Origin of the sequence: Lihuaxuella thermophila (assembly GCF_900110165.1) — a bacterium.
Classification (GTDB): Bacteria; Bacillota; Bacilli; order Thermoactinomycetales; family Thermoactinomycetaceae; genus Lihuaxuella; species Lihuaxuella thermophila.
Map to the genome: position 1 here is coordinate 1 of NZ_FOCQ01000016.1, position 57,671 is coordinate 57,671.

Sequence of the window (57,671 nt, forward strand, 5' to 3'; positions counted from 1 at the left end):
CAGCAGACCACTTTCTTCTAGGCATAAGAAAAACCCCTTTCAACCCTATTCTATAATAACTTAGAGTTTGTCTGGGGTCTTATGGGGTCAGTATATCTATATAATCAACCGTTCCATCTGGTTTTGGAACTACATACCCTTCTACTTCTATGTTTTTCCCGTCCGGTCCTTTAACTACAGCATTAAATTTAATCGGCTCAACATCTCCATTGGGAAGTGTAGAATATTGCAGTTTATGGCTCTGGAGATATTGATCTAATGCTTTTTCACCCATTTCATCAATCTGTTGTTCTGTGTAATGGGATGGATATACAGTTTTTGATATCACCTGTTCTTTTCTGGCGAGAGTTTTAGGATCTATACTATTTGGATCCGTATTCGGATCAATATTATTTTGCTGCAATAGTTTCTGAGCTTTCTTTTGTTGCTTTTTTGACGCATTACCGGACTGTAACGTTTCTAAAGCTTTTTTTATGTTTTCGTATTTGTTTAAGGTTTTTGGGTCATACCCAACTCTCCGCACTTCCACATTAAGGACACCGTTCTGATCTTTTTCAACCTTGTTGAAGTAGTAACCATCTTGTTTAACACGCTCTTTCATTTTTCTCCAATTATGAAGCCCGCCACCACTCCATTTCCCATTGTAAGGTGATTGAGGATCTGTTACTGTTTCTCCTTCATGTACATGTTTTTGCGTTTTAGACGTTGTATATTTCAAGTTACATGCACAAGCAGAATTCGGTTTAAACCACTTCCCAGCTACCGACTCAATTTTGGCAGTTACTGTTTTTACTATAGGAATTTTGTTGGCTTGTTGGGCGATCGCAGGCCCGGCATAAGCGAATATACCAAAAGTTAAAGTACCGACAAGACCGGACGCTAACGCTTTTTTCCAGTCTATTTTTTTACCGCGCAGCCAGTCATCGGCTATACTCGTTACAACACCATCTACTGCTCCAAAAACCCCACCCTTAGTTGCTACCTTACTTAAAATTCCCCGAATTGGACCAGGAACCTTGGTGAGAATATTTTTTCCACCTGACACCAAACTTCCGATCACTCTTCTTGTTATAGGAGAACTCCCAATTGCAGTTATTATTTTTTTCCCAATTGAGGAGGCAACTTTCGTAAGAACTCCTCCAACTCCGAAACTCACTGCTCCCAGAATCCCACCAATTGCAGCTTCAAGGAATGTAGATTTATCGATCTTTCCGCCATTAAACAATATGCTTAACCCAAAGGATAGTCCCCAACCCAAAAGAATGGAAACACCAACACCTTGTGCTCCCGGAATAAACAAGCATACAACTCCGGCGACCACAACTGCTCCTGATATAATGTATTCTTTATTTTTCTTTGTCCATTCCCAAATATCAGAAACTGTTTGTTTTGTCCAATTCCAAGCACCAGATGCTTTGTCTTTTGTCCAATCCCATGCTTTTTCCCACCAACTCTTGGGCTTAGACTGGTTATCATTATTTTGGTGTTGATTATTTGTGGATGGATCATTAGAAGATGACGTTCCATTTTCAAAAGGTTTTCCCTCCGGAAATGGCTTCCCTTCCGGAAAGGGTTTGGCTTCCGGAAACGGTTTGGCTTCCGGAAACGGTTTGGCCTCCGGAAACGGCTTTGCCTCTGGAAAGCTCGGTTCTGCTAATACAATATTTGTAAGTGTAAAAAGAGTAAAGAGGGTTATAAGCAGTGTCAGTAGAAAAACAAACCCTCCTTTTTTGTGGTGGAACAAGTAACATCACCCCATTCAAGTTAGTTTTTCAGTGGAAAACTAACAATAAGCAGTAGCCCTATGTGAGATTCGTGTTAACCAAATTGTAAATTTGAGCTTCATTTAACTTTCTCCTCACGACAAACGCCCTAGCATCATTTAATAATTTAATTACTGCTTCTTTGATCATTTGGGACATATAAGTTGCCTGTGCCAGGAGCCACTATAATTGAGTAGATTTTGCCACCACATTTAAAAAATTCACATAGATAATAATTCTATCGTTCTCTTACATTATAGTGTTCTTGATATTTGTTTCCTTTCCTTCCACAAACAACTAAACCCTAATTGGGAATTGCTAAAGTTATAGATCTTGTATGGTCACGTCAAAAAAGGCTTTATTTATCAACAATGCCTACAAAGATGGAGAGTTCTTCCTTATCCAAGGACGATGGGCGAGTAGTGCACCTAACAGTGTGATAATAATGGTCATGCTAATGACTGAGATGAAGTCAAAAAAGCTTGTTGCAAATTTCACTTCGAATATAGAGGCTATCAAAATATTTAAGAGACTGAATACTGCACCAACGATTGCGGCTGTTACATATGGACGCGGATTTGCCCGACCCCCGGCATATCCAGCTAAACCATAAGTAAAAACAGCAAGCAATAAGTCGGTAATCGGGTTGTATAAAACACCAAACGCAATCGCTAAAAAGTTGATGACAACAAAGCCAGCCAGTCCCGATCCAACCGAGATGAGAACTCGTTTTGTCATAATAATAGTGAAGCCTCCTCCATTATGTCCTTCTTTTTAACTACATTAACTTACATAAAATATAAACAAAATAACGAGAGGGATTGGTTAAACAATCCCCTCATACATCATTCCCATACTTTTTGGATTCATTTCCATTCAGTATTTCTCTGTTATTAATTTGGGATATTAACAAAGTCCTCTTTTAAATCCTCAATCGATTTATACTTCGATGGATTATCGATATATACACCCAGTCTGTTACGATAGTACTTATCAAATTTATCCTGATTTTTAATATTAATTTTTTCCTTGCTTTTATTTAGCAGGGCTTCATCGTAATAATTAATTTCTAAATTTACTATCCGTATATCATTCTTCTCACAGTAATTGATAAATTTTAACACCTTTTCGAGCTCTTCATCCTGATTCTGATCAGTTACATTTTTAATGAGATAAATCGTCATCGTGTTGGTTATCTGATCTGGATGTGCTTTTCGCAACTCCCGATAACTTGGGATTTTTTTTCCTGCAATCTCAGTCTCTATCCTATCTTTTACGGAAATACTGGTGCTAAAGTTCCAAAGGTGATCAAAGAACGTTGGTAAAACCGATTCCAACTCTTCTTTTGAATCTCGGTCCCAGACTGATTCCAAATAGGTATCCAGAAAAGGATCAGAGCCTAATTTTGTGACCCCAAATACGATATCCGGGTCATTTTTGGGATAGGCATACATTCCATATTTATCAATGGCAGGAATATAGTTTGGTTTTTCCACAACAAACTCTTCATGATATTTATTTTCGAGATACTTCTTTGCTTCCTGTTGGATTTTCTTCTCTTCTTTCGACAATGCTAGACCACCTTCATCTGTTCCAGTCTGATCAAATGCGCAAGCGGAAGTAAAAAAAAGCAAATAGGCGACTACAATTGCAAGTCCCAACTTTACATATCTCCGTTCTCCCTCTAAAGGCGGGGCTGGTATACTTCCCTTTTGTTGTTTTACCGCTACAACAATCGCATCTACTAAACTCCATACCCATGCAACTACATAAAAAACAGCAAACAACGGATAGCCAGACGTTGCCATATTAAGAGACATAAACAGCAAAATAGCCGCGATAAAGCTGACTCCTTTTCCGTTTTGCCCATTGTATATCTGCCCAATACCAGGGAAAACAATGGACAATACCGTTGCTAAAATTACGTTTTTCATCTGCTCCTCCTCCATAGGGAGAGTTGTTGGTTCATCCAGTGTATTTCACTATCCCCATCTCTCCATGTGGATTATCGACTCGGTTGCTCTTTCATTAATTTCTCAATTTCACCAGAATATTTGTAAAAACTTGTTAGCCCATTCTTGCTACGTAATCCATGATACGGGTAACCTTTACGGGTATCATCGATAAAACCTAGCAGACTATTAAGCGGTGTATTTTCCACTTTTCTCTCTTCACTGTAGTCATTCACACGTTTGGGTCCTTTTCCATCTCCTATTGTATAATAGCTGCCCGCGTGCTCGCTACGTGTGCCAATCAGGTCTCTTTCATCTGAGATATTTAGGATTAAATTATCGTAATAACCTTGCTGGTTAAATTTAACCTCATTTGGATGGAAGTTGACATTCGTTCTTGCTCGATACTCGTTGATTTTTATCTTTGCAATATTACCGGCTATATCCTCAATACTTCCAACTAAGCCTTTAAGGTAATCAATTGGTGTTGGACCGTAGGTAGTGCTCGGTTTAACCTCGAATTTTACAGGTGTGAATGGCAAATCCTGCTGTTTCAAGCCAGGAGCGTTTAAGGCAAGCGTCGGAATTTTGTAATCAATAGCGGTACGCTGGACGATGTTCCCTCCCAGTGAATGGCCCACTTGCACCAATTGATAACCATGGAATTCTCGTTGTATCTCCTCAATCAACTTTCTTGCAGATTGGTATTGATTCACTTCCCGATTAGGTATTCCAAATGTAAGTTGTGCATCATTAATGTAGTCCCATCCAGCATCGGTTCCACGAACGGCTATGACTACTTGCTTTGTCTTATAGTTCACAAATACTTTTGCTGCAAACCCATTTGCTTCTCCTGCTTCATTTTTCCTGATTCTCCAGCCTTGATCTTCAAGTCTTTTAAAGATTTCGTCTGGATTGGTCCCATCGTTTCTTAAGTCATCCCAGTCATATGCAAGCTGGGCCATATCGGTCAAATCAGCTGGATGAATGTTTACATCAGCTAATGTGCCGTAAGGTCGGGCAGTTGGGTCTTTATCTCCACCATCTATTCTTTTTGGACCAAATGCCATGTCGCGAAGAAAGATTAGTTCTTTCACTGTTTTGATCGATGTCTCGATCGTCCAATTCCTTGCTGCGACTGCTTTACCAACTGTCCAGTCCTTAACAGCGACTGCTGTATTCTTTGTCCAATCCCACGCCGAGGATACTGTTCCTGTTGTCCAGGTCCATGCAGCCGAAATCGTATCTGATATCCAATTCCACGCACCGGATCCTGTCTCCGTTATCCAGTCCCAAGCACCTGATATTGGATCAGTGATCCATTTTTCCCACCAACTTTTTGGTTTTTCTTCATTATTTTGATGTTGATCATATGTAACTTCATTATTTATAGAAGAATTCCCATTGGGAAATGATTTTTCATCCGGAAATGGCTTTTGGTCTGGAAATGGCTTTGCCTCAGGAAACGGCTTTGCTTCTGGAAACGGCTTTGCCTCAGGAAACGGCTTTGCTTCCGGAAATGGTATTGCTTCTGGAAATGGTATTGCTTCTGGAAAGCTCGGTTCTGCTAATGCAATATTGACAAGAGGCAAAAAAAGAAAGAGGGTCAAAAACATTCCAAGTAGAGCAGACCCTCTTGTTATTCGGTTGAACAAATAATCTCACCTCATTCAAGCTAGCTTTACAACTGAAAAACCAACTATTCAAAATGAGTCTATACAAAGTACGTCAATCATCTAAGGCATAAATTTATCGTCTAGAACCGGAACTTCAACCGATTTATTATAGGTAAATGGTGCAAGACCACCCATGAATAATACTTCTATTTCCGTTTGTGCTTTCGCAACTACTTTATCACCACTTATATTAATAGAATAATTTTTTAAACGATAATGGTCTGATGTCCCAAACGAAGAAAGAAGCTGGGCCCTCCCTTTATTTACATCACCTGAATTAGCTGCGACCCTGGCTGCATCACGCAGTGCAGCCTGAGTATCCAGGACTGCCATACCTGCTAGTGCCATTTGCCAAACGACCATAAACATCATGATGAATAGTGGTAAAATTATTACAAACTCAATGGTTGAGGAACCTTTTTTATTTGAATGGATAACGCGAACCATCTTTTTTATCATATTTTTCATGTCGCCCTCCTAAGGTTAATACTCAATGACAATATCTCCTTCACTGATTCCTTTGAGGTAGATTCTCTTTGGTCCCGCTCCTTTTTCTTTCACTGTTTTTCCTGCAAAGTATTCCTTCAACAATAACGATTCAAAAGGGGCCTCAGCTTCTACCTCAACTCTGTCATTTACGGGCAGAACAATTCGACCGTGAGGTTTGCCACCGTTTTTCTGTACATAAGTTCTTACCGCGTTTGCAATTTCCCCTTCATGAGCTTTAATTACCCCTTTAACAAAATGGCTCATGATCAAGTGATTACCGTGAAACATATGTTCCAGCTTTTTTTCCATGGGAATTTCATTCAAGTTTATATGATCCGGGAAAGCTTCCTGAAGCTTTGGGTCGTTTGGAAGATTATCTTTAATCCATTTATCTATTTCAGGCAGTAAAAGTTCATCTATTTTTTTTGTCGCCGCAAAGCTTCCTGCGTCAGCGGCCGTTTGAGCAGTTGATTTACTAGCCCAAGCCAAACCCATACTTCCTAATAAAAGGAAAAAACCAATAAAAACAGGTAAAGCACCTAACCAAGTAATAGTAATGTTTCCATTTTTATTTTTTAGTAAAGAGGAAAGCTTAATACACATTTTCTCACCTCACCTAACGCAATATAGACCAAAATTAACCAATGAAAGAACAACTCTGTAGGCAACAGATTTTATAAAATCCTTCACCTCCAAAAAAGTAACCCATCCAATCATCAACATGATAAAAAGATTGCAGGCAAAAGATACTTAAATTACAAACAGCCCTATATCGACAATGACTATATTGAAAGTTCTTCGGTGTTCATATAATCAAAGTCTGTCCAATCCATATATAAGAGACTAATTATAATAATAAAGAGTGGCATAATTAGGCCGGAAAAAAATATCAGAATCAGGTTGAGAATAAAGAAAGAGTTTGAAAGAAGCATAAACCCAAACGATATGGTATAACTAACAAGAAAATCAATGATGGCAAATACAACCAACAACAGCATTAAACGAAAAAAATGTTGTTTAGCAAATAAGAATGATTGTTTTATCCCTTTAAACCAAACCATCTTATCGATAAGTGCAGCTTGGGCAATCCCTAAGGTAAAAACTAAGAATATAATGCCCGGAATGATAAACAGTAATGACCCTAATGAAATGAACAAAGCGGCAACCACAGACAGAAAGTAAATTGAGTATCCATGTTCCAATAATGGAGACCAGATCCTTCGAAAAGACACCATTCCTGATCTGGAGTCATTCAATACCAGCGCAATAAAAGGAATTTGCACAAGGGAAAAGGTTAATACTCCAAAAAAGATTTTTATCAGGGTGGGCCAAACAGGTACCAAAAAGACCGCCAAAGGCTCCTCAACATAGTGCATCAGAAATGTATATAACAGCCCAATCGGCACAGTAAAAAATAGAGTAATCAACAATATCTTAGTAAAATTATTTTTGTAGATCTCAAGGGATTCTCTTATAATCTCCATTTCTGTCACCTCATTTAGGATTGCGATACTTTTTAAGTATTGTATCTGCTTCATCATCCTGCTCCAAAGGCTTATCCACTTCTACCATTCTTTTTAGATCCTCCATCTCTTTAGCCTCTTGAGGATAGTGTGTTTTGGATAAGAAACCTTTATGGTGATGTCTAATGTAGGCCAATATGAGCCAGTCTTTTATGTTAAAAAGAGGGATAGCTGCAGACAGACCCTGGATCGCCTGCACTCTGTCTCTTTCCGCTTCCAACTGGATGTTGTTTTGGTTGACTGCTGAACGAACCATGATGACATTGTAATTCCTCAGCGTATAATAATCCTCTTCTGTTACCAATTCTTTTTTATTTGTCCCGTCCGCAAAAGATATTGCTGATTTGACTACATTAGTTAACTGGTTTTGGTAGTAATTCATTTCATCAATCATGTGAATAAAGCTATCCACGGATTTAATAGTTACTGAGTCAAGCTTTGCTAAGTACTTATCCTTCATGTACATTAGAGCCTTTTGTAAACGTTTAAAAGCACCTGTTTTATAGGTGTTTACCCATCTTGTACCTGTTTTACCGATGTTACCACAAATCGTGTTATAACTTGGGGCAATTAGAGCTGGTTTGATAACTTCAGTTAATTTCGGAACCGTCCCGTCCTCTTCAACTATAAGTCTCTCAGCATTCCCTTTAAACACAAAAGCATAATACGATTTTCCTCCTACATTTACTTTTGCAGGAAATACATCGTATTTATCATTGTTTGGATTGAACGGAGCAACAGCTTTATGAATGTGTGGTGGTAATGTGCTAACACTAATCATCTTTTTTCCTCCATGAAATCAAGACCACTACTGTTTGTGTGGCCTTGATTTTTATAAACTTTCTTTTTCTTCATTTTGAGTTAAAATACCTAACTGAACCAACCTTTTACAGTACTAACTGCACTGCTAATTCCGTTAGACACCTTTTTAACCACATTTGGGGTTTCCTTTACAAAATCTACAACAGATTTTACGGCACCAACCGGATTGGTGACCACTCTCGAGATGGTATCCCAATGCTTATAGATTTTTGCTCCTGCCCATAATAACCCTCCTGCGATTGCCACCCCCGCCGCAACCGGGGCACCGACCCCTGTAGCACTAAGCACAACAGCTCCAGCCATCAATGTATTTCCTAAGCTAGCTATACCATCGTTGTACTTACCGCTTGCAAAATTCTTAAATGTATCGAATCCACTTTTTACAGAATCTATCGCAGCTAACCAAGGTGTAAACCTGCCTGCAATCTGGGCTACTCCTGGTAACCATTTAGCTTGCCATGGCCTGAATAATTTCAGTTTATTGATTTTATCCATGGAAGCAGCATCAAGTGGTTTGGTAATGTCGTTCCAGAAATTATTTAGCTTACTAAGCTTACTAATATTTCTAGCTTCATCAAATGCATCCTCTACCGTATTAAACTTTTGCCATGCAGCCTTGATCTCACTGGCAGATTTAAAATGCTCTCTTAAATATTTATAGTATTTAGTACCCTTATAAGCATCCCATCCAAACTTCGACAGATCAACCGTAAATTCCGCGTTCTGCAAATAATTTTTGAAGTAGAGAAATTCACCGAAAGCTGTCGCCAAAGCCTGTTTGTTAATATCTCTAATATCCGGGTGCTTGGGGTCTATGTTCAGTTTATCCTGAAGTATATCATTGAATGTCTGTTTTGCATTATCCCAAGGAGAATTTTGGGAAGATGAAGTGCTACCTGGCTGACCCCCATTTGAACCTCCATTATCTAGGGAAGATTGGTTTTTTGGAAATTGTTTTCCTTCAGGAAATGGGTTGGCTTCCGGGAATGGCTTGGCTTCCGGGAATGGCTTGGCTTCCGGGAACGGTATGGCTTCAGGAAAGCTCGGTGCTGCCAAAACAATAGTAGCCCAAGGTGCAAATATGAGGCCAAACAAAAAGAATAACACGGTTAAGGCATAGATTCGCCTAAAATTACGCCCCATTTCTTTCCCCCTTTCTAATTCCTATTGATTATATTTGTTATACTCTTGATTAGCTTTCTCTTGAATTTGTTTTCCAAGTTCATCTCTAATCTTCACTATTTGCTTATCAAGGTTGTCATACTTCTCCGTAAAATACTTTTTAATTTTATCGCTACGATCATTAATCTTTTGTTCGAGAAGTGCGGATTCTGCGATGTCCACCTTTCCTTTTTGCTCCAAATAAGCAATAGCATCATCGAAATGCTTTGTTTCAGTATCAAAAATTGAAATAAATAAGCTGGGCTTTCCGGTGCCTATAATGACGGGACCCGGATAAGCTATTTCATCTAATTCATTTCTCTTTTTTAAAGCCGTATTATTTACTTCAGTAACATTTAGATTACCCCAACCCCACCATTCAAATTGTAAACGATTATGCTCTCTTTCCAGGTATTCTTTTAGATCTGTTTCTGAATTGACAGTAGTATACGAGCCTCCCCCAGCTTCAGCAACCTGTTTCAATGCTTGTTGCCCGGCATTATCCACATCAAATCCAATAATATTCACTACTGCTTTAATTCCTGAAGTATGTAGTTTTTTCGCTTCCTCAACGGGATTCCCACCACAGGTTTCTATCCCATCGCTAACTATATAAACAATATTTTGTGTATTTTCCTCTTGAGCTGATTGCAAATCTTGCTGAGCGCCACGAATGGCTAAGGCGATGGGAGTATAACCTGTGGGTTGAAACTTATTCAACGCCTGATTAAATGCCGTTTGATCATATTTCCCCATCGGATACACAACTTCACTGCTTGCACAGGAAACAGCCTTGTCCTTTGCACTGCTGCTGCCTTTATGGCCATATACACGTAAGGACACATTCGTTCCTTCCGGAAGTTTGGATGCAAACTCCTGAATTGCTTTTTTAGCCAGATCCATCTTCTTGCCACCGCTAACTTGACCATTCATGCTCCCGCTTGAATCTAAAAGAATCTCTACGTTTAACTTGGAAAGTTTCGGCTGGTTTATCCCACCCGGAGTATTACTCAATTTAGGAGCCACATTCGGGTCAAAATCGTCCAATTTTTGCTTTACTGGCTTGTAATCTTCAGCAAGCAGCCGTATTAAACGGTTATATGCCTCATCCGCTTTCATATTGTCAGGGAATTGATCCAACTCTTCATTTACTTTGTTTACATCATACCGGCTACCAGCAAATTTACCTGGTCCCTCAGCAATCATACCTTCTGCATCTGTGGCAGCTTTTTTTACGTTTTCACTCGTTCCATCTTGATTTTGATTATTAGCGGGTACTGATTGAGAGCATGCACTTACAGTCAATGCGAGAAGGATAGATATAATGGGTGTCCATTTTTTCTTCATAAAAAACATGAGAAGCACCACTCCAAAAAAATTAGTCTGGCCGTCAGATAAATGACGGCCAACTCCATATTTACTTCGGTCATTACTAAAGAAATTATTTGAGAGCCTCTGAGATTTTTTTCGTAATATAACCTTTAGCTTCTCCACTAAGAACAGTTGCAAGGACCCCGGCAAATGCTGCAGCTGCCGCAAGTACGATTACATATTCGACAGTGGAAGAACCTTTTTTGCTGCTGAAGATGTTTTTGTAAGCCACATACATACGAATGGAAGCTTCATTAAGTTTGTTTTTCAAGTTTTTCATATAATCTAACCTCCTAATATAAATTCGTAAAATAAGAAGACCAGTCCAACCTTACACATATATTTCCTCTTTTTCCTCAAATCACCTCCTTCAATGCTTCATCAAAACATCCCTTTAAACGGACTGTCATCACTGAAGAAATATTTGAGAACAAAAGATCCAATAATGAGTAGTACAATTGAAGGTGCGATAATCAAGCCGCCCACAATTGAAATCTTGGGTTCTGCTTTACCAGCCGCTTCCTTGGCTCTTTCGCCCCTCATCTTTCTCATTTCTTCAGCCTGTTGGGCAAACGTTTCTGAGATGGGGGTACCTAAGTTGTGTGCCTGGATCATTGACTGAATTAAACTATCCAATTCTGGTGACTCAGTTCGGGAGAGCAAGGCCCGATAAGCGACTTCTCTTTGCACTCCGAAACGGATTTCTTGGTTCATCTTCGCAAGTTCTTCACTGAGTGGCCCCTTTGATGTATTGACAAAATACATTAAAGCGGAGTCCAAGCTCATTCCCGCTTGCAATGTAATACTCATCATGTCAAGAAAATCAGGCAGATCATAGCGAATTTGTTCCTGCCGTCTTTTGGCCAGCAGTCTGATCCCTAAAATTGGAATACAGTAACCAATCAGTGGATAAAAAACTAACGCAAAAGACGCTAAAGGCAGTCCAAGAATGACACCAAAAAAACCAAACCCCAATCCTATTAAGGCAAAGACAATTTTTGCTCCTTGTATCCGATCGACTGTCAAGCCATAAGGATAACCTGCTTTTAATAGATGTTCTTCCAACTCAACAGGATCACTTAAGAGCTGAATTTTATTTCCGACCGGAGCTAATTGATCAAACCACTTAATCGCACGATTAATCAATTTGTCATCATCTTTGGCTTTTAAAACCACTTTGTCAAACTTCTCATCCAGGTACCGATCTATTTGTTGCTTTTGTTCTCTAAACTTGATATATGAAAAAGCAGCGATAATCAGACTGATCCAAGCCAGAAACAAGACCATAAAAATAATCATAATGTTCACCTTAAACTTTGATATTGGCAATTTGACGAACCAGGATTATTCCAACTACTTGCATAATCACAAAGACCGCGATAATAATTATTCCAATTGTTGATTTGAAAAGATCAAAAAAACCATCGATGAGCTTACTCAACATAAATACGACAAAAATCGAAATCAGAGGAAGAGCATAAGCCGAATACCTGGCTTGGGCAGTAACAGCTTTTACTGTTTGTTGGATAATTTTTCTTTCCTCCATCGTAATTGCCATTTCACTCATGACCCGGCCTAAATCTCCACCTGCTCTTCGCTGAATGATTAGAGCATTGACAAACACTTGAATATCTCGGCTGTTAACCCTTTCCAACAGCTCTTTCAAAGCACTTTCCAAGTCTCTTCCAAGTTGCACTTCTCTAACCACCATGCCGAGTTCATTTTTCACTGGTGGTGGCATTTCCCGCACAACAAGTTCCAATCCTTGCTGAATGGATAACCCCGCCCGGGCTGCGCTGCTTAACAATCGGCAAGCTTCAGATAGCTGTGCGTCCAAACGATTTGCATATATATGCTTTCTTGATTTCAAAAATAGTTTTGAGCCCAGCGGAGTAAGTAATAACGCTAGAATGAAGCTATATAAAGCAGGAACTCCTAACCCCAGGCTGAATGCAAAGTATAAAACGATTGCAGCAAGAAAGAGAATGGATCCATACTCAGACGGTCTAAGGTTTAAACTGGCTTGTTCAATCTGAGGTTGGATTTTTTGGGCCCAGGAAGTCTGGTCAATCTTATCTGCTAGAGAATCTGACCACCTAACTTCCCCGACACCCCTATTGACCCATTTGGCGATACGTTCATTGTTTGCTTTTTGAATATTTTTCATTAAGAGATAGTAATACAAAGCCCAGATGACAAAGAATACGGATAGTGCCCCCAATACAGCTATCATGTACGAACCCCTTCTTTATTAGGGATAAACATCTTAGGATCCACAGGTGCTCCATAGGCTTTCAATCGAGACAGACACTGAGGTTGAACACCGGTAGCCGTAAAGTATCCCAACACTTTGTCATCCTTGGATACACCTGTTTGCTGAAACTTAAAGATTTCCCTCAGTTTCATTTCGCCATTGGCGTCTTGTTGAAACTCAGCAATTGATAACATTTTTCTTTGCCCGTCTGGTAAACGTCCAATTTGAATAATAAAATCAATCGCGCCCACTAAATACTGGCGTATAATCGCTGGCGGCAGATCAGCAGCTGACATCATCACCATAGCTTCCAACCTGCTTAATGCGTCTTCAGGGCTGTTCGCGTGTACGGTAGTTAGCGAGCCTTCGTGACCTGTGTTCATCGCCTGAAGCATGTCAAATGCTTCCGCACCGCGAACCTCACCGACAATAATTCGGTCGGGCCTCATCCGTAAAGCGTTTCTTACCAGCTGACGAATGGTAATTTCACCTTTGCCTTCCGTGTTGGCTGGTCTCGCTTCCATACCAGCGACATGGGCATGTGGGATTCGTAACTCCGCCATGTCTTCAATCGTAATAATCCGCTCGTTCTCAGGGATGAAGCAAGCTAACGCATTAAGCAGTGTAGTTTTCCCGCTTCCGGTACCACCTGATATGATAATATTTAATTTTGATTTGACTATACTTGCCAAAAATGTAGCCATTTCAGGAGTTAAGCTATTAAAACTTACTAAGTCCTCCATTTTTATCGGTTCTTTACGGAATTTTCTAATTGAAACGAGTGAACCTTTTAAGCTGATTGGAGGAATTACTGCATTTACCCGGCTGCCGTCGGGAAGCCTCGCATCTACCATCGGGGAACTCACATCAATTCGGCGGCCTAAAGGTGCCACAATCCGGTCTATGACGTGTCTTAAGGCCTCTTCATCCCTAAATTGAACATCTGTCTTATATAATCGCCCTTTTTTTTCGTAGTAAATTTCATAAGGGCCATTAACCATAATCTCTGTTATTTCCTCGTCTTCAAGCAAAGGCTCCAATGGCCCATAACCGACAGACTCATCAATAATTTTGCTAATTAATTGGTCACGTTCATTACGAGTGATTACTACTTGTTCATCTGCCAGATAACGGCCAATGATCCTGTCTAAAGTGATCCGGAGCTCGGCCGAAGGCATCTGAGTCAGTTTTTCCAAATCGGTTTCTCTCAAGAGGCGAGTCTTAAAATGCCTGGATAGTTTCTCTACTCTTGCTTCACTCTCTCTGACCGCACGACTAGATGGACGCGGTAAACTGCTTGTTTTTGTCTGCTTTTGGCGTTGAGGGTTTCTGTTAAACAATGACATCGTCGATCGCCTCCCCTCCTATGAAGCGGATTTTCCTGCTTGTTGCACCAAAATCATCTTCGCTAGTTTTTGGACATCCTTCGCAAAGTTTGTGAGATTCCTCTCTTTTCTTGTTGTTCTCAAAGTTTGTCCACGATTCAATAGCTGTTGAATCTTTTTCGTATCGTCTCTTAATTCACCTATAATTGGATAACTAAAATGTTGGCTTATATCCCGGGGTGTCAATTCATTATCTTTGCTTATTTTATTTATCAAGATCTCAAGTCGATCTGTTGGATCAATATCTAACTTATCGAACAAATCAAGTGTACGGCTGAAGATCCGAAGTGATATTGACTCCGGATTCATCACATAGATGATCCGATCTGCTTCTTCCAAAGCTGTATATGAAAGGTTATTCATTTCAGTTGGAAGATCCACCAAAATATAGTCATAGTAGAGACGAGCAGTCCGTAATAGCCGCTCAATGTGATCTTCAGTTATGAGTTCGGCAATTTCAGCATCAGCGGGACTCACTAATACCTCTATCTGCGAATAAGGTTCTATGGTCGTAACGCTGCGAATATGGTTATCATTTAATTCGTTTAATACAGGAGTCAAATCATATAAGTTTCGGTCATTTTCAATATTTAAATATGTCTCTAACCCTCCATACTGGTGGTTTAAGTCGACCAAAAGCACGCCGCTTGTCGATTCCAGCTGAAGTGTCTGTGCTAATGTCGCCGCGACCAAACTTTTTCCGCTTCCGCCTTTTCCGCTGTAAAATGTATAGATTTGTCCTCTTCCCCAGCTAAAGCTTGAAGCCACTTCATTTCTCGTATTTTTTTCCAATAATACCTTTGCGGCTCTATTTAGAATATCCTCTAATGCATTAATTTCATCAGGAAGAAATAATATATCAAACGCCCCGGCTCTACTCACATCCCTTGTACGAATCGGATCACGGCGCTCAGTTAGATATACAATGATTGCTTCCGGCACTTCCCTAGAAATATACGGGATTAATTGAATACCGGTCCCGTCTTTTTGCTCGTATAGCAATACAATATTGGGCTGTATACGGGAAATCTCCCGCCTTACTTCTGATGACCGTATATAACCATTTAATGGAAACTTCGAGTTCACAAGCATGCGTATTTCTTGAGCCTGCGATTCATCTTCACTGACTACCAGCAATTTTAATTCACTACTCATCACACAAATTTCCTTTCCGTGTAGCAGAATATTAACTCTCTTTAGTCATTGTTTTTGTTAGAAGCATTCGACGTAGTGGTTTTACTCGTTTTTACAGAATTGCTGTTTTTATTCGTACTACCCTTTCCCTCATCTGAAGATTTATTGGCTTCTTGTGGAGCTTTTAAGACCCGGATCGATACAGCAAAGTTTTCCATATGTATTAACTTTCTAGCATCTTCCTTAGATAATTCAACACCAATCACATCTTTAGCAGTGGCGACAACCGGTACATCTGTGAGCAAATACTCAGTAACCGGCTGTTTACCCTCCACTTTTTCATAAGAAACTACAATATCGACCCGATCCTGCTCTGAAAATCTATCATCAAACTGTATTTTTTGTGATTGAGGGATCAGAACCATCCGTTTATCGCCAGATGTCAGTTCGTGTGCTCTTTTTAAAGTATTACTGGAAAGTAAATCTCCTTCTTGCAGAGGAACAACCGATACAAGATTTTCTTTTTCAATGATCGAAAAATCCGTAACAACATTTTTTGAAAGAAACTGCACAGGTACTTCCTTCACTTCAAAATCTTCTTTTCGTAAAGGCTGACGTGACAAAATATTCTTTTTGGCTACATATACAGTTGCCAGCTCCCCTAACTTAGCATCTACCGCACTAACCTTCTGTAAAAACAAAATCCCAGCCAACGTTGCCAACGCAATAGATATTACTGTAAATATAATGGCTCTTCTTTTTGCATCTTGCATATCTGTCTAACACCTGCTTATCTAAGATTAAAATTAAATACCAAAATTCAATTCTACCATTTCTTGCTTACATAGCTAATTCTATCAAGTTGGTATTATATTTACAACAGTCTAAGTTTACAAATTGATAAAGAAAACATAAAAAAAACGGCGAGCCCATCCTCCCCGATTGAAGATATAGTCCCGCCCAAGAGGTAGTTGCGATAAAAATTACAAATATCACAAGGCTCAACACTTGTGCTACGGTCGGTGCGAACAAAAGATTCAGAGCGGCAAGGGCGTAGGCTTTGCCGCTCCTGTAACGGGCTTTTAAGGCGTTCGAAAAGATGAACGAAATCGGACAGGCATTCTCTCCCGTGAATTCCCTTACGATTAAAATCCTGTACTTGGGAGTCGGGGCAGAGAAAATGTAGAAAAATGCAAGTGATGAAGAAGGTGTTCAGCCTGATAAAAAGGATGGTATCTATGATGATCAGAGGAAGTAAACTGATGAAGTTTACTGTAAATATGCGACCTTTCTCCGCTGAATGTAAATGGAAGAAGACCAATCATCTCATAATAGTTTTATATAAACCCAACTTTCCATTGTCAAGGGTTAGCTAATCGCCAGTTTGCTGACACGGAGCTGCTTTTCCCTGACTTCCTCTTCCGTCAGGTTGGAGGTCCGTTCGATGTTTAATTCGCCAAGGAGCGCTCCGGCTGTGGAGTCAACGACAGAGATATGGATGATCCCGTCGCTGTCGTACTCAAAAATGACTTCCAGCGGTGCCCCTTTGGGGTATTCCGGAAGATCAATCATCCCTTCTCCGACAATTTTGACGTAATCGAGATCGCTATCTTCCCCTTCGGTCACCTGCAGATGCAACTGCGTTTGCCGGTCAACCGTGGTGGTGTAATGGCCGCTCACCCGGCTGGGGATCACGGTATCCTTCTTCATGACGATGGAATTGACTTCGTTTCCCCCTTCGTCCAGGGCGACTACACCCAGGCTGTGGGAGTTGACATCTTGAATCTCGACGACCGGGAAAGACTGGCTTGCGGACAAGTCTGCTTTTCCTTGCTTGATATGTAGGATTTCTCCTTGAATCGCGGCTCCCAGCGCCACGACTTCATCGGGGTTGACGTCGAGAGAAGGCTTCTTGCCGGTCACACGCTCAATCATGGCCGGGACCTGTTTCATACGGGTGGAACCCCCGACCAGGAGGATCCGATCGATTTCCTTCCATTCCAGGCCCGCATCTTCAAGGACGAATTCCATGATTCTTTGTGTTTTATTCAGCAAGTGGGAGGTAAGCTCTTCAAATTTGGCCCGTGTCAGGGGGATGGAAACGTTGACCCCGTTGGCTGACAGGAAGACATTGGTGCGGTCGCGGGAGGAAAGAGTTTTCTTGGCGATTTCCGCTTTGTCCCGCAAGTCCTGTTCCAGCATGGGATCATCCAACAAATCGATGCCGCCTTGTTTCTGGAATTCTTCGTTCAAATAGTTCATGATCACGTTATCCCAGTCAAAACCGCCCAGGTCTTTCGCACCGCCGGTGGAAAGCACCCTGAGTCCTTCCGGGGTGAGGCGCATAATCGTTACGTCAAACGTTCCGCCCCCCAAGTCGTATACGAGCAGCGTCTGGTTTTGGTCCAGTTTGTCCAATCCGTAGGCGAGGGCGGCCGCAGTAGGTTCATTGATAATGCGGAGCACATTCAGCCCGGCAATCCGTCCCGCGTCCTGGGTGGCTTTGCGCTGGGCATCGTCAAAGTATGCCGGGACGGTGATGACGGCATCTTCGATCTTTTCCCCGAGCAGTGTTTCAGCATCTTGTTTGAGACGTCTCAGAATAATGGCCGAAATCTCTTCAGGTGTATAAACCTCGCCGTTTTCGGTGCGAAATTTCCAGCCTTTATCCCCGATCTGCCGTTTCACGAACTGGACCACGTTGAAAGGGGTGGCTACGGCAGCGCGTTTGGCAATGCTGCCCACTACCGGGTCTTCCCCGTCGAAAAGTACCACTGAAGGAGTGATCCGCTCTCCTTCACGGTTGGTGAGTATTTCCGGCTTTCCGTATTTATTGACGATAGCGATCGCTGAGTAAGTCGTTCCCAAGTCAATCCCTACGACTCTTCCCATCGATATTCACTCCTTCGATCCTCTTTCATGAAAAATTGCACGGGTGTGAGCAGTGCCCTTTCCCGGGCAGCAGCGGCCTGTATCTGTAAGCAGCCACAGCGAACGCGGGAATTGCACCGCTTCCTTACCGCTGTGATCTAGACCGAATCACAGGGCGTGGCAAATGGAACCCCGGACCATTCCGGGAAGAACAGATCTATTTTCGGCAGCCTCCGCCCTAAGCTGTGTGAAAACGAAAAGATGGGTGACCCATCTCTCATTTTAAAAAGCGCACCACTAGTCCTGCTCTGATGGCTCCTGCGAGGCAGTCGGTTTTAAAAATGATGGAAGGAGTCCCTTCATGGGGAACGGTGGCAACAGAGAGCAGTCGAAAAAGCAGTCTCCAAACCGCTCCTGCGGATGGCTCTACTGCTTCGACTTTATTCCGGCGGTCAGCCTTGATACTTTTTGATTACCACTTCTTCCGGTCTGAGCACGACATCCTTATACTTGAATCCATGGCGCACCATATGTACCACGGTATTATCTTCTGCAGGGTTCTGGGTGGGGATCACTTCAACCACTTTTTGTACTTTGGGGTCAAAGACAGGTGAAGTGGTAACGATGAGTTCAACGCCCCTCCTGTATAAGATCTCCAGCACTTCATGGCTGAGCGTTTGCAAAATGTTTACCAGCTCCGGGTTTTGCGAACCTGAATCCAGCTTGTCGTTGTAAATGGTGTTCATCCGGTCGATGAGCAGGATCAGGTCGATGTACAACGGGCGAAGTTGGCTTAATTCCTGATCTTGCTTCAGTTCTTCCATCTCTTTGTACAGTCTGTCAAACGCGGCTTCCTTCGTCTTGTCATAGCTGAGCCGGTTGGTGACCACCTGGAGGAGTGAAGAAAAGTTTTGCTGCAAACTGGACAGCATGGAGAGAACCTGCTGCTGTGCGCGTTCATCGGATCTCGTCTCTTTCGCTTCCCGGACCGCCCCGCGTTCCCGTCCGAAAAAGCCGTAACGGGATTCAGGAAGCGGAAGGTGGTGACCCTGCTCCAAATACCTGTGGTTCTCTTTCTTGGGGCCCATAGCTTTACCTCCCTGAACAGTTCACCTAAGGTTAAATGAACCCGAATAGTTTGAAACTATTGGTAAAAATCAGCCCAAACAAAATAAAAGGTGCAAATGGGAATTCCGTATCTCTTTTAACTTCTTTCCACTTATATAATTTTACTAGGAACATAAAGACTGCCGCAAGTAGATGGGAGATAAGAAAAATATATAAAAACTGGGTAAAACCGAGTGAAAGTCCAATCATGGCAAAAGCTTTAATATCTCCGCCACCGATTGCCGTCCCTCTAGTAATCGCCGCAATGGTAGCAAGAATGAATAGTACCCCAATTCCTGTGGCCAAATATTCCCACCAGGGTTCAGTTCGGTAGAAAATCCGAAAGATCATCGAAAATAGAACGCCAATGAGAATAAACCGGTCATAGATGAGCCGCTCTTTCAGATCTGTGATCGTTGATGCAATCATGAGAATGATCAACACTGCATACACCAATTGCTCAGACCAAGGCATGGAGATCCTTCCTCCAATGTGTACGGTAAACCTCACGGTCATTATAGTAGGTTTCCATTAATTAGACAAGCGATTTTTTCCAGCTGGCCGGTGGTTAGAAATAAAACAGCGGCTTCTTCACAGAAAAGAAGCCGCTTATATTTGTGCATCAACTGTGGATAACCTGTTTATTTTTCATTTTGTTCGCGCATGTGCGGGAAGAGCAGGACATCCCGAATCGAGGGGCTGTCGGTCAGCAGCATCACCAGCCGGTCGATGCCGATTCCCAGTCCTCCGGTCGGGGGCATGCCGTACTCCAATGCTTCCAGGAAATCCTCATCCATCGGATGGGCTTCCTCATTTCCGGCCGCTTTCTCGGCTACTTGCGCTTCAAAGCGTTCCCGCTGGTCAATCGGATCATTCAGTTCCGAAAAGGCATTGGCATGTTCCCGCCCGACGATGAAGAGCTCAAACCGGTCGGTAAAACGCGGATCTTGTTCGTTTTTCTTCGCCAGCGGGGAGATGGCCACCGGATGCCCGTAGACAAAGGTGGGCTGGATCAATTTGTGTTCCACTTTTTGTTCAAAAAATTCGTTGACGATATGCCCAAAGGTCATGGACGGCTCTACTTGGACCCCGTGTTCTTCCGCCAGGCGACGGGCTTCTTCATCGCTCATTTGCCGTGTGAAATCCACACCGACATGTTCTCTGATGAGATCGGTCATCGATTTGCGCGCCCAGCCGGGGGTCAAATCCACCTCATGTCCCTGGTAACGGATCTTGGTTGTCCCGAGCACTTCCCGGGCCACATGGGCGATCAGATTTTCCGTTAAATCCATGATATCGTGGAAATCGGCATACGCCTCATACAGCTCGAGCATCGTAAACTCGGGATTGTGACGGGTGGAAATCCCTTCGTTGCGGTAAACGCGCCCGATTTCATACACTTTCTCAATACCGCCCACGATGAGCCGTTTCAGGTGCAGCTCAATGGCAATGCGCATGTAGAGGGTCATATCGAGTGCATTGTGATGAGTGATAAACGGACGGGCCGCAGCTCCCCCAGCGATGGCATGCATAGTCGGCGTTTCCACTTCCAGATAGCCGTGGTCATCCAGATAGCGGCGAATTGCCCGGATGATTTTGCTGCGCGCAATAAAGGTATCCTTCACTTCCGGGTTCATGATCAGATCCAGGTAACGCTTGCGGTAACGCAATTCCACATCTTTCAGCCCGTGATATTTTTCCGGCAGGGGGCGGAGCGATTTGGTCAAGAAAGTGACTTCGTCCGCTTTTACACTGATTTCCCCGCGGTTGGTTTTAAAGACGACACCGGATACACCGATCCAGTCGCCGAGGTCAGCCGTGCTGAAGATGTCATACTGTTCTTCGCCTACGCGGTCCAGGCGGACATAGATTTGAATCCGGCCGGACATATCCTGTAAATGGGCAAATGATGCTTTACCCTGAACCCTCTTGGCCATCAGCCGGCCGGCGATGGAAACGCGGACGGCTTTTTCCTCCAACTCTTCTTTGGATAATTCCCCGTAGAGGGACCCGATGTCCTGTGCCGAGTGGGTACGGACATATTTTTGACCAAACGGGTCGACTCCCCGTTCACGCAGCGCTTTTAACTTTTCCCGCCGCACTTCAAATAAATCGCTGCTGTGTTCTTCATGTGTCATGCAAATCTCACTCCTTCGGATTCGGGGGCTTAGACGGCTTGAGCTGTCGTTTCTTCGGTCTGATTGTTTTCCAGTTCCTCAGCAAAGCTTAACAGAAGGCGGGCCATCCCGTCACGGGTTTCTTGTTCGTTCACCAGATCTTTAATCCGCGATGCCCCGCGCAATCCTTTGAGATACCAGGCGGCATGTTTGCGCATTTCGCGAACGGCGACCCGTTCTCCCCGCAGCCCTACCAGGCGGTCCATATGCAGGATGGCAATGCGCATTTTTTCCATCGGGCTCGGTTCCGGCAATAGCTCCCCTTTTTCCAGGTAATGGACGGTGCGGTACAGCATCCACGGGTTCCCGAGAGCGCCGCGGCCGATCATCACTCCGTCGCAGCCGGTGGTGTCCAGCATCCGGCGGGCATCTTCGGGAGTAAAGACATCCCCGTTTCCGATCACCGGTATCTTGACGGCTTCCTTCACCTGGCGAATGATGTCCCAGTTGGCTTTGCCCTTGTACATCTGTACACGTGTCCGGCCATGGACGGCGACGGCCTTTCCTCCCGCGCTTTCAACCGCTTGGGCGTTTTCGACCGCATAGATGTGTTCATCATCCCAGCCGATGCGCATTTTTACCGTAACCGGCTTGCTGACGGCTGCCACTACGGCCGAAACCATGTCATAGATTTTATTCGGGTCCAGCAGCCATTTGGCCCCCGCATCGCAACGCGTCACTTTGGGTACCGGACATCCCATGTTAATGTCGATAATATCCGCATTGGTCTGTTGGTCGACCACCTTGGCGGCCTCGACGAGCGTCTCTTTATCTCCGCCGAATATTTGCAGGCTGAGCGGTTTTTCCCTTTCATCCACATACAGCATTTGTTTCGTCCGTTGATTTCCGTGCAAGATCGCTTTGTCGCTGACCATCTCCGCGCAAACCAATCCGGCCCCAAATTCCTTGGCGATCAGACGGAACGCCGGATTGCAAACACCGGCCATCGGGGCGAGAACCACTTGGTTTTTCAGCTGAATGTCTCCGATTTTCAGCATCTCAAGTGCCTCCTTCCTGTTCGAACTCTTAATTGAAAGTGATAGACACGTGTGAGCGAAGGAAATTGTTTTTCGGCAGAGTGGCTCTGCCACCGTATCGGGGCGAGTCGTAAAAAGATTTTGGAGCCGCGTTAAAACTCCCCCTGCATTATTTGTTTGTGTCCAGTAAGCATGATCTGTTTTGTGAGCAAGCGGGTTGTGTTAGAAGTCTTCTGTGGTTGTGCTTCCGAGTCGGTCGGCCGTGTTGGCCTTCGTGCTCTTGAGGCCGGCAAAGACGTGGAAACTGGCCGCTCCGGCCCTCTCACTACAGGCGCGGATCAAACTCGCATTCGCTCAAACAGGTGATCCGCTTCCTCCCTTCGTTCGGGGCCTCCGCTGGGGACGGCCTCAAAGGCACTTCGTCCAATCACGGCCTCCCTGCACGATTTTGTAATTCGTCTTTAGGTTGTATCAACTAGTCTCTAGATTGTATCAAATAGTCAGATGGTTTTCGTACAAGATAGACATGATGAGCGAAGGAATTTGTTTTCCGGTGGAGCGACTCTGCCACTGCATTGGAGTGGAGACGGAAAACAATTTCCGGAGTGGGCACTATCCCAGGGTTGTGGCAAGCTGTCATGGACTGTATTCTTTGCAATCTCCATAAGCAGAACCAGCGAAGAAATCTTTTTTGCGACGAGTGACTCTGCCACTGCATCGGAACGGAGTCGTAAAAAAGATTTCGGAGCGTCCTTCAAACAGATCCACTTTCATTCCCGGATAATCGCTTTCTGTTCCCTATCTATTCAGTTCCAGGCTTAAGCCTTCGGGGTAAAGGAGCAGATCCAGACGGCGAATCTGTTGATCAGGCGTTAACGCCCCCGCCCATTGTTCCACGGTTTGATCCGTGCCGGGGATGATCTTGTTTCCGGCAAGCTCCGAAAGGGGAACCAATACGAAGGCCCGTTCTTTCATCCTCGGGTGGGGAATCTGTAATTCGTCCTGCTCGATCGCCCGGTCTCCGTACAAAAGGATGTCGATATCGATCGTTCGCGGGCCCCATCGTACTTCCCGCACCCGGTGAAGCTTTTGTTCAATCTGCAGAATGACGGAAAGGAGCGCGTTTGGAGTTAACGTGGTCTTCACTTCGGCCACGAGATTGTAAAAGTTGGGCTGATCCAAATATCCGACAGGAGCGGTTTCGTATACGGAGGAGAGACGGGTGACGCGGATCCCGGGAGTTTGGTTTAAGCGTTCAATCGCTTGCCGGAGTTGGGACTGACGGTCACCCAGATTGGCTCCCAGTCCGAGATAAGCAGTTACAATTCGGCTCATGATTTACGCCTCAGTATTTCCACGCCAACCGCCTTGTAATGGCCGGGGATGGGCGGATCGGGCTTGGTTACGCGAACCAGGACCTGTTCAACGGGGAATGTGGAAAGCAACCGGTCCGCGATCCGCTCCGCGAGTGTCTCCACCAATTGCACCTGCGTCTCTTCCACTTCCTTTTTCACCGCCTGGTAAACCTCCGCGTAGTTCACCGTTTGGCTCAAATCATCGTTTAAAGCGGAGGGTCGCAAGTCAAGTCCCAGTTCCAGATCGACGATAAAGCGCTGCCCCAGTTTGTTCTCTTCCGGATACGCCCCATGATATCCATAGAAATACATCTCGTTGAAAAAGATTTTATCCATCCCGGCCCCTCCTTACTTCTGTCCTCCGTACAGCATCGCATCCATCATGCGGCAGACCCTCACCATCTCTTTCACATCATGGACGCGCACGATTTTGCAGCCCTGTGCCACGCCGAATGCGACGGTGGCGGCGGTTCCCTCCACGCGCTCTTCCGGAGGGAGTCCCAGTGTTTTGCCAATCAGGGATTTTCTCGAAGTTCCCAGGAGAACCGGATAGCCAAGGTCTACGATCTGCTTCAGGTTTCGCATCACGATCAGGTTTTGCTCGTAACTCTTGGCAAAACCGATCCCCGGATCGAGGATGATGCGTTCCTCTTTGACTCCTGCTTCTGTGGCGATTTGCACTGATTGCTCGAGATCGGACAGGATGTCATCCATCAGGGAGTGGTAGTCCGCCTCTTCCCGGTTATGCATCAGGATGATGGGAACATCCAGTTCGGCCGCCACTTTCACCATGCCGGGATCCCGTTTGCCGCCCCACACATCATTCAACATGTGTGCCCCTGCCCGAACCGCCTGTCTGGCCACTTCCGCTTTATACGTGTCCACGGAGATCGGGAGATCAATTTCCTGTGCCACTTTTTCGATGACGGGAATCACCCGCTCCAATTCTTCATCCAGCGAAACGGGAGTTGCTCCCGGGCGGGTCGATTCACCCCCGATATCGAGAATATCGGCTCCGTCTTGCGCCAGTTTTCTCGCATGCTCCAAGGCCAGGTCGATGCGGTTGTAGCGTCCCCCGTCCGAAAATGAATCAGGTGTCACATTTAAAATGCCCATCACCAGTGTACGCCGCAGGAGAGGCAAACGGTAATTCCCTGCTTTGAGTACTTCTGTCTTCATTGCTTCAACTTCCTTCCCCGGAGTTCTCCCGCGCTTCGCAAACGGGTCGTGAATGTTTGATATGCTTCATAAAGGCGTTGGGTTATAACCGGATTCCGCTTGGGCTTACCCGAAAACTCATACACCGGAACCATTTCCTGCACGGAATTGGTGACAAAAATCTCGTCCGCCTGCTGCAGATCTTCCAGGGTATATCGTCCCTCTTTCACCCGAAAACCCAGGTATCCCGCCAGCTCCATCACCCAGTGTCTGGTCACTCCTGCCAGAATGCCGGACTCCAAAGATGGGGTGTGGAGAACTCCCCCGGAAACAAAAAAGAGATTGCTGACAATCCCTTCGGCCAATGCCCCGTCCGGGGTTAGCATGACTCCTTCGGTTTGCGGAAAATCTTCCACTTCCTGTCTGGCCAGCACGCTGTTGAGGTAATTGCTCGTTTTGTATTTTTCCACTCCTCCGGGAGCCTGTCTGGGAACGGATACCACCTGCAGCCGTTTGCCTTTATGAAACAATTCGCCCGGTTCAAAAGGAAGGGGGCGGATAAAGATCATCGTTGACGGCCGTTCATAGGAAGAAGCAGTTAAACCCAATCCTTCCGCGCCGCCGGTGACGGTGATGCGGACCGACGCATTCTGCAAATGATTCCGCTCTGTCAGTTCCCCGATCTGCCGTTCCCATTCCCGGGTGGTATAAGGGGGCCGGACGGACATACGTTTCAAACCTTCATTTAACCGATTCAAATGGTCATCCAGCAGAAACGGATGTCCCTCATAGAGGCGCAAGGTTTCAAACGCCCCCACCCCATACAGGAGACCGTGATCAAAGACGGAAACCACCGCCTCCTCTTCCCGGACCAGGCAACCGTTGAGCATCATGATGGCCATAGCGTCACCTCGCAAAACGCTGTTCGCACCGGACATGTTCAGAAAAGCATTTGCAAATAATTGTCCTGCTGTTACAATCGCGGATCGCACCCAGGGTTTCCACAGGAGTCTGCTCACTGCAGACCCATCCCCTTGTATAGGGACGACGGGTTGGAGTGAACAGCAAAAACCAAGCAGCAGATCTTGCCTGTCCTGGTAACTAAACCTGTTAACCGTGGAACCCAGGGGAGCTTGGTCAACTTCCTGACAGACGGATGACCCGGGAATCCCCTGCATGGACACATGGGGAGTGATTAAGCGTAGGTGTTGATAAAATTAGCGAGTAATTGCTTGCCGTGTTCACTCATAATGGATTCCGGGTGAAATTGAACTCCCTCGATCGGAAGCGTCCGGTGGCGGATGGCCATGATCTCCCCTTCGGCCGTCTCCGCACTGATCATGAAGCATGCCGGGAGCGACTCTCTTTCAACGATCAGGGAATGGTAACGCGTGGCCGTAAACGGAGAAGGAATGCCGCCAAAGATCGACCGGCCATCATGGTAGACGGGTGAGGTTTTTCCGTGCATCAAACGCTCGGCCCGGACTACATTCCCGCCAAATGCCCGGGCAATGGTCTGATGTCCCAGGCAGACCCCCAGCATGGGGATCTTTCCGGCAAAATGATCGACCACGGACAGGCATATGCCCGCGTCATCCGGTGTCCCGGGGCCCGGGGAAATCACGAGATATTCCGGGCGCATCCTTTCTATCTCCTCGATGGTCATCTCATCGTTTCGCGCTACTGTGAGTTGTTCACCCAATTCGCCCAAATACTGGACCAGGTTGTACGTAAAAGAATCGTAGTTGTCGATCATCAAGATCATGATCTCTTCTCCCCTCTTCTCGCCTTATCTACACTCTGCTAACTTCATTATTTTAACATATGAAATGGCAATCTTCATCATCAAGAAAAGCTACCCTTAAGATAAGGATAGCTTTCCGGAGCGTTGATTATCCAATTGACCGATTAGTTCTGTTCAAACTGAAAGAGCGGAGTGGTCAGGTATCTTTCACCGTTACTCGGCGATACAGCGAGCACTTTTTTGCCTTCTCCCAGACGGCGGGCCACTTTCATGGCAGCAGCGACAGCAGCCCCTGTCGAGATTCCGCCCAGAATTCCTTCCTCGCGCGCCAGACGACGGGCCCATTCAAAGGCTTCCTCGTTTTCCACGGTCAACACTTCATCATAGACTTCGGTATTCAAAATGTCCGGAACAAATCCGGCTCCAATTCCCTGGATTTTATGCGGTCCGGGGTTTCCTCCGGATAAAACGGGAGAAGCAGCCGGTTCAACGGCAACGATGTGAACATGCGGGTATTTTTCCTTCAGAACGGTTCCTACACCAGTAATCGTACCGCCTGTACCGATGCCCGACACGAACGCATCCAGGTCACCGCCCATTTGTTCAACCACTTCCACAGCGGTGGTTTCCAGGTGGACTTTCACGTTATCCGGGTTCTTAAACTGTTGGGGAAGGAAGTAATCCGGATTTTGGCGGGCGATTTCTTCCGCTTTGGCGATGGCTCCCTTCATTCCTTCCGCACCCGGAGTCAATACCAGCTCCGCTCCGTAAGCCCGGAGCAAATTGCGACGTTCCATGCTCATCGTATCCGGCATGACCAAAATCGCGCGGTAGCCTTTTGCAGCCGCTACCATGGCTAAGCCGATCCCTGTGTTTCCGCTGGTGGGTTCCAAAATGGTGGCCCCGGGCTTCAGTTCCCCCCGCTTCTCAGCTTCCTCAATCATGGAGAGTGCGATCCGGTCCTTAACACTGCCGCCCGGGTTGAACCATTCCAATTTCAAATAAACATCCGCATCCGCTTTCCCGACGATGCGATTCAGTTTCACTATTGGAGTTTGACCGATTAGTTCAAGGATATTGTTGGCTACGCGCATTCTAATGTCCTCCTATTCCGAGTAACAATGTAGGATTTATTGACTTAATCTTAACAATGAAGAAAAGGAATTGTCAATCAATTTTCTTTAAAAATGGGCTTGTATTTGCGCGCTTGCCATCAGGCATGGCCGAGCTCTGCGATCATTTCCTCAAGCCGGGAACGGTCAAATACATATTTTTCATTGCAGAAATGGCAAAGAACCTCCGCCTGGTTCTGCTCCTCCAGGATGGAGCGCAGTTCATCACTGCCCAAACTCTTTAGCATCGCTTCCGTTCTCTCTCTGGAACATTTGCACGCAAAGGTGACCGGTTGGCGTTCCAGAATCCGGGTGTCTTCCCCCATCAGGTGGATCAGCAAATCTTCCGGTGTTCCTCCGCCATGGAAAAAATCGGTGACGGAAGCGAGTGTGGAGATTTTTTGTTCCAAGCGGCTGATTGTTTCCTCCGTGGCACCGGGCATCACCTGTATCAAATACCCCCCTGCAGCGAGGATCTGATCCCGGTTCACCAGTACCCCGAGACCTACCGAAGATGGGATCTGTTCCGATGCCGTAAAATAATACGTGAAATCTTCCGCCAGTTCCCCGGAGATAATGGGAGAAGTTCCCCGGTAAGGCTCCTTTAACCCCAAATCCTTGAGAATATAGATGGATCCTTTTCCGACAGCAGCCGCCACGTCCAATTTCCCCGCTTGGTTTAACGGAAGCAGAACCGCGGGGTTGTCTACATAACCCCGGACTTCTCCTTTTCCATTCGCGTCCACCATCATCCTGCCAAGCGGACCGTCACCTTCAACCTGAATGGTCACCTGGTCTTTCTCCGCTTTTAACATACACCCCATAATCGCGCCCATCGTTGCAGTCCGCCCTAAAGCGGCACTGGCGACAGGCAGCGTCTGGTGTCTTCTCTGCAATTCTTGAACCAACTCTTTGGTCAGGGCCGCAAAGCCTCTCACTTCTCCATCCGGGGAGATCGCGCGAACCGTGTAATCACTCATCCTGTTTTTTCCTCCTTACAACAACATACATGAAACAACGCTTCTCTTTTCATCATTCCCTCATACAAAAAGGAAACTCCTTCATGATAGGAATTTCCTTTTGGTGGGATCGCGGGTTTAAAACAAATCCACTTTCATTTCCGGTTTGTGTCATGATCGTTTTCCGTGAAAGTATGCTGAGTAGTAAGCGTGTTTCTTTGATTGTGCTTCCGGGGCGGTCGGCCGTGTTGGTCTCCGTGCTCTTGAGGCCGGCGAAGAAGTAAATACTGGCCGCTCCGGCCCTTTCGCTACGGACGCGGGTCAAACTCGCTGCCGCTCAAACACGTGACCCGCTTCCTCCCTCCGCTCGGGGCCTCCGCTGGGTACGGTCTCAAAGGCACTTCGCCCAATCACGGCCTCCCTGCAAGTTTTTGCCTTACGTCTCTAGGTTGTATCAAGTCAGTCCCTTTTCTTAGCAAGATCGACACGAATGAGCGGAGGAAATTGTTTTCCGGCGGAGCGACTCTGCCACTGCATCGGAGCGAAGACGGAAAACAATTTCCGCAGCGGGCTCTCATCCACGGTTGTATCAAACTGTCATGGTCTGCATTCTTTGCAAACTCCAAAAGCAGAACCAGCGGAGAAATCTTTTTTGCGACGAGTGACTCTGCCACTGCATCAAAACGGAGTCGTAAAAAAGATTTCGGAGCGCCTTCAAACAGACCCGCCTTCATTCCTGGTTTAGGTTCAACATTCATGTCCGTTTTGTGAACATGTGCTGCTTAAAATTATTTCTGTGATTGTGACAAAGCTGCCATGACCGATTTCGATTCTACCTTTGGTTGCGCTCGTAGATGATTTTCAAACCTTCCAGGGTGAGCAGAGGGTTTACTTCATCGATGGTCACGGCGTCCTTGCAAATCAGTTGCGCCAATCCCCCTGTCGCCACTACTTTGGGCCGTTTGGACAACATCTTTTTCATGCGGGTAACGATGCCGTCCACCACTCCGACATAGCCATAATAAATGCCGGCTTGCACCGCTTCGACCGTGTTTCTGCCCACAACGCTTCCCGGTTTTACAATCTCCACGCGGGTCAGTTTAGCGGTCCGCTGGTAGAGCGCTTCGGCAGAAATATTTACCCCCGGAGTAATCGCCCCGCCGATATAATTGGCCTCTTCATCAATAAAACAGAAGGTGGTCGCCGTACCGAAGTCGACAATGATGACGGGAGCTCCATACAGTTCAATGGCGGCAACGGCATTGGCGATCCGGTCGGCTCCCACCTCACGCGGGTTGTCGTACTTGATGTTTAAGCCTGTTTTGACGCCCGGACCCAGAACCAGCGGTGTTTGGTCCAAATACTTTTCGCTCAATTTTCTGAGTGCAAACGTCAGCGGAGGAACGACCGAAGAAATGATGACCCCTTTAATGTCACTCAGTTCAATTCCAACATGGAACAACAGATTTTTTAAAATCATTCCGTACTCATCTTCAGTTGCGTTGCGGTCGGTCTGCAAACGCCAATGATAGATCAATTCGTCCTTTTTATATAAACCCAACACGATGTTGGTGTTCCCAACATCCATCACCAAGAGAAGCTTTTGTTCCTGATTCATGACGGTCCCACCTGCTTTTTACGAATGGTCAAATCCATGATAGCAACCAGGATGAAAGAGTACAAGCAGGAAAACATTTTTAGCCGTACTTTTCAGGCTTATCCATCGGAGATAGCTTAACTCCCAATTCCCCAACGCATACTTTCAACAGAAAAAAACCGGGCATCGGATCATACGATCCAAACCCGGGCTGATGGCATGTTTATTGAATCGGTTTATCTTCATCTTCTTTTTTGGGATCTTCCTTCGTATAATCACTCGGAGAATACGAATCCTGTTTCCGTCCGGCATCCGGATCGTTCCCGGCACCGTTGATAAATTTCGCCTCATCTTTCCCGTCAGGAGTGTGGGATTGTTCCGTTCTCGCTTTTTCTTCTTTCCCCTGAATATTGACTTTCACATCGTCCGGGTTATCGGCGATTTTACCGGTTTCCAGCAGCTGCTTGATTTGATCTTCGTCCAGCGTTTCGCGTACCAGAAGCGTTTGCGCCAGGAGTTCTAGCTTATCGCGGTGCTGCAGGAGCAGGTTTTTCGCGCGGTTGTAGCAACTGCGGATCAGCTCCTGCATCTCCATATCAATTTCATACGCGATTTTGTCGCTGTAATTTTGCTCAAGACCTAAATCACGCCCAAGGAACACTTGGCCTTGCGGGCGACCGTACTGCATGGTGCCCAATTTATCGCTCATCCCGTATTCGGTAATCATCGCGCGAACAATACTGGTCGCTCTTTCAAAATCGTTGCTTGCGCCTGTGCTCACTTCACCAAAGACGATCTCCTCTGCCACGCGCCCGCCTAAGAGACCTGTTACGCGATCCAACAGTTCGCCCTTGGTAGCGAGGTAACGGTCTTCCCTCGGCAACATCATCGCGTAGCCGCCCGCTTGACCGCGGGGAACGATGGTCACCTTGTGCACGACATCCGCATTTTCCACGTAATAACCGCAAATGACGTGACCGGCTTCATGGTAAGCCACGATTTTGCGTTCTTTCTCGCTGATGACGCGGCTTTTCTTCGCCGGACCGGCAATGACGCGGTCAATCGCTTCATCGATCTCTTCCATGGTGATTTTTTTCTTATTGCCGCGAGCTGCCAGGAGGGCTGCTTCGTTGAGCAGGTTTTCCAGGTCGGCTCCGGAAAAACCGGTCGTCCTCTGGGCAATCACGCTCAGCTTGACATTATCCGCGAGCGGTTTGTTGCGCGCATGCACTTTGAGCACAGCTTCGCGCCCTTTGACATCGGGACGGTTTACCAAAATCTGACGGTCAAATCGTCCGGGACGCAACAGGGCAGGATCCAGAATATCCGGCCGGTTGGTCGCCGCCATAATGATGATTCCGGCATTGGCATCAAAACCGTCCATCTCCACGAGCAATTGGTTCAACGTTTGCTCCCGCTCATCATGACCTCCGCCAAGACCCGCTCCCCGCTGACGTCCTACCGCGTCAATCTCATCGATAAAAATGATACAGGGGGCATTTTTCTTGGCTTGCTCAAACAGGTCACGCACGCGGGACGCACCAACACCGACAAACATCTCAACAAAATCCGAACCGCTGATCGAAAAGAACGGTACTTTCGCTTCACCGGCGACCGCCCGGGCGAGCAGGGTTTTACCTGTCCCCGGCGGACCCACCAGCAGAACCCCTTTGGGAACACGCGCTCCCATTGCCGTATACCGGCGGTTGTCTTTCAAGAAATCAACGATTTCGACCAGCTCTGCCTTCTCTTCATCCGCCCCGGCCACATCCTCAAACGTAACCCGCTTTTTCTCTTCATTATAGAGCTTCGCTTTGCTCTTCCCGAAATTCATCACCCGGCTGCCGCCACCCTGGGCTTGGTTGAGCAAGAAAAAGAAAAGAAGGAGGATGATGACAAAGGGAATGATCGATGTAAAAAAGGTCAGCCAGACGGAATCGCCTTTGGCTTTTTCAACAGTGATTTTTACACCGGCTTTTTCCAGGTCCTGAGTCACACCGGGTACATCCGGCGCACGCGTCACAAACGCTTTTCCCTCAGCTTTGATCTTACCTTCAATATGGTATGTACCGGCTTCAGGCTGAATGGTAATATTATCCAGCTCTTTATTCAGAAGTTTTTGCCTGTATTGATCATAGCTTAAAGGTACCGTATCTGTTGTCGGGTTTGCGATCATATTCACAACCCCGATGGTTACAAGGATCAGGATAATATATAGTACTCCGTTCCTGAGGAAGAAGTTTTTCATCCCTGGCCTCCTCTCAGTCCACTTTTTTCATTGTATCACAGTCAATGTTTGCCCCACAATAGACCAAACTATGAACTGTAAACCTCTTCCTTTAGCACTCCGATATAGGGGAGGTTTCTATACTTTTCGGCGTAATCCAGTCCATACCCTACCACAAATTCATCCGGAATCTCAAACCCGCAGTAATCCGGCTTTAAGTCAACGGTGCGGCGAGCCGGTTTATCGAGCAAAGTGGCCACCTTGACGGATGCTGCTTTTCTGCCCTTCAACATGGCGATCAGATAGCTGAGAGTAAGTCCCGAATCGATAATATCTTCGACGACAAGTACGTGCCGGCCTTCAACGGATGCCTCCAAATCCTTCAGAATCCGGACCACACCCGATGATTTTGTGGAGCTGCCGTAGCTGGACACCGCCATAAAATCCACTTCAACCGGAATCTCCATTTTGCGGATGAGATCGGCCATAAACGGAACGGCTCCCTTTAACACACAGATGCACAATGGATTCAGGTCTTTATAATCCCGGGAAATCATCTGACCCAGTTCAGTCACTTTTTCGGCGATTTCCGCTTCGGAAATCAGGATCTCCTTCATATCTTGATGCATTGGAATCCTCCTATAAGGCTCGTTGATCCGATGCTGAACGGAACTCGGGCGGCGGGCCAATCAGGAAAACGCGTCTTCTTCCTCCCCGTCATGCCACAGCATATAGAGGAACTGTTTCGTGCGCGGGGTGATCATGGCCAACTTTGACCGCCTGATTCCCGGAACCCACAAAATATGTTCCCCTGCAGTCACAATGGGGTATGAGTCCCGGACTTGTCTCGGTATCTTTGCTTCTATGAACAAGTCTTTTAACTTTTTGGTTCCGGCCATCCCAAAGCAGGTCATCCGGTCGCCCTGCTTCCGGGAACGAACCATGACGGGTTCATCAATTTGGCACGCGTCAAAAACCGCAAAATCACGGCAAGGCTTTATGGAATCAAGCGGCGCACCGGACACGATTACTTCTATTTTACCCATAAAACCGGGCAGGGAAGTCATGCCGGGAACAGAAAGAGGGATCGGTGCAATAGGTTGATTCTCTTGTGACCCGATTTCCTTCAGCGTAAGGGTGAGCAGATGGTATTGGCGCTCTGCCTTCACCCCGCCGGGCAAATCGACTTCCGCCGAAGGGTTGGGGTGCGCTGCAACTTGTCTTACCTGTTCGATGGATGTAAGCGTCGCCTCATTGGTTCCCTGTTTCAAAAGACAACTTAATATTAGTTTAACTATCCTTCTTTGTAAAGCGACAGAGAAGTGAAGAAAACTTGAAAGATCAAGCGTGAAAGAGGTTGTTGACTCCTGTTTCACCACACGCCGGCAGGCTTCTGTGACCATCTCCTCCCATACTTTTTCTTCTTCACGGATGATTTCGCTTAACTGTAATATGGCCTCTTTCACCCGTGGATTATAAGTGGAGAGTAGCGGAAGCAATTCTAAGCGCACCCGGTTGCGGGTATAGGCAGGCGAAAGATTGCTCTTGTCCAATCGCGGGTTTAATCCCTGCTCCCCGCAGTAACTTTCGATCATTTCGCGGGAAATGGAAAGGAGCGGCCGGATCAGGTCGATACCGTGCCATCTTCTGATCTTTTCCATTCCTCTCAGGCCTCCGACGCCTGTTCCCCGGATGATGCGCATCAAGATGGTTTCCACCTGGTCATCTGCGTGGTGGGCCAGAGCCAGCTTATCTGCTCTCCAGCTTTCCGCGGCTTTTCGGAACGCCCTGTAGCGTAATTTTCTGGCAATCGCCTGTTTGTTCCCTCCTTCTCTTCTTAAAACGCTATTTACGTCCACCGTTTCGATCCGGCAGGGAATTTGCCATTTTTCACAACACTCTTTGACAAAGCGGGCATCTTCCTCACTCTCTTTTCCCCGCAGACCGTGATTGACATGAATGACAAAAAGGCTCCACCCGTACTCGGAACCCAGAGAGCGGAGCCCGTGCAATAAGGCGAGCGAATCCGGTCCTCCCGATACGCCGACGAGAACCTTCTCCCCCCGCCTGATCATTTGGTGTTGTTCGATCTCTTTCTTGAGCTGATCGAGAAACACTGATGTCCTTCCCTTCAAAAAATCAAGACATATCCTTGTTCTGCATACATCTTATTCCTTTTAGACTCAAGAAGCAAACCGTTTTTTCACACGATCGCTTCGGAACGCTCTAAACGGCTGACTCCGGGCAAGCGAATCGTCGACCATTCAGGCACATGACGTTCCACTTTGGAGACAACCACCGTCATATCGTCCTCAATTTGGCCGCCATGATCGCGAACCACTCTTTCCAGGAGGCAGTCAGCAAAATCTTGCGGATCTTTGGTATCAATTTCCGCAATCATCCGGCTCATATAAGCCTCCTTATTTGCCGCATGGCGGGGGGCATCATAGATGCCGTCCGTAACCATGATGATCAGATCCCCGGGTTCAAGCTTCATCTCGACAGGCTCAATTTCTATTTCATTCAGAATGCCGATGGGCGGGTTGGAAGCCGACAACATGATCACTTCTTTTCCGCGCTTAATAAAGCCGGGAGTGGAGCCGATTTTCATAAACCTGCCCTGTGCCGTATTCAGATCGACCATCGCCAGATCAATGGTGGCAAATATCTCATCCGTGGAGCGCAGGCTGAGAATGGAGTTGACCATATCCACGGCACGATCTTCATCCATGCCCGCGTGCAACAGTCGCCTGAGCAGCTTCAGGGCGGCACTGCTCTCTTCCTGCGCCCTCAGCCCGTTCCCCATCCCATCGCTCAGGGCAACCGCATATTTGCCCGTACCCAGATTCATGTAACAATAGCTGTCTCCCGAAACAAATCCCCCACCTTTGGCTGCGGTGGCCGCGCCCGTCTTCAGCTCGTACCGTTGTGCCGAGCCAAGGGTGATCACCGCTCCGGGCGACCCGTCCTTCACCACTTTGCGGTAAACGGAGATCGGTTCTCCCAAGATTTCCGTCAGCATCGGCGCCACCAGCTTTTTGCATTCGTCCAATGCGTCCCGATGAGGCATCACCACTTCAATTTCTACTTTCCCTTCCTCCAGATTGATGATGTCCACCCGGCCAATGGTCAGACCCAGTTCTTCCAACGCCTCATGAATTTGCTCCTCCTGGGCGGACAATACTTGGGTTTCATGACGGATTTCGCGGGCCAACTTCGCCATCACTTCGGCCATGCCTGCCAATTGATCCGAAACGAGCCGGCGAGACTCTTTCATTTTTTCCATCCAGAAGATGCTCTGCTCATAAGAAGTGTACTGTTCCTGGATCGTGCGAAGCACTTTTTCTCCCCGAATGCAGTGGCTTTCCCAGGAAGGGGGAACGGCGACAGCGGAGGTCGTTCCCTCTGTTTCCACCAGAGCCATCAGGTCGGTCATCCCCTGGTAGGTTTTCATCACATTTTCTTCCCAGCAATGTTGATACCTCGCACAGCCGATGCAACTCCGGTTCATCACTTCGGAAACAAACAGATGGATTTGGCTTTCATCTTCCCTCCTTTTTTTGACGGAATCTTCTCTAAAGCTGAAGGCCAGCTCCTGAAACAGCTCCATAAAGTGTTCCACTTTCGCGGCGGTTACATCCCGGAGGCGCCGGATGTAATCCTGGTGGGCAGTCTGATTTTCCAGTGTTCCGGGAACAAACCGGCTGACGGCCTTAAAGATCCGATCCGGTGTCATCATAAAGAAAAGAATGGCGATCAAAGATTCTTGGAGTGACATCCACATCGCCGGCGTTCCTCCGTCGTAGAGGGTGAGGATCGCCGAACCCAGCATGAATCCAATGGCGACACCCAGACGGCGCCCTTCTTTAAACAGGCCGGCAAGGAGTCCGGCAAAAGCCAGCAAGCTGATCTGAAGCATGGCTTTGGTGTCGGACAAGCTCAAGATCAACCCGGTTACCACCCCCATGGAGGATCCCAGCATGGCTCCCCCGACCAGTGCGAGTGTCAATATGAGATAACGGGAAAAGATATGAACCACAGATAAATCCCCAATCTTCCAATCCATCATCCCGGTCATGACGGAGCCGATGAGAATAACCAGGCAGACGACTTCTTCATGCCTTAATGAAATACGCCTTTTCTTGACCGTAAAAATGGGCAGCGAATGAACAAAGATAAAAGTGAGAATAAAACTGAGCAACACGTCCACACCGGCTAAAAGTCCCTTGTACTGGGGCCAGCCTTCGGTCCACAAGTAAATCAGGTGGCCCGCGGCGCTGCTGCTCCCTACGACAAAAGGGGCGTAATTGATCTGTCCTTTCCCGGTCCAGCTTACCACCTTTTGAATGACCATAAAGAGGGCAAGAAATCCCGAAATTTTTGCCGCATGCATCAGATCCAACGTAGCGGCGCCGGCGATTAAAGAGGAGAACACCAACGGCCACTGTTTTCTCGCCAGATAGAAGATGACAGCCAGATAAGCGACCGCAAACGGGGAGACGGAATCGAGAATCGTCGCCCTGCCGAGCAGGAAGGCGAACACCAACACGGGAACATTCCACATCCGGCTCAGGCGGTTCAGAAAACGTTTTTGACGCTTTCCATCCCATCCCGTCCACTTTCCGATCGGACGAATGAACACCTGTTTCATTTTTTGAGCACTGATTTGCATGAATACCCACCCCTCTACGGTTTTGTGCCACCCATTATAGCGGGGCGGAAACGGAAAGTTTGTCAGAATGGCTGAAACAGCAAAAAAAATTTCCGACAGATTTTTAAGATCCGTTTTCTTCCAATGAAGATGATCAAAGCAAAGCCTTCCGATCCGGGTGAAGGGCAAACAAATAAGCCCCCTGTTTCGATTTGGGGGCTAGAATAAACCGTCTGTATTTGTCGCATTTCATCGGAAACCAAACGGACTCGACAAAACTTCTGAATACAAGTCATTTCACGCGCAGTTTTCCTGTTGCCTCGGCTGGTCCTGTCGGAAGCTCTGAAGAAATCCATCAAAATCTTATTTTTTGGGAAGATGGTCGGGGAGCGGGTACATTTTGGCCTCTTGAATAAACGACGGAATCAGCTTGCGTTCCGTTTGCAGGCGGATCATCTGGTCCAGCGTGCGAAGGGCGTGTACGAGTTGCCTTCGCTTCAGCTGTCCCTTTTCAACAGCATCGGCAAACTCATCCACATCGATCAGATGATACCTTCCGTCCGGATAAATAATCAGATCCAGCAAGAGGTCCACCATGACATAGCGCAAGCGCCCAATCTGATGCATATCCATGACATCGCAGTAGTAGTAGAGGAATTCCCCGGTCCGGCCAAATACCTTGGAGATCGTGTACCCTTTCCGGACAAAGTAATAAGTTAGAAAAATCCTCTTTCCATCGGGGTTTGCATACTGGGTAGCGAAGCAGTGTCGTCCACGCCAATCCCGTACCAATTCGGTATAGGTTTTATTTATTGTTGTAAATTTAATTTTTTTGATGACGACATTCACACAACCACTCCCACATTCCCCGGTAACTTGGCAGTGCGGACCGATTCCTCAGAGGAAATCCATAAAAAAAAGGCGATTATCCGCTCTCCCGTTGAGAGCTTTCATTCGCCTTCTCCTCTCTGAAGTTTGGTAGCGGCGGAGGGCCTCGAACCCCCGACCTTACGGGTATGAACCGTACGCTCTAGCCAGCTGAGCTACGCCGCCACAAATGTTTGGTTGCGGGGGCAGGACTTGAACCTGCGACCTTCGGGTTATGAGCCCGACGAGCTACCAACTGCTCCACCCCGCGTCATTTCTTATTTGCATCGCTGCGAACAAATTCTATTATATATACCGTCCGCAGCGATGTCAAGGTTAAAATAAAAATTTTTTATCGGGAAATTCCCCGTGATGGATAGAGGAGATATTTCTCGCGCAAATCCTTGAATTTATTCAGTTCTCGCGACCATTCCCGGACGATTTCCGCTGCCGGAATCCCCTGGTCAATCCGTTTCCGCACTTGATCGGTTCCGGTTAATTTATCCATCCAGTACGGTTCCCGGGATTCCCGCCATGCGAACTGAGCAGGATACAGTTTTTTTGTTTTTTCAATGATCATAAGTCCTGTCAGGATCGGATCGAACGCATCCGGATCTTCCACATGCACCTGGATTCCGCCCACCGCTTGATCTTTGTATTTGGAGAAGGTGGGAGTGAAATAGGCTTCACGAAAGGAGACTCCGGGAAGACCGGCTTTGTTCAATTCTTCCGCCAGCTTCCACCCCTCGATGTAAGGAGCTCCGATCAGTTCGAACGGCCGAGTCGTTCCCCTGCCCTCCGACAAGTTGGTCGCTTCAATCAAACCCGTTCCCGGGTACACCATGGCGGTATCCGGTGTCGGCATATTGGGGGAAGGCAAAACCCAGGGTAAACCGGTTTCCGAAAACCGCTGGTGGCGAACCCAGCCTTTCATCTTGATGACTTGCAGTTCGGCTTTCTTTTTGCCCATTTTCGGGAAAAACTCTTCATTAAACATTGTTGCCAATTCGCCGGCAGTCATTCCATGTCTCAGGGGAATCGGAAAGAGACCTACAAACGAACTGAATTTTTCATCCAGCACAGGTCCTTCAACCTTCTCACCGCCAATGGGGTTGGGGCGGTCCAGGACGATGAAGGGCCTGTCCGCGACGGCCGCCGCTTCCATGGCATAAGCCATCGTATAGATATATGTATAGAAGCGGGTTCCCACATCTTGAATATCAAAAACGAGGACATCTACGTCTTGAAAAAGAGGAACCATGTCAGCCGGCTTTTTGCCATAGAGATTGACGAGAGGCAAGCCGGTTTTGGGGTCGATCAGCGTGCCGGGAATATCCCCAGCCTGCTCGGTTCCCCTCACCCCGTGTTCGGGGCCGAAAACTTTCGTCACACGGATTCCCCGCTCCAACATCGCGTCCAGCGCATGTTGATACTCGCGGGTGATTCCCGTCGGATTGGTGATCAATCCAACCCGTTTCCCCTTCAGCAGATCCGGGTTATCCAGAAGCACTTCCAAACCGGTCACCACGCCTCTTTTTTTCGGTTGAGGACGTTCGGTTTTGCCGCTTACAAAATGATAGCCGGCCAAACAACTAAAAGCAATCAGAAAAGAAAGGGTTATAACCATCCACGGTTTTCGCTTCACGCCGACTGTCCCCCTTGTATTTTCGGGTGTACATTTCCCTTGTTGGTTCAGGATTCCCCATTAACTACATTCGGTCCTCCGCTCCATATTCCTGCAAAAAAGGAGACCCCTGGTCTGTGAAGAGGAAGAAGGCGGACTTTTTTCTGTAAGTGTAACAGTCCGACTGAACGGAGAAGTTTGTTTTCCAGTGAAGCGACTTTCTCATGCATCGAAGCGGGGTCGGAAAGCGATTTTCGAGCGGGGCAAAAAAATCCACTTTTATTCCCGTGGTGTTCAGCAGCCGGAATCGATTTTTTTCTGTGGAAGTGTGCAGTTTTAAGAGTGTTTCTGTGGTTGTGCTTCCGGGGCGGTCGGCCATGTTGGTCTCCGTGCTCTTGAGGCCGGCGAAGAAGGTAAAACTGGCCGCTCCGGTCCCCCACTACGGGCGCGGATCAAACTCGCTGTCGCTCAAACAGGTGATCCGCTTCCTCCCTCCGTTCGGGACCTCCGCTGGATTCGGCCTCAAAGGCACTTCGTCCAATCACGGCCTCCCTGCACGATTTTGCATCTCATCCCTTGATTATATCAACCAGTCAGATGTTTTCTGTGCAAGATTGACACGAATGAGCGGAGGAATTTGTTTTCCGGCGGAGCGACTCTGCCACGCATCGGAGCGAAGACGGAAAACATTTTCCGGAGCGGGCTTTCATCCCAGAGGTTGAGTCAAGCTATCATGGACTGTATTCTTTACAAACTCCATGAGCAGAACCAGCGGAGAAATCTTTTTTGCGACGAGTGACTCTGCCACTGCATCGGAACGGAGTCGCAAAAAGATTTCGGAGCGTGATTAAAACAGATCCACATTCATCTCCAGGTTGTGCAAAAAGACATGCATGTTTAGTGTGAAAGTCATACGCTCCGGTGACTCAGGGCCTAATTTCATAAATCTCTTCACCCGGTTTGCTGTAGCCCAGTTTATGAGCAAGTTCAAGGAGATAATCTTCATTTCCCAGCTTTTTAATTTCATCTTTGAGCGTCTGGGTTTCCGCTTGCACAGCCTGCAATTCTTTCTTTTTGGCCGCCAACTGTTCTTCTTTTTCCCAGATCCGTCCCTGCTGGATGATCAACTCTATGAGTGACCAGCTGATGATCACAATCATGGTTCCCAGCCAAATCAATCGGCGGCGGCGAACAGCGGGATGAAGTTTGTGCCTGGTTTGACGCGCTTTCTTTTCCGTTTCCGAAGAACGGTGAGGATTCCCGGTATGGCTAAAAGCGAGAATATTGTCCATAGGACGACGGGAAGGCATGTTTTTTCACCCTTTTCTCTTTTTCTTTGTCCACCATGTCTTCATTTTTCCATAAATCCGCTGAATCTTTGCGAAATAAGGGCTGAAGAAATTTCTGAGCGGGCGTGTCATCCATTCAAGCGGGGTCAAGACTTTGAGGGCAACTTTCCCTAAAACGAGCAGCAATCTCCAGAGGACATGGAGCACCTTCTTCAAGAGCAGCCACAGGTAAACGAGGGGAACCCAGATGAGCGTATGCAGGGCTAACACCAACCAGCGTAAGACCTGTTCAATCCATTGGACGAGACAGCGAATGCAGCGGCTCACCGGCCTGCTCAGCCAACTCAAATAGAGAAACAACCCCATACATACTGCGACAAAGATGTAGAAGCGGAGTTCTCCCCAGTTACTCCACATGAGCAAGCTGAAAACGAGAGCCGCCGAAACCGTCCAATAGAGAAAGTCAACGAGTGAAACCGTCCAGCCTCTCAGGCGAAAGCGCGCTTTTAATACACGATAGGTATCCAGAATCACCCCGATCATGACTCCTGAGCTGAGCATAACGGCCATGGTCATCCATTGCGTATGAAAAGTCACTTAAATAACCTGCCCAACAAACTCTTGGTTTTTTCCCCCCGGGGCATGTGGACATCCAGATAACTGATGTCCATCAGTTGACCTTCAATGGAGACACGTCCCTGTTCTAAGTCCAGGTTTTTTATATGTAAGTCCTGTCCGCGGATTCCTAGATACCCGTATTCGGTTTGGAGCAAAAACTCTTCACTGTCAAAGCTCTCCACACTGACCACTCCGGTCACTTCCATGGTGTTCCGGTTGGTCATCACAATCTCATGCTGACTCATTTCCTCGACCACAGCATGTACCTCCTCTCTTGGTACATGATATGGACAAAGGTCAGAAATTAGAACTTAAGGACTCGTTCTCCTCTTCCTGCACTTGTTCCTCTTTCAAAATGGTAAACAGGCTGGCCGCTTCTTCTTTTTTCACCGATTCCTGAAGTTTTTCGATGCGTGCAGTCACTTGTTTATGGCCAAAGCGGATGGTCAGTTCATCACCGACCCCAACATCGGTCCCCGCTTTCGCCACTTTGCCGTTGACCATCACTCTTCCCTGATCACAAATTTCTTTCGCCAGCGTACGGCGTTTCACCAGCCTCGACAATTTCAAAAACTTGTCCAGCCTCATGATTTCCTCCTTTCCTCCTTTTGTCAGTCCAGGTAAACATTCTGGATGTCCGCTGAAAATCCTGCCTTCATCCAATAAGGCTGACAAAGGAATCTGTTTGTCGGGTCACTCGGCCAGTTTGGCTTCGTTCCACCAGGCATCCATCTGTTCCATGGACAATTCCTCCAATGGCTTCCCATGGGCTTTCGCTTGTTTTTCTATATAACGGAAACGGCGGTCAAACTTGCGACAGGCGCCCAAGAGAGCCAGCTCCGGGTGGATGCCCATGAAGCGGGCAAGCGATCCCAGGACGAACAACAGATCTCCAAATTCTTCTTCCCGCTCTTCCGGCGTTTCGGCTTCAAACAGCTCCTTTAACTCCTCGTGCACTTTCTCCAGCACGTCTTCTTTGGTCTCCCAGTCAAAACCCGCTTTGGCCGCTTTCTTCTGCTGTTCATACGATTTGAGCAGCGCCGGCAAATGTTCCGGAATCCGATCCAACAACGATTGTTCTTCTTGCCCGCCCCGCTCCTCTTTTTTGATCTCTTCCCATTTCCGTTTGACATCGTCAGCCGTTTCTGCTGTCTGCCCGCCGAACACATGGGGATGCCGCCGAATCATCTTGTCCGAAAGACGATGGATCACTTCGTAAATATCAAAGGTCCCTCTCTCTTTGGCGATTTGCGCGTGCAACATTACCTGCAGCAATACGTCTCCCAGCTCGTCAGCCATCGCCTCTTCATCTTGGTCGGCGACCGCATCCAAAAACTCGTAAGCTTCCTCAATTAAATACGGTCGCAGGCTCTCATGGGTTTGTTTTCGATCCCAGGGGCAACCCTCCGGACTCCGCAGATGTTCGATCACTTGAGCGAGAAAATCAAAGCGCCGGTATAAGGCTGTCTCACTTTGGACAGGGGGGACGTAAACGGAGGTCAGATCGGTAAAATGATCCGCCCGGTCCAATTGAAAGAGCGGAACAGTCTCGATTCTTTCCAGTCCTTTCACGCCAAGAGCCGTTGCAATCCGGACCGGGTGGTCATCCGGATAAACCTCCATCAGAGACAGTTTGACGTCGGAGGCGATGAAACGGTCATACACTTGCCCCACCAACAGATGGATGCGCGGGTCGATCCGCGAAGGATGCAGGTCATTCCCGTCGGCCAGCTGGAATCCTTCGATCGGGTCAATTCCCAGCCGCGCAAAGGCTGCATCAAGAAAACTGCCGCCTCCCCGAACTTCGACTTCGATTCCCCGTCCGGGCCCTTCATTCCGAAGGATTTGCACGGCTTTTTCCGCCACCATCGGATGGCCCGGAACCGCATACACCACCGGGGAAGAGTGTTCGGCCATGGACAGCAGCCGATCCGCGATTTCGCGGTACACCGAAGGAAAATCGTCATGCGCTTCGTAGACAGAGTCAAAGGTCTGAAAGTGAATTCCTTTTTGTTTGAGCCAGCGGACGACGGGATGCTTTTCCGTCCGGAGCCAAACATGTTTACTCTCCTCAAAAAGCATGAGGGTTCCCAAAGGCAAGGCCTGTTCATCCCCGAACCCGAGTCCGGCCACAATGATTTTTCCTCTCATGTGTTTCCCACCTCTACGAGCGTAGTAAACGCCATTTATCCAAAATCGGCAACAATTTCTTCTTCAACTTCGGCACTTTTTCCAGGTCGGAACGGCTGAGGAGTCCGAAGCGGAAAAGAGACCGGAAATAAACCAAGGCACCCGTCACCACGGACACCAATGAAGTGACCGCCATGGCCAGCCGGTATGGCAACAAATCGGATACGGCCATCTGAACGGCTGTCATCATGAGAAAAGTAACCATAGCCATCCATCCGGCTGCCAACAACGATTTTCCGGCGATTCTTCCATTGTCCTTTGAGTATGCCAGCAGCGATCGCAACGCATGTAAATTGAGCAGGGTTGCGACTGCATAAGCGGCAACGGTACTGACGGCTGCCCCCCGGATGTCCCACACGGGAATCAACCACAGGTTGAGCAGCAACTTAACCGCTACGCCGATGAATAAGTTTCTTGCCGGCAGATAAACCTTTCCCAACCCTTGCAAAATGCCGGAGGAGGTAATGCCGAGGGTGGAAAAAACGGTGGTCATGGCGAGAATAGCCAGGGCATCCGAACCTGCGGCGTCTTCAAACAACATCACATTGGCCGGGACAGCGATGACCGCCAGGCCAAGAGAGGCGGGCAGCCCGAACATCCAGGTCAAACGCAGGGCGAGTGAAGCACGTTCACCTGCTTCCCGAAAATTCTTTTGCGTTTCGGCGATCGCGGGAACGATGGACAAAGAGATGGCGGTAGCGAAGAAGGAAGCAAACTGAATCAGTGGCTGCCCCCGGTCGTAAATTCCTTTGGCCTCAATCGCCGCGTCGTTCGTCCATCCGTTCCAAACGAGCAGATTGCCCACGGTAAACGAATCGACCAATGAATAGAGAGGAAGGACCAAGGACCCGATGCAGATCGGAAGCGATAAGGCAAGGATGCCGGCAATCATTTGGCGGGTCGGCTCCCGTTCCGTCTGCCGGAAGGCGGTTCGTCCGGCCAGCGGCTGATTTTTCCTCAGGTAGATGAGCAAGACGATCAAAGAAGCGACCGCTCCCGTAAAAGCGCCGAAAACCGCTCCGGCTCCGGCATAGACAATCCCGTAACCCATCTCGATAAAATAGAAGGACAAGGCCAAAATCGTGGTTACGCGGACCGTCTGCTCGATCACTTGTGAAACGGCAGTCGGCACCATATTTTGATGCCCTTGAAAATAACCCCGCAAAGCTGCTGTAAACGGAACGATCAATAAAGCAAAAGAAACCGTTTGAATCGGCAATGTGAGCAATGGACGGCTGCCCATCCACTCGGCCACTTGTCCCGCACCGAAGAACAGCAGCAAAAAGAACAGACAACCGGTAGCAAAAAGAGTGACCGACGCCACCCGAAAAATTCTTTTCGCGCCATCCGCATCCCCTTCCGCCAACTTTTCCGAGACCAATTTGGACACAGCGGTCGGGAAACCGGCAGTTGCCAGGATTAAGAGAGCACTATATAAAGGATATACTTGCTGGTAAACATACATCCCTTCATTGCCGGTAATATTTTGATAAGGAATCCGATAAGCGGCTCCCAGGATCTTGGAAAGCAATGCGGCCAGTCCCAGGATTGCCGCGCCTTTGACAAAGGACTGCCTAACCTGAGCCATGGTCTTCTCCTTTCAACACCACATTGCCTTCCATTATACTAGAGGATTGGACGCGCGAAAAGAAAAAGCAGGTGCTTCACCTGCTTCCTTTATTGCTCCATTTGTTTGCCGAGAAATGAGGCTGCTGTGCTGGCAAGCTTCGTCTCTGTCTCGCCCATTTTGACTCCTTCATTTTTGGATAGAACGATCACTGCCCCAATCGGATCCCCTCCGGCGATAATCGGAACAACCACATACGATTGATATTCCTCAGGGGCTCCCTTAATGATTTCCGCTGTGCCCGGAGCTGTTTCGACAAGAGTTCGCCGCCCGTCCATACAATTTTCAACCAGTTCACCGATCGGCTTATCCAAATATTCCTTTTTTGAGGCTCCCGCAACCGCAATCACTCCATCCCGGTCACAAATTAACGTGATGTGTTGCAGGTTCTCATAAAGCGCTTCTGCATATTCTTGGGCAAAATCCCCTAACTCGCCGATAGGCGAATACTTTTTTAAGATGACTTCTCCATCGCGATCGACGAAGATCTCTAGCGGATCTCCCTCCCGGATGCGAAGCGTCCGGCGAATTTCTTTTGGTATTACCACACGTCCGAGATCGTCGATCCGACGCACAATGCCGGTTGCTTTCATACAGAGTACTGCCTCGCTTTCGTAAAAAATTTTCTATCAGGCCCAAATGCTTATGTCCTAACGCCCATAGTATTGTTCTGCTGGCAAAATATTATTCAGTTTCCATATACATAAAAAAGCAGGGCATGGTTGCCCTGCTTTCCGATGGTTCATTTATTTCTCGGCCGGCTTCGGTGCCGGCAAGAAAGATTTGAATTGAAGTTCTTTTTGCACCATCTCTTCGAAAATCTCTTGCTGCTTGTCCATTTTCAACTGATCCGGAGCCTGATCATAGCTTTTTTTGTTGCGTTCGACCACTTTGAGAATGTGGTAGCCGTAATCTGTTTTCACCGGGTCGCTGATTTTCCCGATCGGAAGCGTTTTGGCGGCATTGGCAAACTCGGGAACAAACATTTCCGGCGGCCCTTCCACTAAACCGCCTTGGTCCTTCGAGCCGGGGTCATCCGAATACTCTTTGGCCAGTTTGGCAAAGTCTCCGCCCGCATCCAGTTTTTTCTTGACTTCTTCGGCCCGTTTTTTGGCCTCGGCATCCGTGCGCTTGGGTTTGTCATTCCCGACGCCGATGAGAATGTGGTTGACTTTTACGTTGTCATATTGCAGCTTTTTTAAGCGTTCCTCATAATAAGCCTGGATTTTGTGGTCCCGGATGATAAATTCACGCAATTCATCCTTGGTGAAACCTTTTCCTTTGATCGCTTCTTCAATGGATTGCGGCCCCTTCTGCCCGTCTGCCGCCTGTCCGCTTTTCAATTGGCTTTCGAGCTGTTTCAGTGTTTCATCCGCTTTTTTCTCATATTCCCCGTCGGGTACAACGCTTGCAATATAAAGCTGTCCGGCAAAATCCTTCGCCAGCTGGGCTTTGATTTCATTCTGTTTTCCTTTCAGGCTGGGATCGGTAAACATCATCGCAAACTGGGGCTGAAAGAAACTGAACACATTGATGTAACGATTGAGCTCTCCTTCGGTGATCTTCCCGCCCTTAAATTCGGCCACCACTTTTTTGCTGGTCGTGCTGAGCGGTTTGAACTGTGTCGGTTGGGTCGTTTGCTGTGCCTGTTTTTGCTCTTGTTTTTCGGCTGTACCGCAACCGGTCAATACCATAGAGCTTGCCAGAAATATGGTTAACGCTCCGATCACGAGCCGCTTATTCCACACCTGCATTTTGAATTTCTCCTTTCCGTTTTGGAACCATTTCATATTTTACTAGAAACTGTTCAACCATTTCCAGGGCGGCCCGCGAAGACATCCCTTTGATCTTGAAGGCGATTCCGATCCGCTGCCCGGAGGAGAGACGTATTTTTCCGGGGAACTCCTGCGCGAGTTTGAACAGTTTGGACCCGTCAATTTTTTCGTTTTGTTCGGGATGAAGCTTTAAGGAGATCTCATCTCCTTTTTGCTCAATGGTTTCCACTCCGTACATCAGCGCATAGGCACGGATTCTGGCGACCCGCAACAAGTTTTGCACAGGTTCCGGCAGATCGCCGAAGCGGTCCTCAATCTCTTCTTCCAGATCCATGACTTCCTGCAGGGTGGTAACCGCCCGGATTTTCTTGTACAGCTCGATCTTTTGTTTTTCATCGCGAATGTACTCCGATGGCAAATAGGCGTCCACGCTGAGTTCAATTTGCGGTTCAGCCGGCTGTTCCTGCGGCTTTTTGCCCTGCAGTTCCGCCACCGCTTCTTTCAACATCTGACTGTACAGTTCAAATCCGACCGAAGCGATGTGCCCGTGCTGTTCCGCTCCGAGAATATTTCCGGCTCCGCGAATGGCCAGGTCCCGCATGGCGATCTTAAATCCGGAACCCAGCTCCGTGAATTCTTTGATCGCCTGAAGCCGTTTCTCGGCGGTCTCGGACAGCACTTTATCCCGCTGATAAGTAAAATAAGCATAAGCGATGCGGTTGGATCGACCAACACGCCCCCGGAGCTGATACAACTGGGACAAACCCATCTTATCTGCATCGTAAATAATCAGAGTATTGACGTTGGGGATATCGACGCCTGTCTCAATGATGGTCGTGCTGACCAGGACATCATACTCCCCGTCCAGAAAGTCCAACATGACTTTTTCCAACTCGGTTTCCGCCATTTGTCCGTGTGCGACGGCCACCCGCGCATCGGGAACCAGCATGCGGATCTGGTCGGCCATCTGTTCAATGTTGTGCACCTGGTTATACAGAAAATACACCTGTCCGCCCCGGGCCAGTTCCCGTTCAATCGCCTCACGCACCAGGGCTCCCGAGTACTCCAATACATAAGTTTGCACAGGGAAGCGGTTTTCCGGAGGCGTTTCGATCACGGACAGATCGCGGACGCCCATCATCGCCATGTGCAGAGTGCGGGGAATCGGCGTAGCCGTCAGCGTGAGTACATCAATATTGTGCTTGATCTGCTTGATCTTTTCTTTGTGTTTCACCCCGAAGCGTTGCTCTTCGTCGATGATCAACAGCCCCAAATCCTTAAACACAATGTCTTTGGACAACAGACGGTGCGTTCCAATCACGATATCAACGGTCCCGTTTTTGAGTCCTTCGATGGTCTCCTTCTGTTCTTTGCGCGACCGGAAACGGCTCAGCACACGGATCTGCACCGGATACCCCGAAAAACGCTCCCGGAATGTTTCATAATGCTGCTGTGCCAGAATGGTGGTCGGAACCAGAACAGCTACCTGTTTTCCATCCATCGTCGCTTTAAACGCTGCCCGGATCGCTACCTCAGTTTTTCCGTATCCGACATCCCCGCACAACAGGCGGTCCATCGGCCGTCCCTGTTCCATATCGGTTTTGATTTCCTCGATGGAGCGCAATTGGTCCGGCGTTTCCTCATAAGGGAACATCGCTTCAAACTCTTTTTGGTAAGGGGTGTCCTTCGAAAAGGCATATCCTTTGGCCTGCTGGCGCTTGGCATACAGTTCGATCAGATCTTTCGCGATATCCTGGACGGAAGAGCGAACCTTATTCTTCACTTTGCTCCATTCGCTGCCGCCCAGGCTGTACACTTTCGGCGTCCGTTCCTCACTGCCGACGTATTTTTGCACCTGTTCGATCTGCTCGACGGGAACATACAGCTTGTCATTGCCGGCATATTGGATATGCAGATAATCTTTGTGCAAACCGCCGACATTCAGCGTTTCTATGCCCACATAGCGGCCGATTCCGTGATTCACATGGACAACATAATCACCCGGTTTCAATTCCTGGTAATCTTTAATCTTTTCCGCGTGATCCAATTTCACGTTTCTCCGGGTGCGTCGTTGTTTCTGGGTGAACACTTCTCCCTCGGTGACCACGGCCAGGCGGATCCCGCTCATTTCAAAGCCGTTTTGCAACGCGCCTACACGTACAATCGGCCGTCCCGGCAACGGGGGATGATTGGAACGGTCATGGATCACCTCCATTCCGTAGTCAGCCAGCACCCGTTCCAGCCGCTCCAGGCGGTCCGGGCTGCTCGCGGCAAAAATGACGCGGTAATTGGATTTCACCCAGCGGTCCCACTCGCCTTTGAGCACATGCATCTGGCCGTGAAACTGCTGCATGCTCCGGCACATCATTTGAATGATGTTCTGCGGCTGGATTCCCGGAACCTGCCTCATAAACAAAGACAGATAGATTCGCTGGTACTCATTTTTCAAAATCAGCTCTTCATAAGAGAGGGAGATTTTGAGTCGCGGCAAAAATTCCCCTTGGGAAAGGAGGGCCGTTTGCCATTCTCCTTCTTCCCGCTCCATGTGTTTCGCACTTTCCATAATGCGGGTGGGTTCATCCAAAACCATCACGCAATCTTTTGGCAAGTAATCAAGCAAACTCTCGCAATCCGGATAGATTTGCTCGATATATTTATAGATCCCCGTGAAAAGCGTTCCGGATTTTAATTGTTCAATATCAAATCCGATCGATTCGGTCAGCTTCTGTTTGAGCGCTGAATCTTTCACTGTGGCCAGCCGCTGTTCAAGAAGTTTTTCCACTCTTTCTCCTGCCTGGTACAAGAACTCCCTGGAAGCGAAGAGTTCCCTTGCCGGCGGGATGATCACCCGTTCCCACTTGTCGATCGAGCGTTGATCAGACACAGAGAACGGACGGATCGAATCCACTTCGTCATCAAACCACTCAATCCGTACGGGTTGCGCAAAATTGGCGGGATAAACGTCGACAATTCCGCCGCGAACACTGAACTCTCCCGGTTTTTCCACCATATCCACCCGTTCGTACCCGGTTTTGACCAGCCGGTCAATCAAAGGGTCTAAGGGCTGTTCTTCCCCTACTTGGAGAGAGATATGGTTTAGCTTAAAAACTCTCTTAGGGGGAAATAGTTTTCTCAGCCCGGCGAACGGAACGATCATCACGCCGGAAAAACCTTGAGACAACCGTGATAATACCTCAATGCGCTCTCCCAGCGTTTCATGTCCGGCCAAAGCGATTTCCGTTGTTACCAGCTCGTTGGCCGGATAAAGAAGCACTTCTTCTTTGGGGAGGAATTCTTGTAAATCCTCAGCGGCTTTTTGCGCCTGATTGAGATTGTGGGTAACCAGGAGGATGGGACGCTTCACTTCGTGGTACAAAGCGGTTAAATACAACATGCGGGCGGTTCCCGTCAACCCGGCCACCAGTTGTTCCTTCAGATTTCTTTTCAGTCCCGCTGCGGTCGACTGAAAATCACTGTCCTGCCTCATGATATGGATCAACGGCTCCAACACATGTTCCTCCTCTTAATCTTCGTCCATCTATATCAAACTCCATGTACTTCCATCTCAAAACGGGTTCTCTTTCCCGCTTCGCCAAAATATAAAAGAAGCCTCAGCTTCGGGCAGCCAAGGCCATTTTCATTATAGTCAGAAAAAACAGCATTATAAGGGAAGATGACTCCTCATAGCTGAAGCCAGGGCTTATTGCCTACATATATAGGATGCTCCTTCATCAGTGGAACAGATAAGGGTACAGGGAGAGATCAGGATTGTTGTCAAGCATTTCCTGACATGATTCGCACACGACGCGGACCCGGGTGTTTCCATTCGCGTCACTCGTTATTATATCTTTCCGCTCTTCAGGGGTCAACTGATCAAAACCCAGATCCTGATCAGTCAAGCCATCTCCTTCCAACTTGCCGAGGAAAGCATTGCAGTAACGACAGATGTAGTCAATTGCCATCCAAGCGCCTCCTACAATAGACAAAGGTTTCTTGATCTAGTATCGCCGGATGGCAAAAATTCATTCACGATAGAAAAGATTTTTTAGCCTCTCCTGTATTCGTCAAAAAATTCCTGTTATTAGTTTAATCCTTTTTGCTTGTGAATATGACAGGGACTCCACAACACTTTCCAATCGTCGTCATATTAAAAATCATCGCGAATTATATACATTCATTGCTTCGCGGAAGTCGGACTTCACCCAGCGTTCAATCGCCTCAGCGGCTCGCCTGACCGCTTCTGCAATCACTTCTTCTTCCTCTTTCCTGAACGGAGACAGCACATAATCCGGGACGGGCATCCCGCCATCAGGACGACCGATGCCAATTTTGATGCGTTTAAATTCTTCGGTTCCCAGATGCTGAATGATCGATTTCATCCCGTTGTGCCCGCCGGAGCTGCCTTTGAAGCGGAGCCGGATTTTTCCCGGCGGCAAATCCAGATCATCGTAGACGACACAAAGATCTTCCATGTCTGCTTTCAACCAATCGACGGCAGGGCGGACGGATTCCCCGGACAAATTCATATAAGTGAGCGGTTTGAGCAAGATGACTTTCTCTCCCCCTACCATTCCTTCCCCGACTTCTGCTTTCCATTTTTCTTTTTGAATCGGGATCCCCCACATACGGCTCAGTTCATCCATCACCCAGAATCCGATGTTGTGCCGGGTCAGCGCATACTTCGCCCCCGGATTTCCCAAACCGACGATGATTTTCATTCATAAGCCTCCGTTTCATCAAAACAAAGGCGCAACAGATGGTTGCGCCCTGGCAGTTATTCTTCTTTTTCTTCGTCTGCCGCTTCCGCCTCTGCCGGTTCCCCGCCTTCTTTGGCGGCTTGTGGCGGGATCACTGAGGCGACCACGGTATCCCCGTCGGACAACAGCTCTACTCCTGCCGGCAATGCAATGTTTCCCAAGGTGACCGAATCCCCGATCTCCAACTGGCTGATATCCAAGGTCAGCTCTGCCGGGATCTGGTCCGGAAGGCAGCGGATCAACGCAGAGCGGGCGGTTTGCTGCAAAACCCCTCCTGCTTTGACTCCGTTCGCTTCTCCGACAAGATGTACGGGGACTTCCGTTTCCACAGGTTTATTCCTCTCTACTTTGAGAAAATCTATATGCAGGATATTGGCTTTAACCGGGTCTCTTTGCACCTCACGGATCATCACATGATGGACTTGGTCATCCACTTTGATGTCCATAACCCCGGGGCCTTCCCCCGTATGTTTGCGAAACTCTTTTCCATCCAGATGGATTTCAAGAGCTTCTGTCCCGTTCCCATAGATGACGGCGGGAACACGCCCCTCTTTTCGTAAACGGTTTAATGCAGCTCGGTTCTTTTGTTCGCGTTTTTCAGCGGAAATGCTAGCTACCACTCTTCAATCCCCCTTCTCTAATGATCACCCTAAGAAGGTTTATATCCTTTTTTTGGGGGATTAAAACCTCACCGGCTGAAAAACATCAGTCGAACAGTTTGCTGACCGATTGTTCATTGTGAACGCGAATGATCGCTTCCCCGATGAGCGAGGCGACCGACAGCACTTTGATTTTATCCAGCCGCTTGTTTTCGGGCAGCGGAATGGTATCGGTGACGACCATTTCCTTGATGTTGGACTGGCGAATGCGGTCGATGGCCGGGCCGGAGAAGACCGGATGCGTGCAACAAGCATAAACCGCTTTCGCTCCCTGCTCCTGGAGGGCATTCGCGGCAAGGGTGATCGTTCCTGCCGTATCGATGATGTCATCGATGATGATCGCTGTTTGGCCCCTTACATCCCCAACAATATTCATCACTTCAGCCACATTGGGTTCCGGCCTTCTCTTATCGATAATGGCGATCGGCGCATCCAGCCGCTCTGCGAGACGGCGGGCGCGAATCACTCCCCCGTGGTCGGGAGAAACCACTACGACATCGGACAAACCTTTGTTCTTAAAATATTCCGCCAAGATGGGAATTCCGATGAGGTGGTCGACGGGAATATTGAAAAATCCTTGGATCTGCATCGCATGAAGATCCATGGTGATCACACGGTCCGCTCCCGCCGTTTCAATAAGGTTGGCGACCAATTTGGCCGTAATCGGATCCCGCGCGCGGGCTTTTCGATCTTGACGGGCATATCCATAGTACGGGATGACGACATTGATTGTGCCGGCAGATGCCCGTTTCAAAGCATCCACCATGACTAGCAGCTCCATGAGGTGCTGATTGACCGGGTCACATGTGGACTGGATCACGTATACATCAGACCCGCGCACACTCTCATTTAGTTTGACATGGATTTCTCCATCGCTGAACTTTCCTACCTGGGCATCGCCCAGAGGAATGCCGATATGCTCACAGATACTCTTGGCCAGGGATGGATTGGAATTACAGCTGAACACTTGTAGACGGGAATTAGACATGGGAATACGTTCCTCCACCTATTTCCAATTACTTGGATAGTTTTTTCATCAATTTTTCCACATAATCCGGTTTGGTCGTTTGCCGCTCTCTGGCAATGGCAAATGCATTTTCCGGAACATCCTGGTTAATGGTTGAACCCGCTGCCACATAGCCGCCTTTTTTGACACTGACAGGAGCGATCAGGTTCACATTGCAGCCGATAAATGCGCCGTCTTCAATAATGGTTTTATGCTTATTTTTGCCATCGTAGTTAACGGTTACAGCACCGCAGCCGATGTTTACATGTTCACCCACTTCGGCATCTCCCACATAAGCCAGGTGAGATACTTTGGAACCTTTGCCTAAACGGGTTTTTTTCAAGTCTACAAAGCAACCCACTTTGGTTTCCTCGCCGAGATGTGTTCCCGGGCGAATGTATGCATAAGGGCCAATCGAAGCGTTTTGATCCACTTGACTGGAATCGATGACCGCATACTTAATTTTGGCATGGTCAGCTACCACCACGTCCGTTAAATCCGCTTGCGGCCCGATGTGGCAACCGGCACCGATCTTCGTTTTCCCTCTTAAGAAAGTTCCCGGTTCAATCACGGTATCCGGGCCAATCGTGACATCCGCTTCAATATAGGTATTGGACGGATCCACAATGCTTACGCCATTCAGCATATGGGTTTGCAAAATGCGCCGGCGCATGATCGCTTCCGCTTCCGCCAGTTGCAAGCGATCATTGACACCCATGGCCTCATCGGAATCGGAGATGACTTCCGCGCTGATCCGCTCCCCTTGTTCCCTCAGGATGGAAATCACATCCGGCAAGTAATATTCGCCCTGCGCATTATCGTTATTGACAAGGGATAAAGCAGAGAAAAGTTTTTGATTATCAAAACAAAAAGTTCCGGTATTCACTTCGTTGATTTTCAATTCTTCCGCTGTGGCATCTTTATGCTCCACAATGCGGTCCACACTTCCGTCGGTACGCCGGACGATCCTGCCGTAGCCGGAAGGGTTCTCCAAGCGGGCGGTAAGCACTGTCGCCGCGGCTTGGGACCGCTGATGCTCCTCAATCAGTTTGGACAGCGTTTCACTCGTGAAGAGGGGATGATCTCCATTTAAAACCAGCGTGATACCTGTTTCGTTCTCAAGAAGCGGCTTGGCTTGCATGACGGCATGTGCGGTTCCCAATTGCTCTTTTTGCTCGACAAACCGGACTTTGTCCCCCAGATACTCTTTAATCGATTCGGCTTGGTGTCCCACAACCAAAATCGTTTTTGCCGTGTTGAGTTCGGATAATTGCCCGATGATGTGATCAATGATCGGTTTTCCGCAGACAGGGTGCAAAACTTTATGTTTTTGCGATTTCATCCTGGTCCCTTTGCCCGCTGCAAGCACAATCGCATAAAGTCGTTGCATGACGAAGCGCCCCCGTTTCCTTGCTAACTTCCTACCTGAATATATCCCAAAGTATGTTTGATTGCAACCAAGGGGGGTCAGAACTTATTGCCAACAAAAAAGAACCCTGAATAAGGGTTCCTGTTTGCTCTTTCGGGGCGGTTACGTATCCATGGCCGCTTTTTCCGCCGTGACATGCGCGGTTCCGTTTTCCTCTGTTCTGTGATACACTTCCAACACTGCTGCTTCGATCTTTTCACGGCTGACAGGGGAGATCGGATGGGCGATGTCGCGAAATTCACCATCCGGAGTGCGCTTGCTCGGCATGGCAACGAACATTCCATTATTCCCGTCAATGACACGAATATCATGAACCACAAATTCACTATCAATCGTAATTGATGCGATGGCTCGCATACGACCTTCCTTGTTTACCTTGCGCAGGCGAACATCAGTAATCTCCAACGGAATCCACCACCTATTTCCAATGATGACTTGAGAAATACTATTCGAGATGGCGGAACCAATTCCTGCTAATTTTGGAGATCGGTTTACACTTTTTTTCAATTGTTATTTTTTCTTCGCGATGACTTCCATTTCTATCAGGACATCTTTGGGCAACCGGGCGACTTCCACACAGGAGCGGGCCGGCTGATGGTCCTTGAAATACTCGCCGTAAATGGCGTTGATTTGCTGGAACTGATTCATATCTTTGATAAAAAGAGTGGTTTTTACAACATGATCCAGATCGCTGCCCGCCGCTTCCAAAATGGCGCGCACATTTTGCAAGACCTGATGGGTCTGTTTTTCAATATCCGCTTCCACCAGTTCACCCTGTGGGGTGAGGGGGATCTGCCCGGAGGTAAAGATCATGTCCCCGACTTGGATCGCTTGCGAATAAGGCCCGATCGCTTGCGGCGCATTTTTTGTTTCAATTTTTAACATCCTTCCATTCCCCTTCCCTTGTAAACAGATTTCCTAACTCCACATGAATTTTCCGCTCTTTCACATCCACTTCGGTGACAGCCGCCAACGAAACGTAGGATTCGACCAAACGCTGTTCGGCTGCCGATTCCACCATGACTCCCACTCCCACGACTTCGGCGTTAAATTCATGAAGCAAATCCATCATGCCGCGAATCGTGCCGCCAGCCTTCATAAAATCATCGATGATCAGTACCCTTGATCCTTCTGCCAGGCTCCGTTTGGACAAAGAGAGCTGCCTCATCTGCCTGCCCGAACCGGAAATGGTATTCACGGTTACCACCGAACCCTCCGTGACACGGTAGCCGTAACGTGCGATCACCACAGGCGCCCTTAAATAAGATGCAGCGGCATAGGCAAGCGGAATCCCTTTGGTTTCCACCGTCATGATCGCATCTATTTTTTTCCCGGCAAATACAGTGGCAAAAATCCGCCCGATCTCGGAGAGAAGAGTCGCATCGCCCAGCAGGTCCGACAGATATAAAAAGCCTCCGGGCAAAATCCGGTCCGGATTTGACAATTGTTCACACAACACCTTGAGTACATCCAAAGCCCGCTGCCGGTCGATTTTTGGAATATATCGCACACCGCCCGCAGCTCCTGCAACCGTCTCCAACTCTCCGCTTCCGCCGCTTTGGAACACTTCATGGATAATGGCCAAATCTTCGCTGATCGAAGACTTGGCCGAATTATACCGCTCAGCAAATGCGGTCAAAGGGATTAAGCGGTAAGGTTCTGACAGGAGTTGCCGGGTCATATCCACTAACCTCGAACTCCGCTTCCACTTATCCATCGAGTACCTCCGAAAAACCGAATATCATGACCGAAATATATCATTTTGTACGGATTTGATCAAGAACTCCCTGATACCGCACACCGAGCATCCGAACGGCAAACACCTGCCCGCAAAAACCTTTGAGACCGTTTACCAGCCGTTTGGCACGGGCTTCTTTCTTCACCAGGCCGAAGACCGTGGGGCCGCTGCCGGACATCAGGACACCGTCTGCCCCAAACTGCAACATTTTTTCTTTTATTTTACGAACTTCCGGGTGCATCTCCATCGTCACAGGCTCCAAAACATTGCCCAAATGTTTATTGATTTCCTCATAATCCCGGTTTTGGATCGCCTCGATCATCGCTTCAGTCGACGGATGCTTTTCGATTTGGTCCACCTGCAGCCGCCCGAATACATCCGCAGTGGAAACGCCGTGCCCCGGCTTGGCCAACACCACCCAACAAGGAGGCGGAGGCGGCAGAGGAGTTAAAATTTCTCCGCGCCCTCTGGCGACAGCTGTCCCCGCATGCACGCAAAACGGGACATCCGACCCGATTTCCGCTCCGATCTCCGCCAGCTGATCATCGGACAACCCGAGATTCCACAAACGATTCAATCCGCGCAAGGTAGCGGCTGCATCACTGCTCCCCCCGGCCAAACCTGCGG

At 47.8% G+C, this 57,671-nt stretch carries 54 protein-coding genes and 2 tRNA genes (1 of these 56 running past the window's edge); 1 reads left to right on the forward strand and 55 read right to left on the reverse strand.

Annotation, left to right across the window (positions count from 1 at the left end; translation table 11 throughout):
- Positions 1-79: 79 nt before the first annotated feature.
- From BMW55_RS15765 to BMW55_RS15960, 37 genes are all read right to left on the reverse strand, one after another.
- Positions 80-1,744, reverse strand: coding sequence for a phage tail family protein (locus BMW55_RS15765; protein WP_089971628.1), 1,665 nt, complete (start codon positions 1,742-1,744; stop codon positions 80-82).
- A 394-nt stretch (positions 1,745-2,138) separates the two neighbouring features.
- The gene (locus BMW55_RS15770; protein ID WP_089971631.1) at positions 2,139-2,501 is read right to left on the reverse strand and encodes a hypothetical protein; all 363 of its coding nucleotides are present in this window, start codon (positions 2,499-2,501) and stop codon (positions 2,139-2,141) included.
- A 155-nt stretch (positions 2,502-2,656) separates the two neighbouring features.
- Positions 2,657-3,697 (reverse strand): hypothetical protein, encoded by a 1,041-nt coding sequence (locus BMW55_RS15775; protein WP_089971634.1) that lies wholly within the window; start codon positions 3,695-3,697, stop codon positions 2,657-2,659.
- 71 nt (positions 3,698-3,768) lie between these two features.
- On the reverse strand, positions 3,769-5,370 hold the full coding sequence (locus BMW55_RS15780) for a Tle-like phospholipase domain-containing protein (protein ID WP_139179520.1): 1,602 nt from the start codon (positions 5,368-5,370) through the stop codon (positions 3,769-3,771).
- Positions 5,371-5,451: 81 nt separating this feature from the next.
- The gene (locus tag BMW55_RS15785) at positions 5,452-5,859 is read right to left on the reverse strand and encodes a TadE/TadG family type IV pilus assembly protein (RefSeq protein WP_089971639.1); all 408 of its coding nucleotides are present in this window, start codon (positions 5,857-5,859) and stop codon (positions 5,452-5,454) included.
- A 15-nt stretch (positions 5,860-5,874) separates the two neighbouring features.
- Positions 5,875-6,483: a Tad domain-containing protein gene (locus BMW55_RS15790; protein ID WP_089971642.1), complete on the reverse strand. Its 609-nt coding sequence runs from the start codon at positions 6,481-6,483 to the stop codon at positions 5,875-5,877.
- A gap of 179 nt (positions 6,484-6,662) precedes the next feature.
- The gene (locus BMW55_RS15795; RefSeq protein ID WP_139179521.1) at positions 6,663-7,418 is read right to left on the reverse strand and encodes a hypothetical protein; all 756 of its coding nucleotides are present in this window, start codon (positions 7,416-7,418) and stop codon (positions 6,663-6,665) included.
- Positions 7,375-8,184 (reverse strand): hypothetical protein, encoded by an 810-nt coding sequence (locus tag BMW55_RS15800; RefSeq protein WP_089971649.1) that lies wholly within the window; start codon positions 8,182-8,184, stop codon positions 7,375-7,377. The genes BMW55_RS15795 and BMW55_RS15800 overlap by 44 nt, the downstream gene beginning before the upstream one ends.
- A gap of 89 nt (positions 8,185-8,273) precedes the next feature.
- A complete protein-coding gene (locus BMW55_RS15805) occupies positions 8,274-9,368 on the reverse strand; it encodes a hypothetical protein (RefSeq protein ID WP_089971653.1) in 1,095 nt (364 codons plus the stop codon).
- A 21-nt stretch (positions 9,369-9,389) separates the two neighbouring features.
- A complete protein-coding gene (locus BMW55_RS15810) occupies positions 9,390-10,742 on the reverse strand; it encodes a vWA domain-containing protein (RefSeq protein ID WP_089971659.1) in 1,353 nt (450 codons plus the stop codon).
- An 85-nt stretch (positions 10,743-10,827) separates the two neighbouring features.
- Positions 10,828-11,037, reverse strand: coding sequence for a DUF4244 domain-containing protein (locus BMW55_RS15815; RefSeq protein ID WP_089971663.1), 210 nt, complete (start codon positions 11,035-11,037; stop codon positions 10,828-10,830).
- Between the two features lie 101 nt (positions 11,038-11,138).
- On the reverse strand, positions 11,139-12,056 hold the full coding sequence (locus BMW55_RS15820; RefSeq protein WP_089971669.1) for a type II secretion system F family protein: 918 nt from the start codon (positions 12,054-12,056) through the stop codon (positions 11,139-11,141).
- A 10-nt stretch (positions 12,057-12,066) separates the two neighbouring features.
- Positions 12,067-12,990 (reverse strand): type II secretion system F family protein, encoded by a 924-nt coding sequence (locus BMW55_RS15825; RefSeq protein ID WP_089971672.1) that lies wholly within the window; start codon positions 12,988-12,990, stop codon positions 12,067-12,069.
- The gene (locus BMW55_RS15830) at positions 12,987-14,357 is read right to left on the reverse strand and encodes a TadA family conjugal transfer-associated ATPase (RefSeq protein WP_089971676.1); all 1,371 of its coding nucleotides are present in this window, start codon (positions 14,355-14,357) and stop codon (positions 12,987-12,989) included. Before BMW55_RS15830 ends, BMW55_RS15825 begins: the two co-directional genes overlap by 4 nt.
- Positions 14,358-14,375: 18 nt before the next feature.
- Positions 14,376-15,551, reverse strand: coding sequence for a CpaE/TadZ family protein (locus tag BMW55_RS15835; RefSeq protein ID WP_089971679.1), 1,176 nt, complete (start codon positions 15,549-15,551; stop codon positions 14,376-14,378).
- 41 nt (positions 15,552-15,592) lie between these two features.
- Positions 15,593-16,303, reverse strand: a complete 711-nt coding sequence (locus BMW55_RS15840; RefSeq protein ID WP_089971682.1) for a CpaB family protein — start codon at positions 16,301-16,303, stop codon at positions 15,593-15,595.
- Between the two features lie 595 nt (positions 16,304-16,898).
- Positions 16,899-18,422, reverse strand: coding sequence for an Hsp70 family protein (locus BMW55_RS15850; RefSeq protein WP_089971688.1), 1,524 nt, complete (start codon positions 18,420-18,422; stop codon positions 16,899-16,901).
- A gap of 431 nt (positions 18,423-18,853) precedes the next feature.
- Positions 18,854-19,489, reverse strand: a complete 636-nt coding sequence (grpE, locus tag BMW55_RS15855) for a nucleotide exchange factor GrpE (RefSeq protein WP_089971690.1) — start codon at positions 19,487-19,489, stop codon at positions 18,854-18,856.
- A gap of 31 nt (positions 19,490-19,520) precedes the next feature.
- Positions 19,521-19,982, reverse strand: coding sequence for a prepilin peptidase (locus tag BMW55_RS15860; protein WP_170839976.1), 462 nt, complete (start codon positions 19,980-19,982; stop codon positions 19,521-19,523).
- Positions 19,983-20,149: 167 nt separating this feature from the next.
- On the reverse strand, positions 20,150-21,646 hold the full coding sequence (lysS, locus tag BMW55_RS15865) for a lysine--tRNA ligase (protein ID WP_089971697.1): 1,497 nt from the start codon (positions 21,644-21,646) through the stop codon (positions 20,150-20,152).
- A gap of 29 nt (positions 21,647-21,675) precedes the next feature.
- On the reverse strand, positions 21,676-22,683 hold the full coding sequence (gene dusB, locus BMW55_RS15870; protein WP_089971701.1) for a tRNA dihydrouridine synthase DusB: 1,008 nt from the start codon (positions 22,681-22,683) through the stop codon (positions 21,676-21,678).
- 777 nt (positions 22,684-23,460) lie between these two features.
- Positions 23,461-23,988 (reverse strand): 2-amino-4-hydroxy-6-hydroxymethyldihydropteridine diphosphokinase, encoded by a 528-nt coding sequence (folK, locus tag BMW55_RS15875; RefSeq protein WP_089971888.1) that lies wholly within the window; start codon positions 23,986-23,988, stop codon positions 23,461-23,463.
- Between the two features lie 5 nt (positions 23,989-23,993).
- Positions 23,994-24,353, reverse strand: a complete 360-nt coding sequence (folB, locus tag BMW55_RS15880) for a dihydroneopterin aldolase (protein ID WP_089971704.1) — start codon at positions 24,351-24,353, stop codon at positions 23,994-23,996.
- A gap of 12 nt (positions 24,354-24,365) precedes the next feature.
- Positions 24,366-25,196 (reverse strand): dihydropteroate synthase, encoded by an 831-nt coding sequence (folP, locus tag BMW55_RS15885; RefSeq protein WP_089971707.1) that lies wholly within the window; start codon positions 25,194-25,196, stop codon positions 24,366-24,368.
- A complete protein-coding gene (locus BMW55_RS15890) occupies positions 25,193-26,194 on the reverse strand; it encodes an aminotransferase class IV (RefSeq protein WP_170839977.1) in 1,002 nt (333 codons plus the stop codon). The genes folP and BMW55_RS15890 overlap by 4 nt, the downstream gene beginning before the upstream one ends.
- A gap of 176 nt (positions 26,195-26,370) precedes the next feature.
- Positions 26,371-26,940, reverse strand: coding sequence for an aminodeoxychorismate/anthranilate synthase component II (gene pabA, locus BMW55_RS15895; RefSeq protein ID WP_089971715.1), 570 nt, complete (start codon positions 26,938-26,940; stop codon positions 26,371-26,373).
- A gap of 143 nt (positions 26,941-27,083) precedes the next feature.
- A complete protein-coding gene (cysK, locus tag BMW55_RS15900) occupies positions 27,084-28,013 on the reverse strand; it encodes a cysteine synthase A (RefSeq protein WP_089971719.1) in 930 nt (309 codons plus the stop codon).
- A 119-nt stretch (positions 28,014-28,132) separates the two neighbouring features.
- Positions 28,133-29,011 (reverse strand): Hsp33 family molecular chaperone HslO, encoded by an 879-nt coding sequence (gene hslO, locus BMW55_RS15905; protein WP_089971721.1) that lies wholly within the window; start codon positions 29,009-29,011, stop codon positions 28,133-28,135.
- Between the two features lie 811 nt (positions 29,012-29,822).
- On the reverse strand, positions 29,823-30,608 hold the full coding sequence (locus BMW55_RS15920) for a type III pantothenate kinase (protein WP_089971732.1): 786 nt from the start codon (positions 30,606-30,608) through the stop codon (positions 29,823-29,825).
- Between the two features lie 202 nt (positions 30,609-30,810).
- Entirely contained in the window at positions 30,811-32,835 is a 2,025-nt protein-coding gene (gene ftsH, locus BMW55_RS15925; RefSeq protein WP_089971735.1) for an ATP-dependent zinc metalloprotease FtsH, read from the reverse strand.
- 68 nt (positions 32,836-32,903) lie between these two features.
- Positions 32,904-33,443 carry a hypoxanthine phosphoribosyltransferase gene (gene hpt, locus BMW55_RS15930; RefSeq protein WP_089971737.1) on the reverse strand — a complete coding sequence of 180 codons (540 nt, stop codon included), beginning with the start codon at positions 33,441-33,443 and terminating at the stop codon, positions 32,904-32,906.
- Between the two features lie 60 nt (positions 33,444-33,503).
- Complete coding sequence (gene tilS, locus BMW55_RS15935) at positions 33,504-34,931, reverse strand: tRNA lysidine(34) synthetase TilS (protein WP_089971740.1); 1,428 nt, start codon at positions 34,929-34,931, stop codon at positions 33,504-33,506.
- An 86-nt stretch (positions 34,932-35,017) separates the two neighbouring features.
- Positions 35,018-37,486 carry a stage II sporulation protein E gene (gene spoIIE, locus BMW55_RS15940; protein ID WP_139179522.1) on the reverse strand — a complete coding sequence of 823 codons (2,469 nt, stop codon included), beginning with the start codon at positions 37,484-37,486 and terminating at the stop codon, positions 35,018-35,020.
- Positions 37,487-37,828: 342 nt separating this feature from the next.
- Entirely contained in the window at positions 37,829-38,314 is a 486-nt protein-coding gene (locus tag BMW55_RS15945) for a ribonuclease FAU-1 family protein (RefSeq protein ID WP_170839978.1), read from the reverse strand.
- Between the two features lie 127 nt (positions 38,315-38,441).
- Positions 38,442-38,518: transfer RNA gene (locus BMW55_RS15950), tRNA-Met, on the reverse strand.
- Between the two features lie 9 nt (positions 38,519-38,527).
- Positions 38,528-38,603, reverse strand: a tRNA-Met gene (locus BMW55_RS15955).
- 81 nt (positions 38,604-38,684) lie between these two features.
- The gene (locus BMW55_RS15960; protein WP_244527599.1) at positions 38,685-39,977 is read right to left on the reverse strand and encodes an exo-beta-N-acetylmuramidase NamZ family protein; all 1,293 of its coding nucleotides are present in this window, start codon (positions 39,975-39,977) and stop codon (positions 38,685-38,687) included.
- A gap of 329 nt (positions 39,978-40,306) precedes the next feature.
- On the opposite strand from BMW55_RS15960, the gene BMW55_RS15970 reads away from it, so the two are divergent.
- Complete coding sequence (locus BMW55_RS15970; protein ID WP_139179523.1) at positions 40,307-40,678, forward strand: hypothetical protein; 372 nt, start codon at positions 40,307-40,309, stop codon at positions 40,676-40,678.
- Between the two features lie 204 nt (positions 40,679-40,882).
- Here the strand turns inward: BMW55_RS15970 and BMW55_RS15975 are convergent, their stop codons facing one another.
- The 18 genes from BMW55_RS15975 to ispE all read right to left on the reverse strand — a co-directional run.
- Entirely contained in the window at positions 40,883-41,266 is a 384-nt protein-coding gene (locus tag BMW55_RS15975) for an FtsB family cell division protein (protein WP_089971761.1), read from the reverse strand.
- Positions 41,267-41,272: 6 nt separating this feature from the next.
- Positions 41,273-41,842, reverse strand: a complete 570-nt coding sequence (yabQ, locus tag BMW55_RS15980; RefSeq protein WP_089971765.1) for a spore cortex biosynthesis protein YabQ — start codon at positions 41,840-41,842, stop codon at positions 41,273-41,275.
- On the reverse strand, positions 41,839-42,108 hold the full coding sequence (yabP, locus tag BMW55_RS15985) for a sporulation protein YabP (protein WP_089971894.1): 270 nt from the start codon (positions 42,106-42,108) through the stop codon (positions 41,839-41,841). Before yabP ends, yabQ begins: the two co-directional genes overlap by 4 nt.
- Before the next feature lie 52 nt (positions 42,109-42,160).
- A complete protein-coding gene (locus tag BMW55_RS15990; protein ID WP_089971769.1) occupies positions 42,161-42,451 on the reverse strand; it encodes an RNA-binding S4 domain-containing protein in 291 nt (96 codons plus the stop codon).
- Positions 42,452-42,556: 105 nt separating this feature from the next.
- On the reverse strand, positions 42,557-44,014 hold the full coding sequence (gene yabN / locus BMW55_RS15995) for a bifunctional methyltransferase/pyrophosphohydrolase YabN (RefSeq protein WP_089971772.1): 1,458 nt from the start codon (positions 44,012-44,014) through the stop codon (positions 42,557-42,559).
- A gap of 13 nt (positions 44,015-44,027) precedes the next feature.
- Positions 44,028-45,641 carry a putative polysaccharide biosynthesis protein gene (locus BMW55_RS16000; RefSeq protein WP_089971776.1) on the reverse strand — a complete coding sequence of 538 codons (1,614 nt, stop codon included), beginning with the start codon at positions 45,639-45,641 and terminating at the stop codon, positions 44,028-44,030.
- A gap of 89 nt (positions 45,642-45,730) precedes the next feature.
- A complete protein-coding gene (spoVT, locus tag BMW55_RS16005) occupies positions 45,731-46,273 on the reverse strand; it encodes a stage V sporulation protein T (protein ID WP_089971781.1) in 543 nt (180 codons plus the stop codon).
- Positions 46,274-46,426: 153 nt separating this feature from the next.
- The gene (locus tag BMW55_RS16010; protein WP_170839979.1) at positions 46,427-47,434 is read right to left on the reverse strand and encodes a peptidylprolyl isomerase; all 1,008 of its coding nucleotides are present in this window, start codon (positions 47,432-47,434) and stop codon (positions 46,427-46,429) included.
- Positions 47,418-50,963, reverse strand: a complete 3,546-nt coding sequence (gene mfd, locus BMW55_RS16015) for a transcription-repair coupling factor (RefSeq protein ID WP_170839980.1) — start codon at positions 50,961-50,963, stop codon at positions 47,418-47,420. Before mfd ends, BMW55_RS16010 begins: the two co-directional genes overlap by 17 nt.
- A gap of 223 nt (positions 50,964-51,186) precedes the next feature.
- A complete protein-coding gene (locus BMW55_RS16020; protein WP_089971788.1) occupies positions 51,187-51,417 on the reverse strand; it encodes an anti-sigma-F factor Fin family protein in 231 nt (76 codons plus the stop codon).
- Between the two features lie 192 nt (positions 51,418-51,609).
- Complete coding sequence (pth, locus tag BMW55_RS16025; protein ID WP_089971792.1) at positions 51,610-52,173, reverse strand: aminoacyl-tRNA hydrolase; 564 nt, start codon at positions 52,171-52,173, stop codon at positions 51,610-51,612.
- Positions 52,174-52,229: 56 nt separating this feature from the next.
- Entirely contained in the window at positions 52,230-52,832 is a 603-nt protein-coding gene (locus BMW55_RS16030) for a 50S ribosomal protein L25/general stress protein Ctc (RefSeq protein ID WP_089971795.1), read from the reverse strand.
- A gap of 85 nt (positions 52,833-52,917) precedes the next feature.
- Positions 52,918-53,859, reverse strand: coding sequence for a ribose-phosphate diphosphokinase (locus BMW55_RS16035; protein WP_089971799.1), 942 nt, complete (start codon positions 53,857-53,859; stop codon positions 52,918-52,920).
- A gap of 28 nt (positions 53,860-53,887) precedes the next feature.
- Positions 53,888-55,267 (reverse strand): bifunctional UDP-N-acetylglucosamine diphosphorylase/glucosamine-1-phosphate N-acetyltransferase GlmU, encoded by a 1,380-nt coding sequence (gene glmU / locus BMW55_RS16040; protein WP_089971802.1) that lies wholly within the window; start codon positions 55,265-55,267, stop codon positions 53,888-53,890.
- 141 nt (positions 55,268-55,408) lie between these two features.
- Positions 55,409-55,711, reverse strand: a complete 303-nt coding sequence (gene spoVG / locus BMW55_RS16045; RefSeq protein ID WP_089971805.1) for a septation regulator SpoVG — start codon at positions 55,709-55,711, stop codon at positions 55,409-55,411.
- A gap of 105 nt (positions 55,712-55,816) precedes the next feature.
- Positions 55,817-56,191: a RidA family protein gene (locus BMW55_RS16050; RefSeq protein WP_089971809.1), complete on the reverse strand. Its 375-nt coding sequence runs from the start codon at positions 56,189-56,191 to the stop codon at positions 55,817-55,819.
- Positions 56,178-57,023, reverse strand: a complete 846-nt coding sequence (purR, locus tag BMW55_RS16055) for a pur operon repressor (protein WP_089971812.1) — start codon at positions 57,021-57,023, stop codon at positions 56,178-56,180. Before purR ends, BMW55_RS16050 begins: the two co-directional genes overlap by 14 nt.
- Positions 57,024-57,063: 40 nt before the next feature.
- A protein-coding gene (ispE, locus tag BMW55_RS16060; protein WP_089971816.1) for a 4-(cytidine 5'-diphospho)-2-C-methyl-D-erythritol kinase crosses the window boundary here: on the reverse strand, positions 57,064-57,671 show its 3' portion. Its footprint extends 286 nt past the window's final position; the window shows 608 of its 894 coding nt (coding positions 287-894); its start codon lies beyond the right edge, outside the window; the stop codon is at positions 57,064-57,066.

What these genes read in the sequence shown, in the direction of transcription:
- BMW55_RS15770 (WP_089971631.1), bottom strand. Translation starts at nt 2,501, where the DNA reads ATGACAAAACGAGTTCTCATCTCGGTTGGATCGGGACTGGCTGGCTTT.
- BMW55_RS15775 (WP_089971634.1), bottom strand. Translation starts at nt 3,697, where the DNA reads ATGAAAAACGTAATTTTAGCAACGGTATTGTCCATTGTTTTCCCTGGT.
- BMW55_RS15785 (WP_089971639.1), bottom strand. Translation starts at nt 5,859, where the DNA reads ATGAAAAATATGATAAAAAAGATGGTTCGCGTTATCCATTCAAATAAA.
- BMW55_RS15790 (WP_089971642.1), bottom strand. Translation starts at nt 6,483, where the DNA reads ATGTGTATTAAGCTTTCCTCTTTACTAAAAAATAAAAATGGAAACATT.
- BMW55_RS15795 (WP_139179521.1), bottom strand. Translation starts at nt 7,418, where the DNA reads ATGAAGCAGATACAATACTTAAAAAGTATCGCAATCCTAAATGAGGTG.
- BMW55_RS15800 (WP_089971649.1), bottom strand. Translation starts at nt 8,184, where the DNA reads ATGATTAGTGTTAGCACATTACCACCACACATTCATAAAGCTGTTGCT.
- BMW55_RS15805 (WP_089971653.1), bottom strand. Translation starts at nt 9,368, where the DNA reads ATGGGGCGTAATTTTAGGCGAATCTATGCCTTAACCGTGTTATTCTTT.
- BMW55_RS15810 (WP_089971659.1), bottom strand. Translation starts at nt 10,742, where the DNA reads ATGTTTTTTATGAAGAAAAAATGGACACCCATTATATCTATCCTTCTC.
- BMW55_RS15815 (WP_089971663.1), bottom strand. Translation starts at nt 11,037, where the DNA reads ATGAAAAACTTGAAAAACAAACTTAATGAAGCTTCCATTCGTATGTAT.
- BMW55_RS15820 (WP_089971669.1), bottom strand. Translation starts at nt 12,056, where the DNA reads ATGATTATTTTTATGGTCTTGTTTCTGGCTTGGATCAGTCTGATTATC.
- BMW55_RS15825 (WP_089971672.1), bottom strand. Translation starts at nt 12,990, where the DNA reads ATGATAGCTGTATTGGGGGCACTATCCGTATTCTTTGTCATCTGGGCT.
- BMW55_RS15830 (WP_089971676.1), bottom strand. Translation starts at nt 14,357, where the DNA reads ATGTCATTGTTTAACAGAAACCCTCAACGCCAAAAGCAGACAAAAACA.
- BMW55_RS15835 (WP_089971679.1), bottom strand. Translation starts at nt 15,551, where the DNA reads ATGAGTAGTGAATTAAAATTGCTGGTAGTCAGTGAAGATGAATCGCAG.
- BMW55_RS15840 (WP_089971682.1), bottom strand. Translation starts at nt 16,303, where the DNA reads ATGCAAGATGCAAAAAGAAGAGCCATTATATTTACAGTAATATCTATT.
- BMW55_RS15850 (WP_089971688.1), bottom strand. Translation starts at nt 18,422, where the DNA reads ATGGGAAGAGTCGTAGGGATTGACTTGGGAACGACTTACTCAGCGATC.
- grpE (WP_089971690.1), bottom strand. Translation starts at nt 19,489, where the DNA reads ATGGGCCCCAAGAAAGAGAACCACAGGTATTTGGAGCAGGGTCACCAC.
- BMW55_RS15860 (WP_170839976.1), bottom strand. Translation starts at nt 19,982, where the DNA reads ATGCCTTGGTCTGAGCAATTGGTGTATGCAGTGTTGATCATTCTCATG.
- lysS (WP_089971697.1), bottom strand. Translation starts at nt 21,646, where the DNA reads ATGACACATGAAGAACACAGCAGCGATTTATTTGAAGTGCGGCGGGAA.
- dusB (WP_089971701.1), bottom strand. Translation starts at nt 22,683, where the DNA reads ATGCTGAAAATCGGAGACATTCAGCTGAAAAACCAAGTGGTTCTCGCC.
- folB (WP_089971704.1), bottom strand. Translation starts at nt 24,353, where the DNA reads ATGGATAAAATCTTTTTCAACGAGATGTATTTCTATGGATATCATGGG.
- folP (WP_089971707.1), bottom strand. Translation starts at nt 25,196, where the DNA reads ATGAAGACAGAAGTACTCAAAGCAGGGAATTACCGTTTGCCTCTCCTG.
- pabA (WP_089971715.1), bottom strand. Translation starts at nt 26,940, where the DNA reads ATGATCTTGATGATCGACAACTACGATTCTTTTACGTACAACCTGGTC.
- cysK (WP_089971719.1), bottom strand. Translation starts at nt 28,013, where the DNA reads ATGCGCGTAGCCAACAATATCCTTGAACTAATCGGTCAAACTCCAATA.
- hslO (WP_089971721.1), bottom strand. Translation starts at nt 29,011, where the DNA reads ATGAGTGATTACACGGTTCGCGCGATCTCCCCGGATGGAGAAGTGAGA.
- BMW55_RS15920 (WP_089971732.1), bottom strand. Translation starts at nt 30,608, where the DNA reads ATGAATCAGGAACAAAAGCTTCTCTTGGTGATGGATGTTGGGAACACC.
- ftsH (WP_089971735.1), bottom strand. Translation starts at nt 32,835, where the DNA reads ATGAAAAACTTCTTCCTCAGGAACGGAGTACTATATATTATCCTGATC.
- hpt (WP_089971737.1), bottom strand. Translation starts at nt 33,443, where the DNA reads ATGCATCAAGATATGAAGGAGATCCTGATTTCCGAAGCGGAAATCGCC.
- spoIIE (WP_139179522.1), bottom strand. Translation starts at nt 37,486, where the DNA reads ATGCAAATCAGTGCTCAAAAAATGAAACAGGTGTTCATTCGTCCGATC.
- BMW55_RS15975 (WP_089971761.1), bottom strand. Translation starts at nt 41,266, where the DNA reads ATGCCTTCCCGTCGTCCTATGGACAATATTCTCGCTTTTAGCCATACC.
- yabP (WP_089971894.1), bottom strand. Translation starts at nt 42,108, where the DNA reads ATGAGTCAGCATGAGATTGTGATGACCAACCGGAACACCATGGAAGTG.
- BMW55_RS15990 (WP_089971769.1), bottom strand. Translation starts at nt 42,451, where the DNA reads ATGAGGCTGGACAAGTTTTTGAAATTGTCGAGGCTGGTGAAACGCCGT.
- yabN (WP_089971772.1), bottom strand. Translation starts at nt 44,014, where the DNA reads ATGAGAGGAAAAATCATTGTGGCCGGACTCGGGTTCGGGGATGAACAG.
- BMW55_RS16000 (WP_089971776.1), bottom strand. Translation starts at nt 45,641, where the DNA reads ATGGCTCAGGTTAGGCAGTCCTTTGTCAAAGGCGCGGCAATCCTGGGA.
- spoVT (WP_089971781.1), bottom strand. Translation starts at nt 46,273, where the DNA reads ATGAAAGCAACCGGCATTGTGCGTCGGATCGACGATCTCGGACGTGTG.
- BMW55_RS16010 (WP_170839979.1), bottom strand. Translation starts at nt 47,434, where the DNA reads ATGCAGGTGTGGAATAAGCGGCTCGTGATCGGAGCGTTAACCATATTT.
- BMW55_RS16020 (WP_089971788.1), bottom strand. Translation starts at nt 51,417, where the DNA reads ATGGCAATTGACTACATCTGTCGTTACTGCAATGCTTTCCTCGGCAAG.
- pth (WP_089971792.1), bottom strand. Translation starts at nt 52,173, where the DNA reads ATGAAAATCATCGTCGGTTTGGGAAATCCGGGGGCGAAGTATGCGCTG.
- BMW55_RS16035 (WP_089971799.1), bottom strand. Translation starts at nt 53,859, where the DNA reads ATGTCTAATTCCCGTCTACAAGTGTTCAGCTGTAATTCCAATCCATCC.
- glmU (WP_089971802.1), bottom strand. Translation starts at nt 55,267, where the DNA reads ATGCAACGACTTTATGCGATTGTGCTTGCAGCGGGCAAAGGGACCAGG.
- BMW55_RS16050 (WP_089971809.1), bottom strand. Translation starts at nt 56,191, where the DNA reads ATGTTAAAAATTGAAACAAAAAATGCGCCGCAAGCGATCGGGCCTTAT.
- purR (WP_089971812.1), bottom strand. Translation starts at nt 57,023, where the DNA reads ATGGATAAGTGGAAGCGGAGTTCGAGGTTAGTGGATATGACCCGGCAA.